Genomic DNA, 57,671 nt, shown 5'->3' on the forward strand with positions numbered 1-57,671 from the left:
TAACGCCCAGATACCGGGGGAACCCGTATCAGCGGCGATAGCAGATAGATAACCAGAATGGCATAGAAAAACCACAGGTGATAAAAAACCGGCTTTTGCCAGAACAACCGCAGCGCGTTGCCGGCATGAATCGGTGTCAGCAGCGCCATATACGCCAAGGCCACCGCGCTGTAAAACAGCAGACAGAAGCCAATACGCAGCAGGTGCTTTTTTTCTGCCCGGCGTTCGCCAAAAAACAGATAGCCGGAAATCATAAAGAACAGCGGAACACCCACCCGGCACGCGGAGTTTAGCAAGTTTGCCACATCCCAATGGTGCTCGCCCGGCATGCCTGCCGCCGTAATGTAATAGGTGGTGCTGTGGATCAACACCACCATCAGGCAGGCGACGGCGCGTAGGTTATCCACCCAGCCTAACTTGTCCGACATGAGGCTCCCCTTTTGTTTTGAACAACCTAAGGGTAGCCCCCATCCGGGTATGCCTCAATGGCAGGGTTTCTGGAAATGCGGTTATGCCAGATGCCGCACTCACATCACAACGCTAATGAGTAGACGCGCGATGATTCACCCCACGGGTGATAGCCCTCTCCGGCATAGACGAATCCCGCTTGCTCATAGAATCCCTCCAGATCGGTAGACAGATGCAGGTGGGCGAAACCGTGTCTTTTCGCTTCATCGGCGACATGACGAATCAATTGGCGAGCGAGACCACGAGAACGACAGTCAGGTTCTACATAAAGCGCACACAGCCACGGGTAAAGCTCCATCCGGCTGATAAAATCATTGGTAACCAACCCGGCACAGCCAATGATCCGTTCCTCTTCAACCAGCAGATACCATTGCGGCAGCGGATTCTGCGCCGTCAGCGAGCGTTCAATCGCATCCTGATACAACATCATCGTCTCTTCGGATGCCCACTGTTTCTGAAAATAGGCCGTAACGTCTGCCGCCCAGCGCGGTGTTTCACGCACAGAAATTATCTTCACACAACGTTCCTTCGTAATAGAACAAAATACAACGCCCGTCGTAGACGGGCGTTTATCCGAGGTAATAGCGGCGATCCGCTTACACGCAACCGCCAGGTTGATAACAACAGACTATCAGAACAACCCAAGCGGTTTGTCGGAGTAACTCACCAACAAGCACTTGGTTTGCTGGTAGTGCTCCAGCATCATCTTATGATTTTCACGGCCAATACCTGACTGTTTATAACCGCCAAAGGCCGCATGTGCCGGATAAGCATGGTAGCAGTTAGTCCATACGCGTCCCGCCTGAATACCGCGGCCCATACGATAGGCGATGTTGCTGTTACGGCTCCACACGCCTGCCCCCAATCCATAGTTTGTATCGTTGGCGATCTCCAGCGCATCATCCATGGTTTTGAAGGTGGTGACAGCGAGCACCGGACCAAAAATTTCCTCCTGGAACACGCGCATGCTGTTCTTACCAAACAACACGGTCGGCTCCAGATAGTAGCCCTGCGTCAATGCGTCCGGCAACGCTTTGCGCCGCCCACCGGTCAGGATCCGTGCGCCTTCCTGCTTACCCACCTCAATGTAATCAAGGATGGTTTTCAACTGGCCTTCCGATACCTGCGCACCCATCATGGTCTGGCTGTCCAATGGGTTACCAATGCGGATGGCTTCAACCCGTTTTATTGCCCGCTCCATAAAACGGTCGTAGATGGATTCCTGAATCAGTGCCCGGCTTGGGCAGGTACAGACTTCCCCCTGGTTAAAGGCAAACAGCGTGAAGCCTTCCAACACTTTGTCGAAATAGCTGTCTTCTTTTTCCATCACATCAGCAAAAAAGATATTGGGGGATTTCCCACCCAATTCCAGCGTCACGGGCACCACATTGCGCGCCGCATAGCTCATGATTTGCTGCCCGACTTCGGTGGAGCCAGTAAACGCCACTTTCGCGATGCGCGGCGATGTCGCCAGATATTCACCAATCTCACTGCCAGAGCCGTTCACCACGTTAACCACGCCCGGCGGCAATAAATCCTGAATCAGTTCCATCAGCATCAGCACCGAGAGCGGCGTCAGTTTAGCCGGTTTAAGCACGATGCAGTTACCTGCCGCCAGCGCCGGGGCCATTTTCCAGCAGGCCATCAGCAGGGGGAAATTCCATGGAATAATCTGCCCCACCACACCCAGCGGTTCGTGAAAGTGGTAAGCGACCGTATCCTTGTCGATTTCACTGATCGCCCCTTCCTGCGCACGGGCACAGGCGGCAAAGTAGCGGAAATGGTCGATCGCCAACGGCACGTCAGCGCCTAGGGTTTCACGAATCGGTTTCCCATTATCCCAGGTTTCCGCATACGCCAGCAGTTCCAGGTTCTCCTCCATGCGATCCGCAATGCGGTTGAGCAGCAAGGCGCGATCCTGCACCGACATCGCGCCCCACTCTGCCTTGGCGTTGTGGGCGGCATCCAGCGCATGATCGACATCACGCATGCCGGAACTGGCGACTTCACACAGGGGTTGTCCAGTGACAGGCGTCAGGTTAACGAAATAGTCGCCACTGACCGGAGGCACCCAGGTGCCGCCAATAAAGTTGTCATAGCGTTTTTTCAGATTGAGGGGGTGAGCATAGGTGCCGGGCGCGACCCGGTCTTCAGCGGTGTGATGTGCCATTGCGGTCTCCTGTTCTTAGCCGTAGGGTTACGCGGCCAGGCCGCGATGAAAACAGAGCCAATATGCAAAAAATTGCTAACATCCAGGACGGTCTACCAAGCGTATACACAAATCGGCTTTCCTGCTGCGCTGTTTAGCGACTCTTCGAGGAAACGCACACTTTGCGGTGCCTCCCCCCCCTTTTTGTGTCCTGCACCACAGGCAAAACAGCGCGTGCCACGATAAAACTCGCATCACACCCGGCGCGGTGAAATAATGGCTTTCTACTCCAGAATGAATACCTTATGGGGATAACACGTGGAACAAGCGATCCCGGCGCTCAAAGGCGCATGCCAGCGAACGGTACGCCATCAAGGCAGCCTGTCTCAGGCCAAAACTGACTGGCTGGCGGAAGAAGTGCCCGTCGCGTTGGTGTACAACGGCATTTCCCATGTGGTGATGATGGCCACGCCCAACGATCTGGAAGCCTTTGCGTTAGGTTTTTCCCTGTCGGAAGGCATTATCACGTCGCCGCAAGAGATTTACGGCATGGACGTGCAGTCGGTCTGCAACGGTATTGAAGTCCAGATAGAACTCTCCAGCCGCCGTTTTGCCGGGCTAAAAGAGCGCCGCCGCGCCATGAACGGCCGCACCGGCTGCGGCGTGTGCGGTGTCGAACAGTTGGAAGAGATCGGCAAACCGGTCACACCGCTGCCCTTCACGCAAACCTTCTCGCTCAATCACCTGGGTGATGCTCTAAAACAACTGACAGAGGTGCAGCACATCGGCCAGTTGACCGGCTCTACCCATGCGGCAGCCTGGCTTTCCAGCGAAGGGACTATTTTGGGTGGTTGCGAAGATGTTGGCCGCCACGTGGCGCTCGATAAACTGTTAGGCGTGCGCGCGACAAGCCCCTGGCAATCGGGTGCGGTGTTGGTTTCCAGCCGTGCCAGCTATGAGATGGTGCAAAAAGCCGCGATGTGCGGCGTCGAGATTCTGTTTGCCGTCTCGGCGGCCACGTCGCTCGCCATTGATGTCGCTGAGCGTTGCAACCTGACGCTGGCGGGATTTTGCCGCCCAGGTCGGGCAACCATTTATACCCATCCGCAGCGCCTGCACGACAGCACATGAGGCCTGTACGGATAGATTAATCTGTTTTTAGCTTAGGCAACAATGATATAACCGTTTGTTTTCCGGGGGTAAACGTGCGAACTCCGTGTGATGGCGACGCGAATAATCGTTTTCAAGATCATTTAATTAACTATAATGAACCTCATGATTACGCGACGCTAACAAACGGTTGTTTGTTAACCACTACCGCTTGAGGCGTGCCGTACCTGACTATCACGCGCGCGCCACAACCCAGACCAAGCACGCTCGCGATTATTTAGTAGTACAACTATGGAGATGATAAATATGAGTTATTCACTGCCATCCCTGCCTTACGCTTATGACGCGCTGGAACCGCATTTCGACAAACAAACGATGGAAATCCATCACTCCAAACACCACCAGGCTTACGTCAATAACGCTAACGCAGCGCTGGAAAGTCTGCCGGAATTCGCTAGCCTCTCCGCAGAAGAGCTGATCGCCAAACTGGATAAAGTACCCGCCGAGAAAAAAGCGGTACTGCGCAACAACGCCGGCGGCCACGCTAACCACAGCCTGTTCTGGAAAGGCCTGAAACTCGGCACCACGCTGGGTGGCTCCCTGAAAGCGGCTATCGAACGCGATTTCGGCAGCGTTGATACTTTCAAAGAAAAATTTGAGCAAGCGGCTGCAACCCGTTTCGGTTCAGGCTGGGCCTGGCTGGTATTGAAAGAAGACGGCAAACTGGCCGTGGTTTCTACCGCTAACCAGGATAGCCCGCTGATGGGTGAAGCCATTTCCGGCGCTTCCGGTCACCCGATCGTCGCGCTTGACGTGTGGGAACACGCTTACTACCTGAAATATCAAAACCGTCGCCCGGATTACATCAAAGCGTTCTGGAACGTGGTGAACTGGGATGAAGCGGCTGCGCGTTTTGCTGCGGCTAAATAATTTGTCCTGACGACATAAAAAGTGCATAAAACCGAAATAAGATTTTGTTATTTCGGTTTTTTTTGCTTTTTACCCGCTGACTCGATTCATCTTTCTTACATTTAAACAATTAAAAAATTTTTTAAAGGCGCGTTTTTCATTTATGCTGCCGGGGTTAACTCGTCGAAATCATGCTGTATTTTGTGCTGCCTCCTTTGCTGCACACGCTGCCTTGTACCCCGATGATGGCGATTAACACCGCATCAGACGGCAGTCCCTGCTGTCTGAAGTAGGCAGTCTATCCCATCCGGAATTTTACCATGGGAAGGTGAAACGGTTTGTACGGTGCAATACGGTACATAGCCACACGCTGACACGGAGCTTGTCTTTCTTTCCTGACGTGCCTTCAGCCTGACACCCCGGTGTCTGACACCCCACCGCACGGCGCGAGCCAGTGCGCTCCCCGGATAGACGCCATTGTTTGGCTTCACACACAGTGGAAAAATAGAATGGCTATCAAGTTTGAAAACATCACCGTCGGTAAGAAATTAGGGCTGGGGTTCTTTTTGGTGTTGCTGCTAACCGCGCTGATTGCCGGTGCAGGCATTAACTACATTGAGTCGTTACAAGAGAGTATTCAGAAAGTTAATTTGAGCAATCAGATTAATACCGAGGTTAATCAGGCCAAATATTATCGTGCCCGCTTTGGCGCCAACTACGACCTGAACGACATCAAACAAAACAGTATTCATATCGACAACATTAATACGCTGGTCGCCCAGGCCAAGACGCTAAGCTGGTCCACTCAGGACATCAAAACGCTCGATAACATCACGACCACGATAAACAGCTACAAGCAGCAGCGCCAAAACTATCTGGATGCCGTTACCACCAAAGATAAGGTCAGAAAAAGCTGGAGCCTGGACGGCACCGATCAGGCGATGAGCAAGCTTGACGATCAACTGCGCGCGACGGGCGATAGCCAATCACAGCAACTGCTGCTGGCCGATTTTAAAACCAAGCTAATGACAGTGCGTTTCCATCTGAACAATTTACTGCTGGAACGCACCAAGGCAGCAGAAGAAACGCTGACCGACGCCATCAATGACGCACAAACGGCATTGACCTTCCTGAGTCAGAGCCTTTCCGTCGAGCAACGGGAAACACTGGATCCGGTTCTGAGCACCATGAACCATTATGAGGAGCAGGTGCTCTCTTACATGCCGGCTTACCAGAAGGAGATGGAGAGCGTCACGCAGATGAACGACATCGCCGTAGCGCTAAGCGATCGCATCACCGAACTGCTTAACGCACAGTTGCAGCAAACCGACCACAATGTACGTGCCTCAGAAATCCAGTTGACCGTCACGGCCTTGATCACCCTGCTGGCTGGCCTGCTGATCGCCTGGTTTATTTCGCGACAAATCACCGCGCCGCTCACCCATACGCTCACCATCGCCGAACGCATTGCCACGGGGGATCTGACCATGAACATGTCGACCTCGCGCCGTGACGAACTGGGCCAGTTGTTGAACGCCATGGCAAAAATGAACGGCAATCTGCACCAAATGATTGACGATATCCGCGTTGGTGTCGGTCAAATCTCAACAGCCGCCAGCGAGATCGTCGCCGGTAACACCGATCTCTCTTCTCGCACCGAACAGCAGGCGGCAGCCGTGGAACAAACGGCGGCCAGCATGGAGCAACTGACCGCCACCGTGAAGCAAAATGCGGATAATGCCAGCCATGCCAACAAGTTGGTGGTAAATGCCTCGCAAACGGCCAAACAGGGCGGAGAACAGGTAGGCCACGTGGTGCAAACCATGGTGGATATCGAACAAAGCTCCAAGCGCATTGCCGAAATTACCTCGGTTATCAACAGCATTGCCTTCCAGACCAACATTCTGGCGCTGAACGCAGCCGTCGAAGCGGCGCGCGCCGGGGAGCAAGGGCGTGGTTTTGCCGTGGTCGCTGGCGAAGTGCGCAATCTGGCACAGCGCAGCTCGCAAGCCGCTAAAGAGATAGAAGGGCTGATCAGTGAGTCCGTCACGCAAATCAGTCAGGGGGCCAATCTGGTCACCAACGCGGGCAAAACCATGGATAACATCGTGAAATCAGTAACGCAGGTGCACGATATCATGGGCGAAATCGCCACCGCCTCGGAAGAGCAGAGCCGTGGTATTGCGCAGGTCAGCCAGGCGATTGCGGAAATGGATGGCACCACGCAGCAGAACGCCGCGCTGGTAGAGCAATCCGCCGCCGCCGCTAACTCACTGGAAGAACAAACGCAGGTGTTGACGGAAGCAGTATCGGTATTTCGCCTTACGCAAGCCGCAGACAGTGCCACTCCCGCCCTCGGCTATGGCGAACGCCCGGCACAGCTCGATTATCAACGGTAAATACCAACGGTAAGCATCAACCTGATTTCAGGTCGGTTGATGCTTACCGCGTCGTAAAAACAAAACGGGCGGTGCGCTATCACTAACGCACCGCCCGTTGACATTCTGAACCGCAACCCTAAAAGGCTTTCTTAAGACTAACCTGCGAAATTAACGCCGTCAGAGAAAGCACCAGCGTGGAACGCACCACCTGCTGATAACGTTGCTGCTGCATCGGAATCAGCAAAGGATCGGCAGGCTCACCGCCCGTTGGCCGTTCAGGAGGTTGCGGCAACGCGGTAACACAGTGCAACTCGGTGATCGGCCCGAGAATCTCATCATCGGTAAAGCGATAGTCGTTTTCGTCGTGGAATAACTCTTCCCCTAACGCCATCACCAACTCTGCATCTTCATACTCTTTACGGCTGATCATGCCCAGACCGTAAATCAGTTTCAAACGCACCGAGAGATCCCCTAACGGACCGCTGCCGGTCATCAGCGGTTCTACCGCGTATTTCACCGCATAATCGTCTTTACGGAAGATCTGCTGCATGAGAATACTCACGGCTTCCGCCAACAGCTCAACTGCTTTCAGCATAAAGCTGCGCACCGTCTTCGCCGCATTGAGGGATTCCAGCACGCGATTCTCAAAGGCTTGAGTTTCTTCCATCATAACGTCCCTGCCGAACGGCGCGAATTATTGCATGGCGTTATACACACTCACTGCTTGCTCCACAACCTTACTCTGCGCATCCAGACCAGAAATTTGCGCCAACGCAGCCTGAGGCCCCACCTTCTCCAGCAACGTCGCCAGTTCCTGCGCCTGCGGGTCCTGCGCGCTACGGTAATGCATGGCCGCCGCGATACCGATAATCAGGTTGTCATTGGGCAGTTGGTATTCCAGCGTGCCCAGCAGCGGTTTGATCAGGCGATCGCCTGCGCTGAGTTTACGCAGCGGCTGACGCCCAACGCGCTCCACATCGTCATGCAAATAGGGGTTTTCGAAGCGGCTTAAAATCTTGTTGATGTACGCGGCATGCTTCTCGGCATCAAAACCGTAACGTTTGATCAGCACGGCCCCGCTCTCTTCCATCGCCCCGCGCACCACAGCGCGCACCTCGGTATCCAGAATGGCATCGCGGATCGTCTGATGACGGGCCTGCTGCCCCAGATACGCAGTAATCGCATGACCGGTATTGAGTGTAAACAGCTTACGTTCAACGAATGCCATCAGATTGTCAGTTAATTCCATGCCCGCGATCTGCGGTAAAGGCCCGACGAATTGGGTTTGATCGACAATCCATTCACTGAAGGTTTCTACCGTCACGGCCAAAGGATCGTCCTGGCTCGCTTCCACCGGCGGGACAATGCGGTCTACCGCCGAATCAACAAAACCGACATGCTCGTTGACCCACGCCTGCTCGTTCTCCGGCAGATGCTTCCACACGTGTTGCTTTAACTGCGTGGTGCCGCGCACCATATTTTCGCAAGCGATGATATTCAGTGGACACGTATTGCCCTGCGCATGGCGCTTCACCAAACCTTGAGCAATGGCACCCGCGATTTTTTCCAGAATTTGCGGCCCGACGGCCGTCGTCACCACATCGGCCTCGGCAATCAGCGCCACGGCCTCCGGGCTTGCGCTGTGCACCGCGCTGACGTTGCTGACCGTTTCCAACTGCGTCTGCTCACCGACCACTTTCACCTGATACTGCTTACGGCTGTTGATGGCATCCAGCAGCGGCTGGTTCACATCGGCAAAGGTGAGTTCAATGTTGGCGTCTGCCAGCAGTTTTCCGATAAACCCGCGTCCGATATTTCCGGCACCAAAATGTAAAGCTTTCATCATGCGTTAACCTTTAAAAACAATGACAAAAAAAGAGGCCGCCCGAAGGCGGCGCTGCCGATGCATCAGGCACTCTTTTTCTCGGAGAGCAGGTCTAGCACGTCCTGCACATCCTGGGTCTGCGCCAAACGGGCAATCACCGTGTCGTCGTCCAGCGCATTGGTCAGGCGGGTGATCACCGCGATATGTTCGTTATTACGCGCCGCGATACCGATCACCAGTTTTGCGACGTCATCCTCATCGTCACCGAAGCGCACCCCCTGCGGATATTGGCAGAAGACGATGCCGGTTTTCAGCACGCGATCTTTGGCTTCAATGGTGCCATGCGGCACGGCGATGGATTCGCCCAGATAGGTTGAGGTCAGCTTTTCACGCGCCAGCATCGCATCCACATATTCCGGCTCGACATAGCCACCTTTCACCAGTTGTTCACCGGCAAAACGAATCGCCTGCTCTTTATCGCTCGCTTGCAGGTTCAGGAACACGTTGGTAGCGCCCAGTTGGAATAAGCTTGCGGCTTGCGGCTTTGCCACCGGTGCAGCGGCAACGCTGCCACCCGCAGGCTGAGCGGCTGCCAGACGCGCCACCAGATCGCTGTACAAGTGGCTGTCGAGGAAGTTGGTCAGCGAGATATGCTGCGCTTGCGGCGCATGGCGCAGAGCGCGCTCGGTCAAATCCCGGTGCGTAATCACCAGATCGACATCCTCAGGCAAGCTGTTGATGGCGCTATTGGTAACGGATATTTGCGTCAGCCCGGCGTCCTGCACTTTCTTGCGCAATACCCCTGCGCCCATGGCGCTGGAGCCCATGCCTGCATCACAGGCCACAATGATTTTGCGCACGGTGCTCAGATCGCCACTGATGCCGGTGGGCACTGAACCGCCTTTGGAGGCCGCTTTCATCTCTTGCACACGGCGTGTGGCTTCGTCCAGATCGTCTCCCTCTTTTACCTTGGTGCTTTTCAGCAGGATCGCTGACAGCACAAAGGAGACGGCAAACGCGGCAGCAATCGCCACGATATTGGCAAAATAGGCCCCTTTCGGCGTCATTGCCAACACGGCCAGAATAGAGCCCGGAGAAGCCGGAGCAGCCAGACCACCGCCCAGCACGGTCAGTGTGAACACCCCGGTCATGCCGCCCAGAATCACCGCAATCAGCAGGCGCGGGTTCATCAGCACGTACGGGAAATAGATTTCGTGGATACCACCCAGGAAGTGGATGATGGCCGCGCCCGGTGCGGACACTTTGGCATTACCGCGACCAAAGAACATGTACGCCATCAGCACACCCATCCCCGGACCGGGATTGGCTTCAATCAGGAAGAAAATCGATTTGCCTGCTTCCGTCGCCTGTTGGATACCCAGCGGCGAGAAGATACCGTGGTTGATGGCGTTGTTCAGGAACAGGATTTTTGCGGGTTCAACGAAGATAGAGGTGAGCGGCAGCAGGTTATTCTGCACCATCAAATCTACGCCCGCAGCCAGACCTTTGGATAAAAACTCCACCAACGGACCAATCGCCAAAAACGCCAGAATAGCCAACAACATACCAATGATACCGGCAGAGAAGTTGTTCACCAGCATTTCAAAACCGCTTTTGATCTTGCCATCAACGATGCGGTCAAAGCGTTTAATGGTCCATCCGCCCAACGGGCCAACAATCATCGCGCCGAGGAACATCGGCATATCAACACCAACGATCACCCCCATCGTGGTGATGGCACCGACCACACCGCCGCGATCGCCCGCAACCAAACGGCCACCGGTATAACCGATAAGCAGCGGCAGCAGATAGGTGATCATCGGCCCCACCAGCTTGGCAAGCGTCGCATTCGGCAACCAACCGGTTGGGATGAACAACATGGTAATCAGGCCCCAAGCGATAAACGCCCCGATATTGGGCATTACCATGTTGCTCAGGAAGCGGCCAAAATTCTGAACTTTGACCTTGGTATCTGCTGTGAGCATAAAAACACACCCCTATTCAAACGCGCGATCGCAAGCGCGTGTGGTCATTATCGTGAGACGGTGTGACTGCCTTCCGTCGGTAGAGATCGTGCGGACTCTAGCACGTCGGTTTGATACCGCAACCTCACGGCCATATGTGACAGCTGTCACACATAATCCCCACATCATTGCTACATTTTAGTGACTGAGTTCACATAAAATCACCGAATGCGGTCAATTCGGCGCATCATCATCCGCATTAACGGCAGCACAATGTGATCTTAATCACATTACAATGCCGTGATTTTGTTTTAATTGTGTGACTCAAATCACTAAATATCATCACCGCCGTGCGTTATTGCCTTATAGCGATGGTTTCAACAACGGCAATAGCGGTTGTAATCCGTTCATTAAATCGCGCTGCTGCGTCGCCAGAGGCGTAATCAATGCGTTGTAACGCGCCGCCTGCTGTGCCGTTTCAAACTGCACCTGATTTCCCACAAAAGTGACCTGCTTGCCCTGGGCCTGAAGGAAGTCGCCCACCTGCGCCAACTGCTGGGCCAGCGTGGCAGCGGTCGGCACCACGTTTGCCAATGCCGACGCCGGTTGGCTTACCACCTGCGAGTAAACGCGCTCATACAGCACTTGAATCTCTTGCGGCTGGCTCAGGTTACGCCCGGCTGAATCTGCCTGGGTTTTTGCCGCCTGTACCTGTTGCCCCAGCAGGTTTATCGCGCCGACAGCACTGCGTACGCCGTCACGTTGCGTCAAATAATCCTGCGGCACACGAATCTGAGAAACGTGCTCCAGTAACGGCTTCAAACTCACCGCCATGCTTTGCCGCAACTGCTGGGAAAAAGTGGTTAAAATGGCGTAATCGTTGGCAAAAGGGCCCAACCGTTTTTTCTGATCGTCACTGAGTGCTGGCGGCACGCTGCCCGGTTGCGATGGCACACTTTGCAATACCGTCATAAACGCCTTGCGCTGATCCGCTTCGCTATCACCGCAGGCCGCCAGTTGCAACACCACCCCCAACGCCAGCACCGGCAATAGCCAGCGCGAGCGCCACCCCATTGTTATCGTCATGCCATACTCCTTATCGCACGTCTTATCCGGTATAGCGGCGGGCGCCATTGCTCCGCCTTATCCCTAAGCATAGTCGAATCAGCGCGATACCCTCGTTTTTCTGCCAAGCTACCGGGATACTCAGGATACGATAGCCAGATAACAGCGCACTGCTGCAACATTGAGCATCTCCCCCATAACGGTGCAACGCCACAGCGCAAAACGCGACTATGGTAGGAATCACTCTATTTCCCTCTGTTTTACGACGATATGCAGCAAAAACATCACTCACAGCTCGAAAATACAGAGATAAAATCTGCCGTTTTTTGCTATTGCACTGGCGTGATTCTTGCTCAGTGGGTATATCCCATCACGACGCAGGAAAGACAGACGATGACACCCGCATTCCATCTTCGCGATCAAAACCATCTTGGCGATCAAAACGGTTTTCGTTGCGCCTCGCGCATTCAGGAGCTGGCGCAACACAGTCAACTGCTGACCGATTGGGCATTGCGCTATGACCAAATCTCTCACGGGCGGTTTGAAGGCAGTCTGAAAGAGGCCTGGCTGGACGGCGTACAGTTCTATCAGGAACAGCTGTCACAGTCGGTGTTTCAACGTGGACAGGGCCGAACGGGCACGCTCTGCCTCGGGGTGTTTAATGCGCTATCGGGAGAAGCGCGCTGGATGGGAAACAGCCTGACGCAGCAGGATATTACCTGGTCCTATGACGGCGGCGAGTTGATGCTGCAAACGCCGGAAACCTCTTCGCTATTGGTACTGAGCATTCCTTTGGCGCTGTTATCGGACATCACCGATGAACTGCCGCACCGGGTCTACGCCATCCATCACGATCTCCTTGCCAACCGACTGCGCGAGCATATTCTGGCCATGCTGCACAGCGTGATGGAACACCCGCTGCAATTTGCGCAACGACAGGCGCGGCTGCAATTTCTCAGCGATATCCGCGAACTGGCCTTTGCCTTTTTCACCGCCGTCGGCACGCAGACCATCAGCGTGCGCCCTTCCCTGCAAAAGGCGCAGCGCGTGGTCAGCAAAGCACAAGACGCCCTGATCGCCCATCGCGATCGGCCTCTGACCATGGATGAGCTGTGCCAACTGACCCACACCTCACGGCGCACCCTGCAAAATTGTTTCGAAACCGTCACCGGCCAAAGCCCGGCAGTATTCCTGAAAAACATGCGGCTCAACGGGGTGAAACGCATGCTGGTGATGGAGGGAGAGTACGCACAGATCAGCGAAATCGCTTCCAAGTGGGGCTTCTGGCACCTGTCGCAGTTTACCGCCGACTACAAACGCCTGTTTGGTGAACTGCCCTCGTACACGCGGCGAGCGGTCCATCATTTGATCTGAATGTGATGACTATTCGTCACATTCAGGTTTGCCAGATTTCGATAACGCACACGCCAGAGCCCTTCATAGACTGACCATGAACCATCACGCAGGGGAACGGAACATGGCACAGCACTCTTCATCAGCGCACGCGCTACCCCAGACGGCATTGCCGCAGGGGAACCAGCTCCAGAAAGGCAGCCTTGGCCTTTGGTCGATCATCTTTTTTGTTATTGCCGCCGCATCGCCCTTAACTGGCGTCGTCGGAGGCTTGCCCGTCGCCTTTATGGCAGGCAACGGCGCGGGCGTACCCGGTGTTTATGTCCTGGCGGGCGCACTGCTGCTTATTTTCAGCTTTGGCTTTATCGCCATGAGCCGTTATGTGGTGAACGCTGGCGCTTTCTACGCCTATATTGCACAAGGCCTGGGCACCCACAGCGGCATTGCCGGGCTCGGCATCGCACTGTTGGCCTACATCGCCATTCAGCTTGCCGTTACCGCTATGTTTGGCTTCTTCTTTGCGCAGTTCGTGCAGATGCACACTGGGATCGCAGCGCCCTGGTGGCTGTTCTCGCTGCTGATGCAAGCGGCCGTAGTCGCGCTCGGTATTGCCAAAGTGGAGCTCGGCGGCAAAGTGCTCGGGGTCTTGATGCTGCTGGAAGTGGGCATTGTGCTGCTGGTTGATGTTGCCATTATTAGCCAACCCATTGCCTTTGATATCAGCGTCTTTACCCCGTCTACCGTGTTTCATGGCGATGTGGGCATTGCGATGATCTTCGCCATTTGCTCTTTCGTCGGCTTTGAGGCGACCGCAATCTACTCGGAAGAGTGTCGGCAACCGGCCAAGATAATCCCACGCGCCACGCTGCTCGCCGTGGTGCTGATCACCAGCTTTTTCGCCCTCTCCGGCTGGGCATTTGTGCAATATGCAGGTGCCGCTCACGTTGCCGAACTCGCTGCCAAGGATCCCGGGATGTTTGTGTTTACCGTCACCGAACAGGTGCTTGGCCCGTGGGCCATTCAGGTGATGTCGGTTTTACTGATCACCAGCCTGTTTGCCGCAACACAGGCGTTCCATAACACGCTGTCGCGCTATCTGTTCGCCATTAGCCGCGACGGTTTGCTGTGGTCGAAAATGGCAAAAACCCACCGCACGCACCAGACACCCTATATCGCCAGTCTGGTGCAAGGCGCGTTTATGCTGTGCGCCACCACGCTGTTCGCCCTGGCGCAGTTAGACCCGATGGCGAACGTTTTCTCCTGGGCTTCTGCCTTGGGCAGCATGTCGATTCTGGTGCTGCAATTCAGCGTCTCACTCGCCGTTCTTGCCTACTTCCAGCGCAATCCTTTGCTGCCGGTATCACGCTGGAGCCGCCTTATCGCGCCAGCCCTCTCCGCACTCGGCATGTTGGCGACGCTGGCGCTGGTGGTCAATAACCTCGACGTACTGAGCGGTTCCTCCTCGCCGGTGGTGTCATCGCTGCCCTATCTGGTGCTGATGGTGGCGTTTGCCGGGTTTATGAGTGCGCACTTCCTGCGTCGATTAAGCCCCGAGCGCTATTCACGCATCGGCCAGATGGTTGAAACCCTATAACGCCACGCGGATTCGTCCGTTGCGGCTGCGGCGGCAACGGCTCACTGTCATCTGATTTCATGGAGTTCACAATGACAACACCCTATAACCACACCGATTACCGTTTTTGGCACCCGATGGCACACCCGAATGAGTGGGCTGAACGCGAACCGCTGCGCATTGTAAAAGGCGACGGCCTTTACATCTGGGATGATAAAGGGCGCAAAATGCTCGATGGCTTCGCCGGGCTGTGGTGCGTAAACGTCGGTCACAATCGCCCGGAAGTAAAAGTCGCCATCGCCAAACAGATGGATGAACTGGCTTACTACCAACTGTTTGACGGCGTCAGCCACCCGATGGCAGAAGCGCTGTCTAATCGCCTCATTCAGATGACACAGCAAGAAGATATGCGGCGGGTGCTGTACGGCATGGGCGGCTCGGATGGTGTGGAAACCGCCCTCAAGGTGGCGCGCCAGTACTGGATTTTGCAAGGCAAGCCGCAACGCACGCGCTTTATCTCGCTAAAGAATGCCTATCACGGCGTACACATGGGCGGCACCTCGGTGTCAGGCCTGCCGATTTATCGCCTCAACTACGGCCCAATGCTGGAAGGCTGTACGCAGATCGAATCGCCCTGGCTGTATCGCAACCCGTGGAACTGCGACGATCCCGACACGTTAGGCAAATTGGTGGCCGAGCAGTTAGAGCGTGAAATTCTTTATTACGGACCGGACACCGTCGCCGCGTTTATTGCAGAACCGGTGCAGGGCGCAGGCGGTGTGATTGTGCCACCCGCTAACTTCTGGCCGATGGTGCGCGAGATCTGTGATAAATACGGCGTGCTGCTGATCGCCGATGAAGTGGTCACCGGATTTGGCCGCAGCGGGGCGATGTTTGGCTCACGCGGTTGGGGCGTAAAACCCGACATCATGGTGTTTGCCAAGGCGCTCACCGCCGGATACGTGCCGCTGTCTGCGACCGTGCTGAATCAGCGTATCGAAGCCGCCTATCTGGACAACCGCGATGCGCGTGGGTTGCTGATGACCGGCTTTACCTACGGCGGCCATCCGTTAGCCTGCGCCGCCGGGCTGGCAGTGCTGGATATTGTGGAGCAGGAGAATTTGCCAGCCAATGCCGCACATCAGGGGGAATATTTGCTGGGTCAGTTGCTGCCGTTTGAGTCACGCTTCCGCTCCGTTGGCAACGTGCGCGGTAAAGGGTTGATGCTGGCGCTGGATCTGGTGGAGGACAAAGCGAGCAAGCGCTCATTAGCGCCGGATAACGGCCTGGCATTCCGCATTGCCGAAGCAGCACGCGATGCCGGCGCGGTGGTACGTCCGGTCGGACCGAAACTGGTGTTGGCTCCACCGTTAACCATCGATAAAGCGGGCTGCGATACGCTGGTGATGGCACTGCAAACGGCGTTTGAGAAGGAAGACAGGTAGCGCGTTACGTCGAATAGATAGCGCCTGATGATGTCAGGCGCTTTGCTTAGGCACTGGCAAGCACTGAGAACTGAAAACCCGTTGCATGAACCACACGGCGAAGTGTCTTCAAGGTTGGATTGCCTGTTGCAGAGAGAGTGCGGTATAACGATTCACGTGAAACACCGGCTTTCTGAGCAACCATAGCCATTCCTCCTCTGGCTTCAACCACATGGCGCAGCGCAAGTAAGAAGGCTTCCTGACCGCCATCTTCGTCCATATCAAGAAATGCCTGATGCAAATAGGCCTGAGCAAAGGCCGGATCGTCTCGGAGAGCATCCACCATGACATCGTCATATAAACGTTCTTTAGCCATAAATCACCTCGTTAAATAATCTTTGAGGCAGTAAATAGCCTCATCGATATCTGCGTCCTGTGTGCGTTTGTCACCACCCATAAGTAACAGGACGACTTCCCCACCAACCACACTGTAATACACCCGATATCCAGGCCCTTGGTCTATTCTGAGTTCCCACACACCTTCTCTACAGGGTTTGTGGTCGCCGAAGTTGTCAGAAGCCATCCGGTTAATTCGAGAAGCGATCTTTGCTTTGGCGATCGGATCACGCAACTTTTTAAAAAACTCAAAGTACAAGTCCCGCCCATCAGCAGTTATGTAAGTCTTTATCGTTTTCATAGCCACAATAGTAGCTTAAAAGCTACATTACTACAACCCAGGCTTACTCGTTACTCAATACGCCTGTTCCACCGCCCTTAATCAAAATGTTTCACTGTCGATGTCTTTCCTGTCACACAACTTTGTTTTGAGCCGGAGATGGAATCACTCTGCGATTACTGCATGACGCTGGCACAGCTAGTGATGGAGGCAGAACGGAGAATGGAATGGAGAGTATCGAGATAAATAGCAGAGAGTGTGTGTTGCCGATACAGTCTCTGTTCCCCTCCGCGAAGGCGGAGGGGAACAAAAACCACTGACCTAAAAGCGCTTACTGCAATACGGAAATATCCGCCACTTTCAGGAACAGGTTACGCAGTTGGTTAAGCAGCGTCAGACGGTTCAGGCGCACGCTTTCATCTTCCGCGTTAACCATCACCTTATCGAAGAAGTTATCAACCGGTTCACGCAGTTCGGCCAGTTCCGCCAACGCTTCCTGATAGCGCCCTTCAGCGAACCAGGGTGCCAGCTTGCTTTCCAACGCGGTAACGTAGGTAGCCAGTTGAATTTCCTCTTTCTCTTTGAGCAGAGCAGCATCAATGTTGGCGTTCAGCGTATCGGTAGATTTCGCCAGAATGTTAGACACACGCTTGTTGGCCGCAGCCAGCGCGGTGGCGGCATCCAGCGAACGGAAGTGACTCACCGCTTTCACTCGGGCGTCGAAATCGGCCGGACGCGTCGGGCGACGGGCCAATACCGCCTGAATGGTGTCTACGCTATGACCTTCTTCCTGATACCAGGCGCGGAAACGGCCCAGCATGAATTCGATCACGTCATCGACCACGTTAGCGTTGGTCAGCTTGTCGCCATACAGACGCACCGCTTCTTCCGTCAGGGTTTGCAGATCGAGCGGCAGCTGTTTCTCAACGATAATACGCAGCACACCCAGCGCAGCACGGCGCAGCGCGAACGGGTCTTTATCCCCTTTCGGGTGTTGACCGATGCCGAAAATACCCGCCAGCGTGTCCATCTTATCGGCAATCGCCAATGCGCAGGCAACGCCAGATGCAGGCAGTGCATCCCCGGCAAAACGCGGCTGATATTGTTCGTTCAGGGCAACGGCAACGTCTTCGGCTTCACCGTCATGACGTGCGTAGTGCATCCCCATGACGCCCTGGGTGTCGGTAAATTCGAACACCATGTTGGTCATCAGGTCGCACTTGGAGAGCAAACCGGCACGTTTCGCGTGCGCAACATCGGCACCGATCTTCTCTGCCACCCAGCCCGCCAATGCCTGAATGCGATCGGTCTTGTCGCGCAGCGTACCCAACTGCTGTTGGAACAGCACGGTTTGCAGACGCGGCAGATGATCTTCCAGACGTTTTTTACGGTCGGTGTTGAAGAAGAATTCGGCATCCGCCAGACGCGGGCGCACCACTTTCTCGTTACCCGAGATAATTTGCTGCGGATCTTTGGATTCAATGTTGGCAACAAAGATGAAATTCGGCAGCAGCTTTCCGGCGTTGTCATACACCGGGAAATACTTCTGGTCGCCCTTCATGGTGTAAACCAGCGCTTCGGCGGGCACGGCCAGGAATTTTTCTTCAAAGCGCGCGGTCAGCACCACCGGCCATTCCACCAGTGAGGTCACTTCTTCCAGCAGACTTTCGCTCAGATCGGCATTACCCCCAATCTGACGTGCAGCCGCTTGCGCATCGGCTTTGATCAACGCCTTACGCGCTTCATAATCGGCGATAACTTTGCCGCGCTCCAGCAGAATGCTTGGGTATTGGTCAGCGTTATCGATGGTGAATTTGGGTTCGCCCATAAAGCGATGGCCGCGCACGGTGCGAGCGGATTCAATGCCCAACACCTGACCGGGGATCAGTTCATCACCCAGCAGCATCGTTACCGTATGCACCGGACGCACAAATTGGGTCTCTTTATCGCCCCAGTGCATCAGTTTCGGGATTGGCAGTTTCGCCAGCGCGTTAGCGACCATATCCTCCAACAGACCCTGTGCGCTGCCGCCCTTTACCAGCGCGCGATACAGCAACCACTCGCCTTTATCCGTCGTCAAACGTTCCGCCTGATCGACCGTGATACCGCAGCCGCGCGCCCAGCCTTCGGCCGCTTTGGTCGGTTTGCCCTCAGCGTCATACGCCTGAGCAATCGCCGGACCACGTTTTTCGACTTCACGATCCGGTTGTGCGGCGCTCAACTGCGCCACTTTCAGCGCCAAGCGACGCGGCGCGGCAAACCAGCTCACGTCGCCGTGTGTCAGCCCGGCATTATCCAGTTCAGTGGTGAAGTTGGCGGCAAAGGACTCCGCCAGAGAACGCAGCGCCTTCGGCGGCAGCTCTTCCGTGCCGATTTCCACCAGAAAAGTCTTGTCAGTCATCGCTGTTAGCTCTCTTTCTTGTTACACATCGGGAAGCCCAGCGCTTCACGGGAAGCGTAGTAGGCTTCGGCCACCGCTTTGGTCAGCGTGCGAATGCGCAGAATGTAGCGCTGACGTTCGGTAACGGAAATCGCTTTGCGCGCGTCCAGCAGGTTAAAGCTGTGCGCGGCTTTCAGAATGCGCTCGTAAGCAGGCAGAGGCAGCGGTTTTTCCAGCGCCAGCAGCTGTTGCGCTTCTTTCTCGTACTGCTCGAAGCAGGTAAACAGGAAATCGACGTCGGCGTATTCGAAGTTATAAGTGGACTGTTCCACTTCGTTCTGGTGGAACACGTCACCGTAGGTGGTTTTCCCCAACGGGCCATCGCTCCACACCAGGTCATAGACGCTGTCCACGCCCTGAATGTACATCGCCAGACGTTCCAGACCGTAGGTGATCTCGCCAGTGACCGGCTTGCACTCAAGGCCGCCCACCTGCTGGAAGTAGGTAAACTGCGTGACTTCCATACCGTTCAACCACACTTCCCAGCCCAACCCCCAGGCACCCAGCGTCGGGTTCTCCCAGTTATCTTCCACGAAACGGATATCGTGAATGGTCGGGTCCAGCCCCAGCTCTTTCAGCGAACCGAGATACAGTTCCTGAATGTTGTCCGGTGACGGCTTGATGATGACCTGAAACTGATAATAGTGTTGCAGGCGGTTCGGGTTTTCCCCGTAACGACCGTCGGTAGGACGACGCGACGGCTGCACATAGGCCGCGGCAATCGGCTCTGGCCCCAGCGCGCGCAGACAGGTCATCGGATGAGAAGTGCCAGCGCCGACTTCCATATCCAAAGGTTGGATAATGGTGCAGCCTTGGCGAGCCCAGTAATCCTGCAACGTCAGGATCAGGCCCTGAAAGGTCTTGGTATCAAACTTTTGCATGTCAGATTCACGCGATACATGTGGATTTATATGGAATGCGCCAGTATACCCTCTGAGTGCAAGATATACAGCCAGAATGCTGCAACAACTTCACTTCAGCGGCACTTTATTGCTGTTGAGGTCAGTTTCACACGGCGCAGCCCCGCACTGGCCGCGCTCAGCGGATCACGCGGTGAACACCGTTTGCAGCATTTTCAGGCTCAGCACCAGCAACAGGGCGGCAAAGATTTTCTTCAGGGTAGCCACCGGCAAACGATGCGCCAAACGCGCACCATAAGGCGCGGTAAAGAAGCTCACCGCCGAGATCAGCAGCACCGCAGGCACCGAGACATAGCCCAACGTGTAAGCAGGCATCCCCGCCGTGGACCAACCGTTAATCATATAGCCCAGCGCCCCCGCCAGCGCGATAGGCAGCCCCACCGCCGCCGACGTGCCGATCGCCTGCTGGATGCGCACATTACACCAGGTCAGAAACGGTACGGTGAGCGACCCCCCGCCAATCGCCACCAGTGCGGAAATGCCGCCGATGATCAACCCCGCCAGCGATACCCCAGCCACGCCCGGCAGTTGGCGCTGCGCCTTGGGTTTGATATTGAGCACCATCTGCAATGAAACATAGGCCATAAAGCAGGAGAAGAAGATGGCCAGCGCCCGAGTAGGCAGCAGTGTAGCCAACCAGGTGGCGGCGAAGGTGCCGATAAGGATAGCGGGTGTAATGCGCAGTACCACGGGCCATAGCACCGCTTGATGCTGGTGATGGGTGCGCAAGCTGGAGATCGCGGTAATAACAATCGCCGCCATCGAGGTGCCCAGCGCCAAATGCACCAGATGCTCGCCTTGCACGCCTTGAGCAGCAAACAGTGCCGTCAAAATCGGCACCATGATGCCGCCGCCGCCAATCCCCAACAGCCCCGCCACGAACCCGACAACGCCGCCCAACGCCAGATAGGCAACGATCCACTCAATAGCCATGTGCTTCCCCTTCCCCGCTTGCAATGTGTAATAGTGTATAACCTGCGCCGTACCTCTCACGCGCCGATCTTATTGATTTCTTGTGAGCACGCACACAAACAGCTGGTTGCATATACAGCTAAATTTTGCCATGATCGTGATTGAATCATGCTTATACCCTAAATAATTCGCGTTGCAGTAAGGCGGCAAGTGAGGGAGTTCCGATGAGCTTACTCAGGTAAGTGATTCGGGTGAGCGAGCGTAGCCAACGCATCTGCAACTTGAATTATGACGGGTATATCTTTAGCAACATCATGATGAAATGACAACTTGATGAAACTGCAATAGCCTCCGCTTATTACAGAAGCGCCACACGCCACAGGAACGCGACCATGAACCGATGCGCATGGGTCACCCAAGACCCGCTTTACCTCGATTATCACGATACGGAATGGGGCAAACCGTGCAAAGAGAGCGTCAAACTGTTCGAACTGCTGTGTCTTGAAGGACAGCAGGCCGGTTTGTCATGGATAACGGTATTGAAGAAGCGGGAAAACTACCGGGCGAGCTTTCACCAGTTTGACCCGAAACGGGTGGCAAGCATGACGCAGGAAGACGTCGAACGCTTGTTACAAGACAGTGGCATTATCCGTCATCGCGGCAAGATTGAAGCCATCATCACCAACGCGCGCATCTGGTGTGACATGGAAGCGCAGGGCGAATCGTTTTCCGATTTTATCTGGTCTTTTGTTAATCACACGCCGTTGGTCAACAGCCCCACCGCGCTGTCCGATGTGCCCGCTAAAACCGCCGTTTCCGATGCCATGTCTAAAGCGCTGAAGAAGCGCGGCTTCAAGTTTATCGGTTCCACCATCTGCTACGCCTTTATGCAAGCCGCCGGCTTGGTCAACGACCACACTACCGACTGCTTCTGCTATCAAGAGGCCAAGCGTGATTAGGGACTACCGGCCAGAAGATCTTGCTCTGTTACTCCGCTTGTGGCTGGAAAGCACTACCCGCGCGCACCCGTTCATCAACCCAACCTATTGGCAGGAAAGCGAACCGCTGGTGCGCGAACAATATATCCCGAACGCGGAGACCTGGGTTTACGAGGTTGAAGGCGTAATCGTCGGTTTCATCAGCGTGATGGAACAACGTTTTGTCGGTGCACTGTTTGTCCATCATCGCTGGCATGGCAAAGGCGTTGGCGTCGCACTAATGACCCATGTGCAGCAGCGCTTCCCTATTCTGAGCCTGGAAGTGTATGAACAAAACCTGCGCGCCTGTGCCTTTTACCAGAAGCAGGGTTTCTCCCCGGTAAAACGCACGTTCCCCGCAGAAACCAATGCTCCTGCGCAGATTATGCAATGGGAAAAAATGGCCTGACGCTGTCAGGCTAGCCTGTGTCCCCCTCCCCCTCAATAACCTGCCCTACCCGCCAATAGGTTGTCGTGCCCACGCTCTGTTCAACGCGTAATTAGTGATAACGATCGCGTTTCATCAACCCTGTAGTTGAATCACTCACCCTTTGAGTGGTTTATTATATGGAACTCTTGTTCAATATAGTGAATAAAATGAAAGCAAATCGGATTAAGGGCGTTATCCCCCCCCTTCCCACGTTGACAGATGCCGAGGGGAACCTCGACAAGCAAGCAATGGGCAGGTTGCTCGATCGGGTGATTAACGCTGGCGTACACGGCGTGCTGGCGCTGGGCACCTGCGGCGAATTTTATGCCCTGCGCCGGGAAACTCGTCAGGAAACCGCCGAATTTGTGGTCGACTATGTTAATGGTCGCGTGCCAGTGATTCTCGGTATCGGCGGCACCTGCATCGATGATGTTCTGTATTTCGGGCAACATGCCGCGCGCTGCGGCGCAGATGCCGTATTGGTCATCAATCCTTATTACGCACCGCTCAGCGCAGAGAGCCTTTTTCGCTTTTACCAAACCGTGGCGGAAAATCTCGCGCTGCCGATCATGATTTATAACTTTCCGCAGCTGACAGGGCATACGATTTCTGCCGATATGGTGCGTCGTTTAGCACAGCAATTCCCGTCGATCATCGGCATTAAAGACACCATTAATAATATCAGCCACATTCGGGAATTGATGAATCAGGTTAAACCTCACCGCCCGGACTTCCTTATTTTCGCCGGTTACGACGAATACCTGTTAGACACGCTGATATTAGGAGGGGATGGCGGCTTTCCGGCGAGTGCTAATTTCGCCCCTGACGTTACCGTTAAACTCTACGAGCATTTTTGCGCAGAAAACTATTCAGCCGTATTTCAACAGCGACGTGAATTATCGCGGCTGGCGCAACTTTTTTCCATTAACGCTCCCTTGCCTGACTTACTCAAACATCTGTTAGCCATGACGGGAATGTATACGCCTGACGGCAACACCAATAAAACAAATAGGCTTTCACCGGAACATATTGCGGAATTAAAAGACCTTCTGCCATTACGTGAAGAAAAGGAATAAACCATGGGAAGTGAAAAGATCCAGGCCGCCATTATTGGTTCAGGAAATATTGGCACTGACTTGATGTTCAAAATAATGAAAAACAGCCAATACCTGAGTATGGGCGCGATGATCGGTATCGATCCTGCCTCAGACGGTTTAGCCCGCGCTGCACGGCTGGGCGTGCCGGTTTCTGCCGAGGGTATCGACGGACTGCTGGCATTGCCTAATTTCCAAGACATTAAAATCGTTTTCGACGCCACTTCAGCCAAATCACATCTGGTACACAACGAGAAGCTGCAACCGTTCGGCATTAAGGTCATCGACCTGACCCCGGCAGCCATCGGCCCGTATGTGGTCCCGTCCATTAATCTGGAACAAGAAAGTGATGCGGCCAACATCAACATGGTCACCTGCGGCGGGCAGGCAACCATTCCTATCGTCAATGCGGTGGCACAGGTCACTGACGTTTACTATGCCGAAATTGTTGCCAGTATCGCCAGCAAATCCGCAGGACCCGGCACCCGCGCTAATATTGACGAGTTTACCGAAACCACGTCTGCCGCCATCGTTAACGTGGGCAAAGCGCGCGCCGGGAAAGCCATTATTATTCTCAACCCGGCGTCACCGCCTATCATGATGCGCGACACCGTCTTTACCTATTCCGCCACGGTCGAGCCCGAAAAAATTGAAGCCAGCATTCACAGCATGGTGCAAAAAGTCAGCCGCTATGTGCCGGGCTATCGCCTAAAACAGGCCGTGCAATTCGATATTATCAATGAAGAGAATCCGCTGTTTATCGACGGGGAAAAATACACGACAGGGTTAAAAACTTCGGTATTTATCGAAGTAGAAGGGGCCGCCCACTATTTACCCGCCTATGCCGGCAACCTGGATATTATGACCTCCGCCGCGTTAGCCTGCGGCGATCATTTTGCCAAGAACCTGAAAAATTAATCCTCAGCGATAAAAGAGAATGATGATGAATAATAAAAAAATCTACATCTCGGACGTAACATTACGCGACGGCTCCCATGCCGTTAAACACCAGTACACGCAACAACAGGTTCAACAGATCGCCAGCGTGCTGGACAAGGCGCATGTGGACTCCATTGAGATCGCCCACGGTGACGGGCTGGCAGGATCGAGTTTTAACTATGGTTTCAGCCGCTGTGCTGACACCGAAATGATCGCTGCCGCCGCTGAGGTTGTCACCCACAGTAAAATTGCCACCCTGCTGATCCCCGGCGTCGGCACCATTCATGACTTACACGCCGCCTATGATGCTGGCGCACGCGTAGTGCGTGTCGCCACCCACTGCACCGAGGCGGATATATCACGGCAGCATATTGAATTCGCGCGCAACCTCGGCATGGACACCGTCGGTTTTCTGATGATGAGCCACATGATTACTCCGCAGGAACTGGCTGAGCAGGCGAAAAAAATGGAGAGCTATGGTGCAAATTGCATCTACGTGGTGGATTCCAGCGGTGCCATGCTGATGCAGGACATTCGCGATCGCTTCCGTGCACTGAAAGCCATCCTGAACAGCGATACCCAAACGGGCATGCACGCACACAACAACCTTTCCGTCAGTATCGCCAACTCACTGACCGCCATCGAAGAGGGCTGCGATCGGGTAGATACCAGCCTGGCGGGCATGGGGGCTGGCGCGGGAAATACCCCCACCGAAGTGTTTATCGGCTGTCTGGAAAAGCAAGGCTGGCAACACGGTTGTCAATTGGACACGTTGATCAACGGTGCTGACGATGTGGTGCGCCCGTTGCAACACCGTCCGGTACGCGTCGATCGCGAAACCCTATCGCTCGGACTCGCCGGGGTGTATTCCAGCTTTTTGCTGCACGCCGAACGTGCATCGCAAAAATACGGCATCAGCACCATGGATATATTAATGGAGCTCGGGAAAAGAAAAATGGTCGGCGGTCAGGAAGACATGATTGTCGATGTTGCATTGGATTTAAAAAACGCCAACACCAGGCAAGCACAATAATACTAATGATTATATGAGGTTTTAATAATGCGAAGCCAAAAAATATTAGGAAGCCTTGAGTGGGGTTTTAACCGTAGCGTATTTAAAAGCATCGGTTATTCTGATGAAGATCTGAAAAGACCTGTCATTGGTATCGCCAACTCCTGGAATGAACTGGTACCCGGCCATTTCAATTTGCGTCAGGTCGGTGAATCGGTGAAAAAAGGTATCCACATGGCGGGCGGCACCGCCGTGGAATTTGGCCTGATTGCCGCCTGTGACGGCACGGCACAGGGCCATAAAGGCATGCACTATATCCTGCCTTCACGGGATATGATCGCCAACGATATCGAGATCATGGTAGAAGCCCATCAGTTGGATGCCATCGTGATGCTCGGCTCTTGCGACAAGATTGTTCCCGCAATGCTGATGGCCGCAGCACGTCTGGACATCCCCGCCATCATTCTGCCCGGCGGCCCAATGCTGGGCGGCGAAGTGTTCGACGGACGCAAATCGGACCTGACCACCATGTCCGAATCGTTGGGCATGCTAAAAGCAGGCAAAATCACCGAAGACGTTTGCCATCGGTTGGAAAACACGTGCGGCCCGACCTGCGGTTCCTGCTCATTCCTCGGCACCGCCAACACCATGTGCAGCCTGTCGGAAGCCATCGGCATGACATTACCCAATGGCGCACTGACGCCCGCAGTGTATTCCGAGCGCCTGCGGCTGGGTGAAAGCACCGGTTTTGCCATCATGAACATGGTGAAAAACAACGTTACCGCCCGCGACATTATTACCATCGATGCGATTAAAAACGCCATCAGGGTGTTGATGGCAATCGGTGGCTCCACCAATGCGGTTCTGCACCTCTCCGCATTGGCACATGAGCTTGATATCTCAGCTGAAACCATGATGGCTCTGTATGAAGAACTGAGCGACAGCACGCCACAAATCGTCAAGGTGAACCCGGCGGCGAAGTTCGATATGGAGGATTTCCACCGTGCGGGCGGCATTCCACAAGTGATGCATGAAATCAGCGGATTGCTGGAGAAAGGCGCGCTCACCGTCACCGGGCAAACCGTCGGAGAAAACCTGGCGGCAATGAACCTGTTGTATCAGCCTAACCGTGACATCATCAAACCCATAGAAACACCCTTTGCCCCTCAGGGTGGGATTGCCATTCTCAAAGGCAATATCGCACCAAAAAGCGGGGTGACCAAACCGGCCGCCATTTTGCCAGAAATGCGCCATTTCACCGGGAAAGCCGTCTGTTTTGACAGTGAAGATGCCGCCGAGGAAGCCATTCTGGCCGGACATATCAAACCCGGAGACGTGCTGGTCATTCGCTATGAAGGCCCCAAAGGCGGCCCCGGCATGCGCGAAATGTTCAAGGCGATGAAATACCTGTATGGCATGGGGCTGGCCAGTAACACCGCCATCATTACCGATGGCCGTTTCTCCGGCACCAATAATGGCTGCTTTGTTGGTCATATTTCGCCAGAGGCGGCGGAAGGCGGCCCGATTGCCGCACTGCGCGATGGCGACATGATCACTATTGATATTCCTAACAAAACGATTCACGCCCATTTAACCGATGAAGAAATCGCTCAGCGGTTACAACAATGGCAGGCACCCAAACGTAAATTCACCAAGGGTATTTTGGGCATCTACTCACAATTAGCCAGCTCGGCACATGAGGGTGCCGTTTTGAAATAACCAGATTGTCATTATTGATGACATTGCACCCGTAATAATTCGCGTGACAGGACGATGGCCTCACTTACCATGAGGCCAAGGAATGGAATGAATAACCTACGCCGTTTTAATTATGCCGGGAATATACGCTGTACCTACCAATTAATAATAATAGCAGGGCTATAGTATGGAAAATACTAATCCAGCAGTAACTTACAATCAGGTTGATGCAACAATACCCAACGCCAGATGGTGGCATATTATTCCCGCCACCATATTAGTTTATATCGTCGCATTTATGGATCGCACCAATATCGGGATCGCCATTGCCGGCGGTATGGATAAGGATCTCGGTATTACCTCCTCGGTCGCCGGAGCCGCTGCGGGTATCTTCTTTTTCGGCTATCTCTTTTTGCAAATTCCTGGCGGCCATTTTGCAGAAAAGGCCAGCGCCAAGAAATTTATCGCCTGGACCATCGTGTTTTGGGGCGGTCTGGCCATGGTATCGGGCTTTGTACAAAATACCTGGCAACTGATGACGGTGCGCTTCTTCCTCGGCGTAGCGGAAGGTGGGGTTTATCCTGCCATTCTTGCGTTGATCGGCCACTGGTTCCCCAATAAAGAGCGAGCCCGCGCCATTGCATTTTTCCAGATGAACATGGCAATTGCGGTGATCATTACCAGCCCGATTTCCGGCTGGCTGATTCAAAACTATGACTGGCGCGTGATGTTTATCGTTGAGGGGCTGGTTTCCCTGGCGCTGCTGTTTATCTGGCTGCCGCTGGTCGCCGATCATCCCAAAGATGCCAAATGGCTTTCTGCGCAAGAGCGGGAATGGATCGAAACCGAATTGCGCAACGATGTGGAAGAAAATAAACGCAATCAGGGCGCACTCTCTCAAGGGGGTTACAAAGCCCTTTACCGTAGCCTGAACCTGTGGCGCATGGTGGCAATTTACTTCTTTATGTCCGCTGGCTTTTACGGTTTCTCACTGTGGATGCCCACGCTTATCAGTGAGCTCACCAAATCCACCATGACGGTCGTCGGTTTACTGACCGCCGTGCCCTTTATCTTTACCATTATCGGCCAGTATATTTTCGCCAGACTGTGCGACGCCACCATGAACCGTCGGCTCTTTACCGCACTGTCATTCTTTGGCATTGCCATCTCACTGGCCCTTTCTGTGGTACTGAAAGAAAACGTCTGGCTTTCCTACGGCATGCTGGTGTGCGGCGGGTTTTTCCTGAACGCCTGGGCAGGTCCGTACTGGTCAATGCCTACCCTGCTGTTCCCGGCGGAAGCGTTGGGTGGCGCGCGCGGCACCATCAATGCCATCGGCAGCCTGGGTGGATTCTGTGGACCCTATTTAGTCGGTCTGATTTCACTGTATTTAGGCAGCAAGATGGGCGTATTAATGCTGGTCGTCTCGCTGATTATTGCCGCATTGCTGACGTTATCGCTGCCAAAAGTGACAGCCAATAAATAATCAGTCTGAATAGGAAAAAGAGCGTTGCTGGCAGCGCTCTTTTTTATTTTTTACTCATAGAGCTTGCGGCTGATTTTTTGGCAGGCTTCACGTAATTGATGAATGATTTCCTCATGCCGTGTTTCGGGTATTTGAAAAGTGACGCCCGTGACGCTCACACCGGCAATAATATCGTGATGCCCATCGAATATTGGCATGGCAATACAAAATATGCCCAAATCCCCTTCTTCGCGATCGAAGGCATAGCCTGTTTTTCTGATCTCTTGCAGCTCTTTTTTCAGGGCGGTTTTTGTTGGAATGGTCATCGGGGTGAAAATTTCCAGATTCTCTTCCGGCAACAAGCGATCCAACTCTTCATCACTTAACTGAGAAATCAGCGCTTTACCCAACCCAGAACTGTGCAGCGATAACTTTTTACCCACCACGCTCTTAATGCTAATCAGTTGATTACTTTCTATTTTATCCAGGTAAATCGGGCTGTCGCCATCGAGTACGCCCAAATGACACGTCAAATTAAGTTGGTTCACCAGTTCGGACAATAGGGTATGAGCCACAGATTTAACATTAAAATTCTGAATGGCCGCACTGCCATATTCATACATTTTCAGGCCCAGGTGATATTTGTTTTTTTCAAATTTCACCAGACGGTGCGTAACCAGTGACGACAACATCAGGGAGAGGCTGCTTTTCGGCAAGGATAATGCATTGTGTATTTCGGTAAAGGTTGCCACATTCCGTGTTGAAAGATAATCAAGCAGCAAAATCATTTTATCGATAGCCGGCACTTTTGTTTTTGCATTATTCATGTTTGCTCCTGGTTTACACCCTGTTTAACCCCGACACCAATATTATAACTGATTGATATTTAATATGACATTATCTGTTCGTCAGATTTCATGCTGCAACAATTCTGCACCTATCCTAGCGTATTGTGTTAACAACACCACGCGACTCGACCGCACGAATGGTATCCTGTTACGCAGGATTTTTGTTCAAACAAAAAGCTAATGGTATTATATTGGTATTAGATTAGTGTCGCTTAAGCACCACCCGCGTTACCTATAACAACAATCAGAGTACAGCTTATGCCATCAAAATTAGAGAGTCATATCGCCGGGGCGTTATATGGGCAAATGCTAGGGGATGCGATGGGAATGCCATCGGAGCTGTGGCCGCGAGCACGCATCAAAGCGCATTTTGGATGGATAGACCGCTTTCTGCCGGGTCCTGCGGATAACATCGCCGCCTGCTATTTCACTGCTGCTCAATATACCGATGACACCTCCATGGCGCTGGCACTTGCCGATGCGCTGATCGAATGTGAGGGCGACGTCGTGCCTGACGTTATTGGTAACCACATCCTCAACTGGGCGCTACAGTTTGGTGCCTTTGAGAAGAATATTCTGGGCCCCAGTTCCAAAACGGCGCTTTTTGCCCTGAAACAGGGTGCGGATATCGATTCACTGGAAAACAACGGTATCACCAATGGCTCGGCGATGCGCATTTCTCCGCTGGGCTGTCTGCTTCCGCCCATGCCATTATCCGATTTCATTGATGCAGTGGCGCTCGCGTCTAGTCCAACGCACAAATCAGACATCGCCGTAGCTGGCGCGACCGTTATTGCCTGGGCGGTATCTCAGGGAATTGCGGAAAAAAGCTGGTCGGAGATTCGGACTGCATTACCCGCCGTGGCACAAGCCGCGCAGGAAAAACGCGTAACAACCTACAGCCCGGCCTTGTCCGCCCGTCTGCAATTGGCATTGGATACCGTGCAGAATGCGCCCGATGACGACACCGCGCTGGAGCAGATTTATCAACTGATTGGCACCGGGACGGAGATCATACAGTCCGTGCCCGCCGCCATTGCAATGGTAGAGTTGGCGCACACCGAGCCGAACCGCTGTGCCATTCTGTGCGCCAATCTGGGTGGCGATACCGACACCATCGGCGCCATGGCAACCGCTATCTGTGGTGCAATCCACGGTGTTGAAAGCATTGATTCGGATTTTAAACGGCAGTTGGATGAGGTTAACGCGCTGGATATCGATGCATACAGTTCTGCGTTAGCGCGGTTACGTCAGCGCCGCATGGCCGTTTGAACAAAAGCGAATGTGATCATGGCGTCTGTCCCCTTAAGGCAGGCGCTAGTCCTCTGAATAGAAGACATACATATCGGCACGGCAATAGTTGATGCTGTAATCGAGCGGACGCTGATTGATATCAAACGCCAGCGATTTCACCACCAACACGGGGAGCGTTGCTGGCGTATTCACACACTGGATAAACTCGTGCGACGCCGATTGCGCCGATACCCAGTTGCGCGTTCGAACCGGCGCAATGCCCTGGCTGCGGAAATACGCATAGAGTGAAATATCGATCTGTTCAACGTCGGTAATCAAGTGCTGTGGCACATAGTTCTCTTCAATGGAGACAGGCTCGCCGTCAATATCACGCACGCGTTTAAGAAGATAGACGTCGCAGCCCGCTGAGAGCTGCAAATGCTCCGCAATTTCCGCCCGGCAAGGGACTCGCGTTTTACTGATCCACAGCGTGCCCGGCGTTTTTCCTGTTGCCACCACCTGCTGGGAAAAACCCATTGCCGGTTTGAGGTGATATTCAAGTTGGTGGTTAACGTAAGTGCCGTAACCGCGACCGCGCACCACAATCTCCTGCTCGGCCAGCAGTTCCAGCGCCTTTCGCACCGTGATGCGGGAAATCCCCAGCGCCAGAACAAAATCACGCTCACTGGGGAGAAAATCTCCGCGCTGAATCTCCCCGCTCCGCACCGCCAGTTGCACCACATCCGCGAACTTTACGTACAGCGGAAGCTTATCCGGCTCCGCCATGCGTGTGCGCAACCGCTCGACCAGCCAGGTATTTACGCCCATTACGCTCCGTCCATGTCGTATCGAGGGAGCGGAAATCATAACTTTTTTCAGCTCAGGCATCTTTTTTTTCTCAATTTCATTTAACTTTCGATGAGCACTTGCAGTCTACAGCCGCCTACGCGATGATGCGGTGAGACCTTTTTTTCCTTTAACTTCCGGAGGTTGTGATGAAACCGAGTGTGATTTTGTACAAAAGTATCCCCGCCGATTTGTGCAAACGCCTGGAACAACATTTTACCGTCACCGAATTTGATGGGCTGCCCCCAGCGGGACACCCTGCACTGGCGCAGGCTGAAGGTATCATCGGTTCCGGCGGTAAAGTCGATCGCGCCTTTCTGGCACAGACGCCGCGTTTGCGTGCGGTATCAACCATTTCCGTCGGCTACGACACCTTTGACGTTGAAGCATTAACAGAAAAGGCCATTCCGCTCATGCACACGCCAACGGTACTGACCGAAACCGTGGCGGATACCGTTTTCGCATTGATCCTATCAAGCGCCCGCCGCGTGGTAGAAGTGGCTGAACGCGTCAAAGCCGGCGAGTGGAAAAGCGGTATCGGCAGCGACTGGTTCGGTATTGACGTACACCATAAAAAGATCGGGATTCTCGGTATGGGCCGTATTGGTCTGGCCGTAGCGCAACGTGCACATTTCGGTTTCAGCATGGAAGTGTTGTACAACGCGCGACGCCATCATGCCGAAGCCGAAACGCGCTTTAACGCACGCTACTGCGATTTGGATACCTTACTGGCCGAGTCCGACTTTCTCTGCGTTACCCTGCCGTTGACCGAAGAAACACGACATCTGATCAGCCATGAACAACTGGCGAAAATGAAATCCAGCGCCATTTTGATCAACATCGGTCGCGGCGCGGTGGTGGATGAAACCGCATTAGTCGAAGCCCTCAGCAACGGCACTATTCATGCTGCCGGTCTGGATGTGTTCGTTCAGGAACCGTTGCCGGTTGACTCCCCGTTGCTGAAGCTGCCCAATGTCGTTGCGCTGCCGCATATCGGTTCTGCCACTCACGAAACGCGTTACGGCATGGCCGCCTGTGCCGTTGACAATCTGATCGCCGCATTAACGGGCGACGTTAAAGAAAACTGCGTCAACCCACAGGTGCTTAAATAGCTTATTGCGCGCCAACGCTCTCTCGCTGGCGCGCTCATTACGCGTTAAGGTGCTGTTCCCCCTAGTCCGCGACCCGGCAATGTCTGGCAAAATTTACCGTTGACCGGCGGCGCTGCCGTCGGGAAAACATCATCTGGGGTCACGTAAACCCGACTGGTCGCAACAAACCCGTCCTTGAACGTGGCTTCCACGAATGTCGCTTGCCAGCCTGCGTGCTGTGAATTCAGCGCAAGGTTTACCGGCCCATGGTTGGGAAGTGCCACCTTGGTTCCCTGATAGTGAATATCACAGGCATAGCGGAAATCGCGTGCTTCAGGGTTGTTTGCCGTCCAGCGTTTTACCGTAACGGGTTTTTCAGAGAATGTGACACTAAGCGCATCGTCCTTGAGTGTGACACTGAGTTGCGGCAGTGGCTTATTTTTCAGAAAACGATTTACAAAAGTAATCAACGTGCGTTCAACGTGTTTTAAAATACCGTTATGGCTGGTGTTGGGGACCACGCGCAGAGATTTCGCTCCCGGCAGCGCGTCATAATAAAAACGTGCGTTATCGGGTGCATAGAAATCATCACCGCTGGCATTGACGATGTATTTTGCTTTATTGAGCTGTGCAGACTGGCCCGCGGCTAAATATTGCATGGGGTCTTCGATTTTCATCAACGCCTGGAATTCCGGGGTATTGATGGTTTTGTCTACACCCTGTTGATAGTAAGGGTAAAAGGCGATGGGCCAGTTTCCACCATAAGAGCGATACATATGCGTCAGCGCAACGCGTGTATCCAGCAAATCGATAACAAAGGGCACTACAGCATCGACATCGGGATCAGAAATAAAGGTCAGCCAGGACGTCCAGCCACGTTTGGATGCCCCCGTCACAATAAACCGAGTGATGCCCTGTGCTTTTAATTCCTGCTTTGCCACCCGGATCGCCTGAGATACGGCTGTCGCCATAGGAATATGTACGGAAGCTCGCGTTCTTAGCAACGGATTATCCATGAATAATGACCAACTGCGTGCGACATTGTCATCCTCTTTCAACGGTTTATTATCCGCATCGTAAGTAAGATATTGGTTCGGTATATTGCTTACCGAGATAACAACCGTTTTAGTCGCACGCGCAATGGAAGCCAACATGTCCGAGCTGAATTCGTTTTGCACGTTGGTTTTGATAATACCATTAGGGTAGTTGGTGCCGTTGTTGACAACCATCAGCGCATGCTGTGATTTAACAGGGTGGGCAGGGAGATAGATATCAACATTGTGTTGCCACTGCGCGGGTTGCACCAATCCGCCGGGTGACCAGGATTGGGAGATCATGCGGTATTTCTTCACGCTGACACCAGACTGAATGTCATCGCCATCGTAGTGATAATTCATCGGCATAGCCGCCAAATCTTCACGATAACACGATATTACCTGCGTTAAATCAGTGTCCTTATCATCATGGCATCCCATTTCCAATGCATTGGCTTGAGATAAAAAACCCATAAATAATAAGAAAAAAATAAAAGTGAGGTTATCAATCTTCATTTATTGTCCTGATTAATGAACTGAGGCTTGATAGTGTATCCGTACGAAATTAAATGAACGTGTAAGTAGAATGCGTATTTTCAATTTCCAGCAGTCTACTTCACCTTTGTATATAGATCTAACACCTGTTATTTTTTGTCTCGCTATTTGAAACTTTTCGGCAACGCGGTAGCATCACCCGTTATCTTTTCCCGTTAGCCGCCAGAAAACGGGTTACCATTGCAGCCACCGGCGGCAAGCGCTATGTTCTTTGTTAACGTTGGCATTACTTTTAAGCGATACATGATGAACTTTTCTCTTTTCGGCAACAAATTCACCCGCCACGCTGGCATCACCCAATTGATGGATGACCTGAACGATGGGCTACGCACGCCAGGTGCCATCATGCTGGGCGGCGGTAACCCCGCACATATCCCGGCAATGGATGCCTACTTTCAGCAACTTTGTCAGGAGATGTTGAGTGCCGGTACATTGACCGAAGCTCTGTGCAATTACGATGGCCCGCAAGGAAAAGACACGCTTCTCACCAACCTGTCTGCCTTACTCAAGCAGACGTTTGGTTGGGATATTGGGCCGCAAAACATTGCCCTGACCAACGGCAGCCAAAGCGCCTTCTTTTACTTGTTTAACCTGTTTGCAGGCCGTTATGAGGGGGGATCATCGCGCAAAGTGCTGTTTCCTCTCGCGCCAGAATATATCGGTTATGCCGATTCCGGGTTGGATGAGGACATGTTTGTCTCCGTGCGCCCACAGATAGAATTACTGCCCGAAGGCCAATTCAAATACCATGTCGATTTCGATAATTTAACCCTCGGTGACGACATCGGGATGATTTGTGTATCGCGCCCGACCAACCCTACTGGCAATGTGTTAACCGACGAAGAGCTGGTACGTCTCGACAAGCTGGCTCAACAGCACGGCATTCCATTGGTGATCGATAACGCCTACGGCGTACCTTTCCCCGGTATCATCTTCAGCGACGCCACGCCGCTGTGGAACGCCAACACCATTCTCTGCATGAGCCTGTCCAAACTCGGCCTGCCGGGATCGCGCTGCGGCATCATCGTTGGCAATGAACAGGTGATCTCCGCCATCAGCAATATGAACGGCATTGTCAGCCTGTCACCCGGCTCCATCGGCCCCGCAATGGCGAACGAAATGATTGTGCGCGGCGATTTGCTACGATTATCCAACGACGTTGTGCGTCCGTTTTATCAACAGCGCGTTACGGAAACCATCGCCACGATCCGCCGTTACCTGTCACCAGAGCGTTGCCTGATTCATAAGCCTGAAGGGGCAATTTTCCTGTGGCTGTGGTTCAAGGATCTGCCCATCTCAACGGAAACGCTCTATCAACGGCTGAAAAAACGCGGCGTATTGATGGTGCCCGGCCACTATTTCTTCCCCGGATTGGCAGAAGACTGGCCCCATGCCCACCAGTGTTTGCGCATGAACTACGTGCCTGAACCCGAAAAAATCGAACAGGGTATTGCGATTCTGGCTCAGGAAGTGGAACTGGCGTTGAGCGAAAGCCACGCAGGTTAAAGAAAGACACAATAGCCAACAACCCCTCTGGCTATTGTGCTTAACGTAATCCAATCTTCTGTTTTGGTTAGCGCCCCTGTTAAGGCGCGCTAACTCTGCGAAGCAGTACGTTATTTTTTTTAGCAACATCGCTGATTATCTGACTCACGGTATCGGGGTTATTGATCAACAAGATGCCTTTAAAGTAATCATCAATCTGAAATAGACGTTGCAGATTGCCTGGCTTCATTAAGCTTTCCAGTGAGAAATCCTTATAAACCGGGTTGCTCATAAAATATAGATTACAAAGATAACTAAATTTTTCATTGTCCATGATATCATTCGCAATGGCATATTTTATTTGAGCAAGAGATCGTTCAATACTAACAAACTCTCCCGTTTCTTTAACACTAAGATAGATATAGTCTTCTGGAAGACCGATAGCATGCACAGCCTCATGTAACATCGTACTTGTCGCCAGATTGATATATTTTTCTTTCTCCTGAAACCCCTGAAATTCATTCACCGATGGGTTAAACCCCTCCGGCAATATGGCGGTATTGATAAATATCCTGTCTAATGGGTCGCCGGTGTCTGACAGGCCGAGAACGGTACCCTTTTTTATGGTTTCAGGCTGTATAACACTCGCTTCCTTTGATTTGTTTTTTATTAAAAGAATAATATTTTCATTATTTTTTTCATCCAATATAAATGTCATTCGTTTTAGTTTTTTCAGCAGGGAATCAATAAAGAATTTTGAGGCTTTTTTATCTTTTATCTGTATTCTATCATAAACATAAGACTCAAAAAAATGTCGTTCGTTTTTTATCACGAAAACAGCTTCATTGAGGTGTTTTACCGCATTATTGAACGATTCACTGTATATATCATAAATTATCGAAGATGACCTTTCCGCTGCAAGCTGAGGTAAGCTTTTAAAATCGAATTCACCCTCCTCACCAAAATAGCGATCTTTCATTTTTGGCAATACAGCATCCATTTCTTTTATTGACGTCAAGATTTTCTTACTACTGCGTGCAAAAATTTCATAGACATCATCCATATTATTATCCTGGCTGAGACGCTTCGGAATCTCCGCCAGTTTGTCAACATCGACATCATACTTCTCCCCGCCTATTTCCAGCCATTCCAACAGTTTTATCGATGATTTTTTATCAATTCCCAGGATGGTTTCCTGCGCTTCAACGGGAGTACTAACAATAATTTTCTTAGTATCAAAGTCCTTGATAATACTTACTGCGGTTATTTTCATTTTATCATCTATGCTACCATCCATATTTTTCCCATGCAGAGTAAAATACTCTGGAACGATAGCTCTGTTATTGTTCTTCTTTTCCTTCGCATGAAAAAAAAGGCCCTCTTTAGAGCGATAAAAAATTTCACCCCCACTGTTTTTATAAAAACCATTGACACCGACATAAGGCGTCATTGATTTATCGGGATGGTCAATGATTATGCCATGATCTTGGTTTCTTCTTAGTAGGGTACTGATATCCTTCGTTTCATAGAAATCCATATTGCATAAAGAAAGAATTTGTCTTTTAGCAATACAATGATATGCACGCAGCCTGTAATTTTTATTGTTCCCGCTATTCCCCCTCCGTTCAGGGAATAAAAAATACGTATTGCTTTTTTCGTTTTTATAAATAATCACATTACCAGCGTTACTGTTCGTCTCACCTAATATGTAGGTATCATCTCCACGAGACGTGATTTTAAGCAGGCGATTTTTGTAGGGTAAAAAATTTTCATTATTAATATGTAATGCACCATCAACATCTCTCACACCAAGATGTTCATAAAGAAAATCAGCATCACTTAGAGAAATCGAATTTTTATACCACTGCGGGTTATTTTTAATAACATCAACGATGGTTTTATCAAGATAGTAAGCAGGTTCCGTTTCTCTGGTGGGCAATTCATCTAATTGTTCTTTGTAATTCGTATAAATACCGTCAGCATACTGAGATTGCAGATCGTATTCATCACCAGATTGTTTCACGGGGAGAACATCATATTCCCCTGATAGGTATTGATAGTTACTTAAATCTGATTTCAATAGATAATATTTATTATTAATCTTTATATATTGATTAAGATGCTTATCATATTGTGTTCCTCTAGACAACGTCATGGGTCCCACATCCTGATGATTGATGTCATCACTGACAAGTTTTTCTGTTAAGAAAGGTCGACCCGTCAACAAAGTGAGAATATTTTTACTGATACCCGGCGAGTTTTCATTTTCAAATACCCACTCACCTCCTCGAGTGACGATAGGGGTGAGATGGTTATCATGTTGTACCACATACCTATACACTTTTTTGGTCACCTCAGATTCGAGTACAGGAAATATTTCATTTCCAATCATCGCATAGATATTTGATTTATTTTTTATAAAAACACTATCACCATATATTTCTGGAGAATTATTTTGTAAGAAATAGGTGTTCTCTTTATCATTTAAAATTTTAGTCGATTTTTTCATGGTTGATTTAATCACATGATTAAGATTTATATCACCTTTCAAAACCCATTGTTTTTTAGCATTATAAAAAATATAACCTTTAGTTTCTACATCAGAGAAATGATTAAACGATTCTATAACTTCAACTTTCTTATCTTGATCTTTTATATTGATATAAAGTTTGTTTTTTTTAATCTCTATATCATTCATCATAGTGCTAATAGCGCCATTGCTAGTGTTATCAGCTAATTGCCTGGTTAACACCGAGGAGATGAGGTCTTTGGCCAAATTTCTGATGTATGACTCCAACTCTCCAGCATTGTCTAATGAAAGATCTTTCTTCTCCATAGCATCAGAGATCATGTCCAGAAACGATGACAGAATCAAAGAAACAAGACGCCCCCGGCCATACACCGGAATCCATGAAAGTATACTGTCTATTACCGATTCGATTTTTTTGGCAAGATCGTCAAATTGATGATTACCCACGCAGCCTATGCCGTAAACATTATAATCAAGCACGATCTTTCCTTCATCAATCAAGGTAGAGACTGGGCTTCTCAATGTACGGCTTATCACTCTCATTATCTTAGCAGGTGTAAGAACGTCCCGTTCATCACGACAGTCTACAAGGCTTGTTACTTTTACATCCTCAATATTTGAAAGCTCTGTATCGTTACGCTTAGGTAAAAAGACCCTTTTTCTGACATTGAGCAAAGTCGGGATCTGAAAGGTATCATTTTGTTCCGCTAAATCATTTCGTTGATGATAAAAAAGATTAACCGTACGTTTGTCATTACGAGAGAGACGGTCGACTATCTTAAACAGATTTTCCAGGTATATCTTTCCAAAATGATACGATTTATTATCAATAGCTTGTCTCTCATTCTCTTTAACAAAGGCGGCAGTCAATTGAAGACATTTGATAAGCAGTTTGACATTTCTTTCTCGTTTTTTTGGCGTGTTTTTTACATCAGGCGAATTTTCAGCCCGCCTAAAGATCAGATCAAACTCATTTCTTACGCGCCAATTTATTGATCTATCCTGCAATATCCTTAATATCTCATTAGGGATCTGTCTGTTCTTAATGGTGACGGCCCGATAACTCAAGGGCCTTGTATTTTTATTACTGAAATAAGAACCCTCAATATCTGGAACCACGAGTTGATTAATAATATCCCGCTCGTGATTATATTCATCCAAAGAAATATCGCTTTCATTCGCAATAATGCGTGCTTCTGATTGCTGCATTCCCACGTTTTCTGAAGCATTAAATCTTTCGGCTGCCCACAGTCGGTAAAACGCCCCACCGGCTGCCCCCGCGAGTAATACTCCCCCGAGCCAAGCGGCTTGTTTTGGCGTCAAAGGTATCGAACTTTTTCCTTTTCCGGACCGAACCTGTTGCAAGCATTGGCTCTTGTCATTCAGCATTCTCCCCTTTTCCAGTTGGCGGAGCATTCGGGGATGACTCTCTTTGGGCTCCACCAAACGCGCGAAAAAAACCTGCTTGATATAGGCTAACACACCGCTTTCACGCTGTATTTCTTGGTTGTTTACCACACCGTCGGGGGTACTTTCTTGCGTACAAGAAATGACTTTGATACGCCGTGGGAAAGTATCATCGCCGAGACGATCCGTTAGCGGCGTCTCATCGGTGAATACAGGTTGATATATCTTCGGCGTGGAATTCTGGCATTTCATCAGCAAGGCAACTTCCCTTTATTAAAGAATCAGGCAAGTCGATATGGTGAACAAGAAGAGAGGGCGGTGCTTTCAGGAAAACGCGCGTATTATCGACAAATATTGTTTTATACATCTATTCATAAAAAAGCGCTGACAACCTGGGAAGGGAATTGTCAGCGCAACGGGTAAGACATCAACATTATTATTAATGTACGGACGAGATACTCACTCTCTTCGGTTTCGGCGCAAACCAAATCACCAGTGCAGCAACAGCAAAAATAGCGGCAATCACCATAAAGATATGGTTAGTGGCAACCATCACGCTCTGCCCTTGTAACATCCACTCTATCGAGCCGCGAACGGCGTCCATATTCATGCCATCATTCAGCATGTTATGGGTGGCTACCGCTTCCCTGTCCGTCAAACCGGCCAGCTCCGCATGCACATAGCGGGTTTGGTTCTCCCATGACGTGTTAACCATGGAGGTAGCGAACGCTCCTGACAAGGTACGAATAAAGTTCATCAACCCTGCGGCAGAATCCATCTCTCGCTCAAGCACGCACCCGAGCGCAATGCCAGTCAGTGGAACAAAAAACAGCGGCATACCAATGCCTTGGAATAACATGGGCAGACTTATCTGGGAAAATGTCATGCTCATGTCCGCCTGGCTGCGAAACAGCGTCCACAGGCCGAGCCACAGCACCCCCGTGAACACCAGCGGACGCGGATCGATTTTCGTCGCCAGCGTAGCAATCACCGGAGCCAGAAATACCGCCAATACGCCCATCGTTGCCGTTGAGTAACCGGCAATCGTCGCGGTATAGCCCATGTAGATTTGCAGCCACAAGGGCGTCAGCACCGTAATGCCAAAGAATGCGCCAAACGCCAGGGAAAGCGTCACCATGCTGGTGGTAAAACCGCGATGGCGGAAGACTTTAAGGTCCACCACGGGATTGCGCTCGGTCAGTTCCCAAATCAGGAAGGAGATAAAGCCAATCAGTGCAATAATCGCCAGAATGACAATGCGCGTTGAAGCAAACCAGTCATGATCCTTGCCTTCATCGAGCATAATCTGCAAGGCAGACACCCAGACCACCAGCAACACCAGTCCCACGATGTCAATGCGCGATTTTGCCGTCTGCGTTTCATAACGTTGCAGCATCTTCCAGCACATGAAACCCGCCGCAATGGCGAAGGGAGTCTTACAGATAAAGATGTAGTGCCAGCTAAACTGATCGCAGATAACGCCACCGAGAATCGGCCCCATAATCGGGGCAACCAGGGTGGTCATACTCCAGATGCCGATGGCAACGTGGCCCTTGTCTTTCGGGAAAATACGCATCATCAACGTCTGAGACAGCGGCATCAGCGGCCCACCAGAAAACCCCAGAAAGACGCGAAACAGCACCAACATGTTCATGCTGGTCGCCATCCCGCACAGCGTTGAAAAGACGCCGAACATCAGCAGACAAATCACGAAAACCCGCAGGGCACCAAAACGTGAAGCCAGCCAACCGGTCAGGGGAACCGAAATAGCCTCCGCTACCGCGTAGGATGTGATGACGTAGGTGCCCTGGCTGGTTGACGTCCCCAGACTCCCGGCAATATTCGACACAGAGACGTTGGCGATGGTGGTATCAAGAATGGCCAAAAAATTGGCCATCGCCAGACACAGGGTTCCGATGACAAGCGCCGCGCCGGTCAACGGCTGCGGAAAGGTATTCTGCGTAGTGTTGTGGCTCATGCTTTTGCGCCTTAATCCTGACGAGCCGTTGTCAGACCTTCATGACCCGATGCCGCCAGATCCAAGGTTTTATGGGTATCGATGGTAGCAATCATCGACAAGCCAACCTGAAGCGGATGTTTCGCCAGTTCCTGCTTGTCCAGCGTAATACGCAGCGGCAGACGTTGAACCACCTTAATCCAGTTGCCCGTTGCATTTTGCGCGGGGATCATGGAGAACGCCGAGCCCGTGCCGCCAGAGACACCGCTCACCACACCGTGATACACCACCTTGTCGCCATAGATATCAGCCGTAACTTCAACCGGTTGGCCGATTTTCACGTGGCGCAGTTCAACCTCTTTGAAGTTGGCGTCGATATGCACGTCGTGCAGCGGCACCACCGTCATCAAACGCTCGCCGTTCTGTACCCGTTTACCAATCTGCACCTGTCGTCTGGCGATGACGCCATCGACCGGCGCTTTGATAATGGTACGGGCCAAATCCACTTGCGCCTGTTCCACCTTGGCTTTCGCCAGCATCACCTCTGGGTTGGTTTCCACCGTGGCATCAATGGTCAACGCCGCATTGGCTTTTTTCGCACCGATGGTCGATAAACGATTAGCCACCGACTGCACCGCCGCCGCTTTGGCGACATTGAGGTTAGATTCAGCCTGCGCCATCGCATTACGCGCGTTAGTCAATTCCTCACCGGATACCGCGCCGGACTTTGCCAGCGCCTCGCGGCGCGTTAAATCCACCTGCGCTTTAGTGAAGTCAGCCTGTGACGCGACCAGCCGCGCTTGCGCCTGCGTTTCATCCGCTTCCCGCGCCTTGACTTGCGCCGCTAATCCCTCATCGGTTGCCATATAGCTGCTCACGCGCCGTCGCGACTGCCCCAGCATCGCCTCGGCTTGCGCCAATGCCAGGCGGGCATCGGTGTCATCCAGCTGTACCAGCACCTCCCCCTGCTTCACCCACTGCGTATCCACCACATTCACCGCCTGCACAATGCCGGTTACCGAAGGCGTCACTTCCGCCACTTCCGCCGCACTGTAGGCATTATCAGTGGTGACATAGCGCGAGCCCACCACCGCATACCACACGCCGTAACCGCCCGCGGCGATAACCACCGCGGCAGCCAATCCTATAAACCCTTTTTTACGCGATGACGCCGCGCGCGATGCATGAAAATGTGTGTCCGCCGCAGGCGTGGCAGAGTCATTATTTCGCTGTGACATAGAAAAACTTCCTGCAAGTCGAGAGAGGATTAAGAAGCATCAAATCCGCCGCCTAACGCGTGGATTAATGAAACGTCGAGTGAGAACGCCTGTGATTGCAAATTCACTAATGCACGCTGGGTATCCAGCATGGCGTCCTCTGTTGTCAGGACATCGAGATAGGTTGCCAGCCCACCGCGATAGCGTTTATCCGCAATGAGATACGCCGCTTTGGCGTTTTCAAAGGCGTTTTCGCTTTTCGACAGGCGGGCTTTCAGGGCATTGGCGCGGGTAACCACGTTGGCGATATCGTGCAACGCCAGCGTCAGCGTGTTGTTGTAGGTCGCTACGGACTCTTGGTAATTGGCCTCAGCAGAGGTTAATTGCCCGGATAAGCGCCCACCGGTGAAAATAGGCAGATACAGCGCAGGCCCAATGCTTCCGGCATCGTTGCCCGAGCGCGTCAGATTATTCAGGCCGAACGACTGATAGCCAATAAAGCCGGTAATGCTGACATCGGGGTAGTACGCGGTTTTGGCGACATGAATGCGTTTTGCCGCAGCTTCAACCCGCCAACGCGCGGCGCTAATGTCTGGACGATGGCCCAGAATGTTGATGCCGGTTTTAGCTGGCAAGTTGAATGACTCATCCAAATGAATCGCCGGGCGCTGAAGGGATAGCCCACGGTCTGGCCCTTCTCCCAACAGGGCGGCAATGGCATTTTTCTGTAGCTGGATGGCCTCATCGGAAGCAATCAATTCAGCCTCAGCGCTCGCTTTCAGCGCCTGCACCTGTTTGACTACGCCGTCGGTTTCTAGCCCGTTGAGATTGCGCTCTGTCATCAATTCAACGGTTTTGCCACGGATTTCCAGCGCATTCTGCGTCGTATCATGGTTGAGATACAAACGCGCCAGTTCCGCATAGGCCTGAACCAAAGAGGCTTGCAGCAGTAATTTTGCCGACTGCATTTCCGCACCGGCCGCCGCATAATCTGACGTTGCGGCAGCGACTTCAGCGCGATTTTTGCCCCAAAAATCCAGATTAAAACTCAGATTGGTGGTCACCGAACCGTAGTCATTCCAGCCGTGTGGCGGCATATAGGCCTGATAGGCATAGCTCACTTTGCTCTTGGAAGCCGATGCCGATGCACCGACTTGCACAGAACGAATCGAGCCAATCTGTTCGGCAATCCCGGCCGCATTCTTTAAGCGAGACTCGGCTATTTTCAAGGTTGGCGCAGAAGCCAGCGCCGTTTCCATCAGGCGATCCAACTGCCTGTCGTGGTAACGCAGCCACCACTGCGAGTCTGGCCAGCGGCCCTCTTTTTCCGTGGTCAGCGACTGTGAAGAGGCAAACTCATCGGCGCGTTTTATTTGGCTCAGTGTGTTGTCTGGCGCGGTTGAACAGCCTGCCAAAATGAGCACTGCGGCAAGCATTGGAAACCGCAAATCAGGAGGTAACAGGCTGCTATTTATTAACTTATTGATTTTCAAGATACACCCTTTTTAATACCGTACTGTACGGTTTTGTTATAACTTGACATAAACCGATAGTCAAGAGAAGCTTGCCCATTGGACTGAAAGAGAAGAGAAGCGTATGCGAGTTAAAAGTGAAACCAAGCGTCAAACCATTCTGGACATCGCGACGCGCGCGTTTATAGAGCAGGGATTCAACAACACGTCGATGTCGGAGATCGCCAGCCGCGTAGGGGGCTCCAAGTCAACGCTCTATAACTATTTCAGTTCTAAAGAAGAGATCTTCTCAGCCGTCATGGCATCGTCAGCCAAAACAGACATCGCGGAAGCGTTCGAATCAGTAGACCCAAAGAAAGATATCGAAACGACGCTCAACCAATTTGGCCGCAATTACCTCTCCTCCGTGCTGAGCAGCGGCCTGATGGCGATTTGGCGCATGGCGATCAGTGAATCAGAACGTAGTGACATTGGCCGCTTGTTTTATGCCGAAGGACCACAGAAAGGCTGGAAAAGGCTAAGCCATTACCTCAGTAAAAAAAGCGACGAAGGCATTCTGCGCCACGCAGACAGTTGGGTATGCGCGATGCATTTGAAAGGGCTGATTGAAGCGGAGCTGTTTCTTGTCGCAGCACTGGGCGTCGACACCACACCAGACGCGCAGCGCATCGAAGAAGCGGTCTCGCGCGCCATCACAGTATTTCTGCTCGCTTATCGGGCTGAGGCGTCGAGGCCGTAAAGCGTAAGGTGCCACAAAAAAAGAAGCTCGCGATTGAGCTTCTTTCGAGGCACTGAACAGATCGTAGTTAGCACCCTTAGCGCATCGTCACAAACTCTTCCGATGCAGTTGGGTGAATCGCCACGGTATTGTCGAAGTCGCGTTTGGTCGCGCCCATTTTCACCGCTACGGCAAAGCCTTGCAGCATTTCATCCATGCCAAAGCCGATGCCATGGATGCCAACGATCTTCTCTTCCGGCCCGACACACACCAGCTTCATGCGGCACGGCTGGCGATGCTGGGTTACCGCGGTATACATCGCGGTGAAGGAAGAGGTGTAGACTTTAACCTGATCATCACCGAATTTTTCCCGCGCTTGCGGTTCGGTCAGCCCGACGGTGCCAATCGGCGGATGGCTAAACACCACGGTGGGAATATTGGTGTAATCCAGATGCTCTTCCGGCTTGTTGTTAAACAGCCGTTCTGAGAGACGACGCCCCGCCGCAACAGCCACTGGCGTCAGTTCAACGGCACCCGTGTTGTCGCCCACCGCATAAACACCGGGCACGTTGGTGTTCTGGTATTTATCCACCTTGATAAAACCGCGCTCATCTTTGATGACGCCCGCCGCTTCAATATTCAGGTTATCGGTTGCCGGTTCGCGACCAATTGCCCAAATCAGGCAATCCACGGTATAGGATTCACCGTTGGTCAGATGCAGGGTCAGGCTGCCATCCGCGTTCTTTTCCACCGCCTGTGGCGTGGATTCGGTATGTAGCAACGGACCTTCTGCCTTCATCACTTCCACCAGCGTACTGAAGATCATCGGATCGAAGCTGCGCAACGGCGTGTGCTTACGCACAAACAGATGGGTTTCGGAACCGAGCGCGTTCACGACGCCGGCGATCTCAACCGCGATATAACCTGCACCGACAATTGCCGTGCGCTTTGGCAATCCGTTAAGCGCAAAAAAACCGTCGGAATCGATGCCGTACTCTGCACCGGGAATCGAAGGACGTGTCGGTCGCCCGCCCGTTGCAATCACGATATGGTCGGCAGTGATGGTTTCGCCATTCACTTCAACGGTGTGCGCATCGACAAAACGCGCAAAGCCGTGGATGACGTCCACCTGGTTTTTGCCCAGCACAGTGTTGTAGGACTGATGAATGCGATCGATATAGGCACTGCGGTTCTTCACCAGAACATCCCAGTTAAAAGCGTTAACCGTGGTATCAAAACCATAGTCCGGCCCATACTGGTGGATCGCTTCGGCAATCTGCGCCGCGTGCCACATGACCTTTTTCGGTACGCAGCCGACATTCACGCAGGTGCCGCCCAGGTACTTTGCTTCAATCAACGCACATTTTTGCCCATACATTGCCGCACGGTTAATGGACGCGATACCGCCACTGCCGCCACCGATGGCGAGATAGTCATAATGCTTTGTCATGAGAAGATCCATGGTTAAGTGAAGAGAATAAAACGCAGTGTAACCCCTGAACTCGGTCTGCGGCAAAACCGTTAACGTCGGTTTTGCCGATGGGTGCAACAGGCAAAACCTGTCAGCTTATTCCGGCACCACTTGTTCAATCAGCGTATGCCCAGTGCCGTTAGGCGCAAGCACACCGTGCAACCACGGCAGTAGCGCTTGCATTTGCGCGTGCAGTTTCCACGGCGGATTGATAACAATCATGCCCGAAGCCGTCATGCCATAGCGATCGCTGTCCGGCAGCATCGCCAGTTCAATTTGCAGAATATTACGGATACCGGTGGCTTCCAGGTCTTTGAGCATGCGTTTGATTTGCTGGCGTAATACCACCGGATACCACAGCGCGTACACGCCGGTGGCAAAACGTTTGTAACCTTCCTGAATCCCTTGCACCACTGCCTGATAGTCGGTTTTCAATTCGTAGGGGGGGTCTATCAGGATAAATCCCCGGCGAGAGGCGGGCGGCAACTGGGATTTCAACTGCCGATAGCCATCTTCACGCACCACTTTCGCTCGTGCGTCACGTTGAAACTCGCCGCGCAGCAACGGGAAGTCGCTAGGATGCAATTCCGTCAGGTGGATATTGTCCTGCTCGCGCAGCAGTTGGCGAGCAATCAGCGGCGAACCGGGGTAGAAACGTAGCGTACCGTTGCTGTTATAAGCTTTAACCGCATTCAGGTAAGGGGTCAGCGCTTCGGGAATATCATCCCGCTGCCACAGTTTGGCAATACCTTCCAGATACTCCCCGGTGCGCTCCGCATGTTCACCACTGAGCTGATAACGCCCGGCCCCTGCATGGGTATCCAGATACAGAAACGGTTTCTCTTTCTCTTTGAGCGCAGTAATGATCAGGCTCTGAACGGTGTGCTTCAGTACGTCGGCATGGTTGCCGGCATGGAAACTGTGGCGATAACTCAACATAACGGTTTTTGTTCCGGTGAAATAAGCTGGGGTGCCCGAAGGCAAGATCATGTCTCGCACAGTATAAACGTTCTGCCGCAGAAAATATCACCGGAAAACCATAACGCAATCCTCTCGCAATCCCCCTTGCCGAAAGGGTCGATCGACCGTTATATTATTAAGTATATAACGGTAATGAGTGGAGAACATCGTGGCAAACCCCTTTGGCGATGGCGTTATGGACGGGCTTAAAGCCCAAACGCCCCAGCCATTATGCGAAATTCAGCATCATGGTATCGAATATCGACGCGGTTATATCTGTGGATACGCGTATAACCTGGCGGAAGCGGTGGGCGATCGGCAAAAAGCCGCGTTTGAGGCGGGCCTGCTGTCGCGGCGCTATGGGCTGGAGCGTGACCGTATCGCTGAGTTTTTTAGTGAATACGGCAACCCACAAACCGTGGTCTACTTTTATGCCGGTTATGATACGCCGGGAGGGAATGAGGCAGTACGTATGGCACGTTAAACACAATACCGCTCTCTTCACGCTGCCCGCTACATCGCAGTGAAACATCTGCGCAGTACCCCATGCTGACGTGTGCAATACGCGCGGTTTTCACATGCTCAGGGAATTTTCCCCGGTTCATTGATTTTTGCCCTTTCTGGCCTCATGTTAATTAATAATTCGCCCTTTTTTGCCAGCGCCGCCGTTCGCGCGATGGCCCTTGCCGCTGGCTGACACATAACGATAGGACCGTGATATGACGAATCCATTATTGACCCCGTTCGTGCTGCCCCCGTTTTCCGCCATCAACGTCGATGACATCGTCCCCGCCATTCAGTCCGTTCTGGCGGACTGTCGCAATGAGATTGAGCGTGTGGTCGCGCAGGGCACGCCGTTCACCTGGGAAAATCTGTGTCAACCGTTGGCAGAAAGCGACAATCGTTTGGGCCGTGTGTTTTCCCCTATTAGCCATCTCAATGCTGTAAAAAATAGCCCTGAGCTGCGTGCTGCCTACGAGCAGTGCTTACCGCTGCTCTCGGATTACAGCACGTGGGTCGGGCAACACACCGGGTTGTATCAGGCCTATCGCGACCTGAAAGAAGGCCCCCACTACGCCACATTGAACGTGGCGCAGAAAAAAGAGGTGGATAACGCGCTGCGCGACTTCGAACTTTCCGGCATCGGTTTGCCGCCGGAAAAACAGAAACGCTATGGCGAAATTGCCGCGCGTCTGTCTGAACTGGGGGCGCAGTACAGCAATAACGTGCTCGACGCCACCATGGGTTGGAATAAACACATCACTGACGTTGCGCAGCTTGAAGGGATGCCGGAAAGCGCACTGGCCGCCGCCGCCGCACAAGCCGAGGCCAAAGGGCTGGAAGGTTGGCTGCTGACGCTGGATATCCCCAGTTATCTGCCGGTTATGACCTACTGTGCCAATCAGGCGCTGCGTGAAGAGATGTATCGCGCCTATGCGACCCGCGCCTCCGATCAGGGGCCGAATGCGGGCAAGTGGGATAACAGCGAAGTGATGGCCGAGGCGCTGGCGCTGCGCCATGAACTGGCACAACTGTTGGGCTTTGACAGCTTTGCCGATAAATCCCTTGCCACCAAAATGGCAGAAAATCCGCAGCAGGTGCTGGATTTCCTGAACGATCTGGCGACGCGTGCCCGCCCACAAGGGGAAGCAGAGCTGGAGCAACTGCGCGCCTTCGCCAAAGCGCATCATAACGCTGGCGAACTGCAACCGTGGGACATCACTTACTACAGCGAATTGCAAAAGCAACACCTCTACACCATCAGTGACGAGCAACTGCGCCCTTATTTCCCTGAGCAACGCGCGGTTGAAGGGCTGTTTGAAGTGGTGAAACGCATATACGGCATCACAGCCAAAGAGCGTCACGACGTGGATGTGTGGCACCCGGAAGTGCGTTTCTTTGACCTGTTTGATGAAAGCGGCGAGCAGCGCGGCAGCTTCTATCTCGATCTGTATGCACGCGAGCACAAGCGCGGTGGTGCCTGGATGGGCGACTGTGTCGGGCGTCTGCGCAACAGCAACGGTGAACTGCAAAAACCGGTCGCCTATCTGGTGTGTAACTTCAACCGTCCGGTCAATGGCAAACCCGCACTGTTCACCCATGATGAAGTGATAACGCTGTTCCACGAATTTGGCCACGGTTTGCACCATATGCTGACGCAGATCGATACCGCCGGCGTCGCGGGTACTAACGGTGTACCGTGGGATGCCGTCGAACTGCCGAGCCAGTTTATGGAAAACTGGTGCTGGGAACCGGAAGCGCTGGCGTTCATCTCCGGTCACTACGAAACCGGCGAACCGCTGCCGCAAGCCATGCTGGACAAGATGCTGGCGGCCAAAAATTATCAGGCCGCGCTGTTTATCCTGCGTCAGCTCGAGTTTGGATTGTTCGATTTCCGCCTGCACGCGGAATACGATCCGGCAAAAGGGGCACAAATTCTGCCAACGCTGGTCGATGTCAAAGCCAAGGTTGCGGTGGTGCCAAGCCCAAGCTGGAATCGTTTCCCGCACGCCTTCAGCCACATCTTCGCAGGCGGTTACGCCGCAGGTTACTACAGCTACCTGTGGGCCGATGTTCTGGCGGCAGACGCCTACTCGCGCTTTGAAGAGGAAGGCATTTTCAACCGCACCACCGGCCAGTCTTTCATGGATAACATCCTGTCGCGTGGCGGTTCCGAAGCGCCGATGGATCTGTTCAAGCGCTTCCGTGGCCGTGAGCCACAGCTTGATGCCATGCTGCAACACTATGGTATTAAAGGGTGAACATCAGCCTGCTGACAGAAGGGGGCGCCGATAGAGGCGCCCTTGATGCATTAGCGGCACGCTGGGGATTACAGGACGATCCCGCCGCGACGCTGGCGCTGGTGCTAACGCCAGAACGCCTGGAGTTGCGCAAACAGGATGAAGAAAAGCTTGGCGCTATCTATGTCGATTTCGTCTCCGGCGCAATGGCTCACCGCCGTCGCTTTGGCGGCGGGCGCGGCGAAGCGGTTGCCAAAGCGGTCGGTATCAAAAAGGATTATCTGCCGGACGTTGTGGATGCCACCGCCGGGCTGGGGCGTGACGCCTTTGTGCTGGCCTCGTTAGGCTGTCATGTCCGCATGCTGGAACGTAACCCGGTGGTTGCCGCGCTGCTCGACGATGGTTTACGCCGTGGCTATGAAGATGCCGAGATAGGCGCGTGGCTGCGCGAAAGATTGACGCTGATTCACGCTTCCAGCCACACGGCCCTGAGCGATATCACACCGCCACCGGATGTGGTCTACCTCGACCCCATGTTTCCCCATCGGCAAAAAAGTGCGCTGGTAAAGAAAGAGATGCGGGTGTTTCAATCGCTGGTGGGGGCGGACGACGATGCCGATGCTCTGCTGGCTCCCGCGCGGGCGTTAGCGAAAAAGCGCGTGGTAGTAAAACGCCCTGATTACGCCCCGCCGCTGGCGGGCATTGCCGCCCAATCGATGCTGACCACCAAAAGTCACCGCTTTGATTTTTATCTGCCGCTGTAGTGCGTACATAGGCAACTTACGGTAGTAGCAGCGCCACGAGCCAGACTATCCATAAAACACCAATGAGCCATAGGGTGCGTCGACATTGTGTCAACGCCCCCTGCTGACGCTCCACCAACGAAAGCGCCTGTAGCCTTTCACGTCGCCAGATGAAGCAAAGTATCGCACCAACCTGCGCGTTATTCTCTTGGTTGATTAACGTAAAATACTGCACGTCTAGCCAGAGTCGCCAACACCCCAACCACACCATCCCCGTCAGTAGTACGATGACGAAACAGACTGCACCGGGTGGTGTGGTAAAAATGGCCCACACCAGCGGCGGAACGGACAAAAGCAAGAAGAAACGCCAGCTGTTCAGCGTTTTTTCTACGAAGCGTGATTGCAGATCGCTCCTGTTTGTTATGCTGTTACTTGTTTCTTCCATCTCTCCAGCATCTCCATATGTTCGGGGGTAAACACCACCTGCGGACGCGCCTCACGTACCCGCATCACCGCGCCAGTGACAGACAACTCCGGATAACGCTGTAATAGCCACGCCGTAACCACCAGCGCGCTCCGAGAGAGCCCCAACGCACAGTGGACCAACACGCTGCCTTGCGTTAAGCGCAATTGCTCTAGTGCGTCCACGGCCACGCGCAGTGATGCCTCATCGGGATTGACCAAATCCAACATCGGCACACACTGATAAACCCCGCCCTGAAGTGCACGGGAACCGGGGAACTCACTGGTCAGATCCAGTACGGCGCGCTGTGCGGGCGGGCGACGCGGATATGTCCCCAAAAATATGCCATCGATAACTGCATTCATCGCTGGCAAACGTCGAGTATAAAGGCGCATAGAGAACAGCATTCCCGTCCGCCAGGGCAACAGCAACCACCAGGCCGCAGGAGATAGCCGCCCTTGGTGGTCTTTTTGCAATGCATCAACGCCAAGAAAGCCATAGGCCAGCGCCACAATCAGCAGCGCCAGCGTTGGCCACCATAGCCAGAGCGTCAGAAACGTTCCCGCCAGGCAAACTAACGCACCGTAAAAATAGCGCCCGGCAAGTTGCTGACGCTTACCGCTGGCACGTTGCCAGCGCCATCCGCCTTCATCAGGAATAAGCCAGTCGATCACCATGCCAAGCGCCAGACCTGTCAGCACATCAATAAAATGATGCTGCCAGGTGGTGAGCACTGAAATGGCAATCAGCAAAAACCACAAGGTATTCAATTTCTGCCAGATGCCTGTCAGGTGACGATGGAAATGCCGCCACAGCAGCCAGCACAGAATAATGTGTAACGATGGCGATTGGTTGTACGGTAAGTCGAACTGCTCAAGCTGGCCGAACAGCCACCCTGCCAGACCGGTGATCTCCGGCCGGGTAAAGGTAAACTGTAAGGGGAACAACAAAAAACCAATGCAGGCCGTGAGCGATGCCAACACGAGTCGACAGACCAGCCGTCGCTGCATTTTTAGCGATGTGCAGGCAAACAGTGACAGACCATAGAGCAGATCCAGGCTCCAGTACGGAACAATGGTCAGCGGTATAAAAGGAATGTGCCGCTCCCAGTCAAACACCAGACTACCGATATTTTCTCGTCCGGCCGTAAACTGATTGACCTGCCCATAGGTTAAGAAGAAGAATGGCGCGAGCAGAGTCAGCCACCCTAACCCCTGCCAGTAGAGTGAACGCTGACTCGTCATGATGCGCGGCGCACCGCCATGGAAACAGTGAAAATACCCCATTCATCAATCAACTGGGCGCATTTATCGAAACCCGCTTCCCGCACCAGCGCGTCCATTTCCCCCTGGGTACGGACACGCATCACCCACGCTTTACCATCCTTATGACTGGTCAGTGACCACGCGATAGTCTTAAGCTGTGGATGCCAAGGCTGCCCGGTATAGATCAGAATACCTCCAGGCTCAATCGCCTCTGCCAGTCCGGCGAGGGAGTTGCGTACCAGCGCATTTTCAGGGAACAGCTCGTACAAACCAGAGACAATACCCAGCGTAGGGCGAGGTTCCAACGATGCCAGTTCTTCGCGGTTAAAGGCGTCGCCACGTTCAAATCTCGCATGCCCCCCCATACCACGAGAGGCGATCATCTCTTGTCCCTGCTTTACGTTCAGTTCGCTGTAGTCACGCAGCAAAATCTCGCTCACCGCAGCATCACCTTCCAGCGCATCAAGAACATAGCGCCCGTGCCCAGCGGCAACATCGACCACTCGGACCGTTTTTCCCTCTTCAACCAGTGCCGTAACCGCCTGCTGAATCAGCATCTGGAGGTGGATTTTGCGCTGACGGATCCCTCGCCACCCCACGCTGTTGAGATATTGCTTGTCGATCAGACGCCCCAACGCGCTGCTTCCCTGAGGCTGGTTTCGATAGACATAATCCAGCGTACTTCCGGAATCAAACCCGGTTTCAAACCCCAAACGGACGCCCGTGGACTGCGTGCCCAGCATCTTCATGCCATAACGCAAACCACGATACGCGATATCGTCCAGCGAGTAAGGCTCCGGCCCGCCGCGTAGCATCTGCCAGCTATCAGCACCATGGCTCCAGCGATCTTCATTACTGTAGTCAAAACGCTGTGGCGGCATGGCGTACAGCGTATCGATAAAGCCGCGCATCTTGTCGAAAGCCAGGTGCCGCTCTTTTTCGCCCAGCGTGTCGTGATAAAAATCCGGCAATACATGCAGTTCTTTAATGGGATTACGCAGACGCTGATAAAAATCAATCTGCGGCTGTCGATGCACCACGTAATCGGTGCCGGAAACCAGCAGTTGCACAGGCAAGGTAATGGCACTGGCATCGCTGACGATGCGTTCCGCCGCGTTGTAGAGATCCAGCAGAATATTCACCGCAATGGGGCGGGTAATCAGTGGGTCTTGGTTAAAACTCTCCACACGTTGCGCATCGTGTGTCAGATATTTGCCTTTCACATAGGAGTTAACGAAAAACAGGCCCCGCAGGCGATGCATCAACGCCAGACCCGGGCGCGCAAACGGTACATACAATTTAACCTTGAATGCAGGCGATGCGAGCACCAGGCCGCGAATGGGCGGTGCGTAATCATGCGCCCAGGTGGCAACCAGCACCGCACCGACACTTTGCGCCACCACCACCACATCCTCCATTGAAACCCGGCTATCATCAGCGGCAAAACGGACGAACTCGTCAACATCCTGCACTGAACGAGACAATGAGGGACTATAGCCACGCTGACCGGGAGAACGTCCATGACCACGGGCATCCCAGGCATAAAATGCGGTATCCGGCATCGCCAGTTCATCAACAATGTGTTGCAGTCGCCCGGAATGCTCATGCCCTCGATGAAACAAGACCATCACCTTGGGCGTTGCGCCCACTGACATTGCAGGCCAGTGGCGATAAAACAGTTCGGTGTTATCACTGGTCAAAAAAAACCGCTCGTCCGCCGTCCGTAAATTGCTCATGAGAATAATGTCCTTATATTTGCCGGTGGGTTGTCCAACAGTATCAATTTACCCGCTCTTCGCCTAACACACTCCGACAGCGATTCACCACGGTCCACAGCAGCAGTAGGGTTGCAATGCCCCACACGGCATTATTCCACACGGTAAGCTGCGGCCAGATAGCCAGCCCCAGCCCCCAGGCACCAAAGACCAGCGCCCTGTCGCTCTTGCCCAACGGGCCAGCATAGCTGCGTACCCCATTGATGGTTTGCGCTAGCACGCCACAAAACTCCGTCATCAGCGCACAAAGCAGCATCACCACAACCAGCAGCGCATGGCTGTTGGGAAGCAGCATAAACGGCAAATACAGCGCGATATCAGAGATAACATCACCGGTTTCATTAAGGATGGCGCCAAGCTTCGATTGTTGATGACACTCGCGTGCCAACATGCCATCCAGTGCGTTGAGTGCCATCCGCACAAATAACACCACGGGCAGAAGGGCGAACAGGGCAGGATCAGGAAATATAAAGAGCGCTGCACCGGTGATAATAGACAGTGCAACGGCTGAGATCGTGACGTGGTTGGCAGTAACGTGGTGTTTGTGCAACCAAAACATTAATGGGCGTAAACATGCCTGAAAGGCGGGTTTTACCTGATAAAGCGTCATTATGGTTCTCTGATAATGCGAACATTTTCATCATTGTGTATCAATCAACCAGATGAAGAGTAGTGATTTCCATTGTTTATCCGCAAAATCAGAATTTACGACGCCAAGCGTTGCTACACCGACAACGCCTCAACCCGCTCAATGGCATCACGCAGGTTTTCAGCGCTCAGTGGCACAGGCAGCGCATGGATCGATTCGAACGGAGCCAGCGTGCGCGCAATGACTTTATCCACATCAGCGTGATTCTGGATATCCACATCCAGCGCTTTAAGGCTGGTGGGCAAGTTGAAACGCGCAAACGCCGCAATCAACTGCTCGGTCACGTCGCGCTGCCCGAGCAGTTCGCTTTGCACCAGAATGCCATAAGCCACTTTGGTGCCGTGCAGGAAACGCTCGGTTTGCGGTAAGGTGGTCAACCCGTTATGCACCGCATGTGCCGCAGCCACGCGGGTGTAGCGTTCGCCCAATCCGCCGACCATACCACCGCCAGCGATAATCGCATCGACCACATCAAGGAAAGCCTGCGTCAGTTCGCCACGCCGTTGATCGGCCAACGCCTGTTCGCTGCTGTTAAGCAGCACATTACGAATAGAGAGCGCCGCTTCGATGCCCAAACGCACCGTCAGCGGCAGATTTTCCGGCTGCGGGCTCAACACCACCGCCTCATACCATTTCGCCAAGGTATCGCCGATCCCAGCCAGCAGGTATTCCTGCGGCGCGCGCAAAATGATAGTGGGCTCCACCAGCACCAGATGGTTGGCATCGTTGAAAATTTCAAAACGCAGCGCCTGACCTTCATCGTTATACCAGACGGAAAGCGGCGTCCAGGCGGCACAGGTGGCGGCGATGGTGGGAATAGCCACCAGCGGTACGCCAAGACGGCGCGCCACCACTTTAGCCGTGTCCAACAGCGCGCCGCCGCCGACACCGATCACCACCTGACGATCGTCACCCGCTTGTGCACAAAGCTGCCCCACCGCACTTTCGCTGCAATGGCCGCCAAAAGCAATGTGCTTCGCACCGGCTAGGGTGAACGCTGCGGGCAAAAATGAGGTAGCCGCCGCAATCGCCCGTTCACCATAAATCCAGACCGCGTTTTCCAGCTGTGCCGGGGTATAAAGGTTCTCCAGCTCCTGCAACGCGCCGGGGTAGGAATAGTAGTTGGCGGGGCCGGTTACCACGCGAATTGCCGTGCTGGTCATGGTGCTAAATCCTATTGTGTGTTGACTGTCATCGGGTGAATAATCACTACCATATCACAAACAGACTTCTGGATGGCTATAAACATCGAGCGCATCATAATGCATTTTTTTCATGTTGCGCTGTAACCGCCTGTTTTATGAATTATCCTCATGTTACGTCTGGACATCTGGACGGCTAATAACATTTTGCTTTATCTTATGCGTTTTCGTTCATTGCCAGGCGTTATCACCCCGTGAAAGATCTGGCCGATCAGATGATTTTTTTCCTGGGATGACCGTCATGACGCACACACATCGGCCAACGCCACACAAACTGGAAATGCAGGGGATTTCCATCGCCTTTTCCGGCTTCGCTGCGCTGACGCAGGTCGATTTCACGCTGGAAGGCGGTTCTATCCACGCGCTGACCGGTGCCAATGGCGCAGGCAAATCAACGCTGATGGCGGTTCTGTCCGGTGCGCATGAGCACTATCAGGGCACCGTTGTTATTGACGGAGAACCGGTTGAGATTCGCACACCGCGTCAGGCCAAGCAGCTCGGCATCCATTTGGTACAGCAGGAAGTCGACGTCGCGTTAGTGCCAGGCCTGAGCGTGGCGGAAAACATTATGCTCGATCAGTTGGCAGAGCCGGGGCACAGCTATCGCTGGCGACACATCCGCCACAGTGCGCGCAACGCGCTGGCGCTGTTGGGTGTCGATCTGGACGTGCGTCGCCGTATCGAGCAATGCTCACTGGCCGAAAAGCAGCAGATTCTCTTGGCGCGCGCCCTCTCCCACCATTGCCGCTTCCTGATCCTTGATGAACCCACGGCACCGCTCGATCAGCATGAAAGTGAGCGTCTGTTCAGCGTGGTGCGCCGCTTACAGCACAGCGGTATCGGCGTGGTGTTTATCTCGCACCGTATTCATGAACTAAAAGCGATTTGCGATCGCATGACGGTATTGCGCGATGGCCGCCTGATTGAAAGCAGCCCAATGGCCGGGCTCAGCGGCGAAGCGATCGTCGAAAAGATGCTCGGCCATGCGTTGAACGATATCTATCCGCCACGCCGCCCGGCGGTAACCGGCAAGGCACTGTTGGCGATTGAGGGCCTGCATGACAATACCTTACTGCACGATATCTCGTTGCAGCTGCGCGGAGGCGAAATTCTTGGCATTGCCGGGCTGGCAGGCGCAGGAAAAACTGAATTGTGCAAAGCGCTGTTTGGTGCCAGCACCAGCCGCGTGCGAGCCGGTGAACTGCGCGGCAAGCCCTGGCAGCCG

At 52.9% G+C, this 57,671-nt stretch carries 47 protein-coding genes (2 of these 47 cut by a window edge); 21 read left to right on the forward strand and 26 right to left on the reverse strand.

The window, feature by feature from the left end; all coding sequences use genetic code 11:
- From J5067_RS18940 to J5067_RS18950, 3 genes are all read right to left on the reverse strand, one after another.
- Positions 1–428 carry the beginning of an acyltransferase gene (locus tag J5067_RS18940; protein ID WP_264651766.1) on the reverse strand. 565 nt of this gene lie to the left of the window's left edge, so only the first 428 of its 993 coding nucleotides appear in the window; the start codon lies at positions 426–428; its stop codon lies beyond the left edge, outside the window.
- Between the two features lie 104 nt (positions 429–532).
- The gene (locus J5067_RS18945; RefSeq protein WP_264651767.1) at positions 533–985 is read right to left on the reverse strand and encodes a GNAT family N-acetyltransferase; all 453 of its coding nucleotides are present in this window, start codon (positions 983–985) and stop codon (positions 533–535) included.
- Between the two features lie 114 nt (positions 986–1,099).
- On the reverse strand, positions 1,100–2,638 hold the full coding sequence (locus tag J5067_RS18950; protein ID WP_264645424.1) for an aldehyde dehydrogenase family protein: 1,539 nt from the start codon (positions 2,636–2,638) through the stop codon (positions 1,100–1,102).
- A 309-nt stretch (positions 2,639–2,947) separates the two neighbouring features.
- Between J5067_RS18950 and fdhD the strand changes: the two genes are divergently transcribed.
- The 3 genes from fdhD to J5067_RS18965 all read left to right on the forward strand — a co-directional run bounded on the left by fdhD (position 2,948) and on the right by J5067_RS18965 (position 7,035).
- Complete coding sequence (fdhD, locus tag J5067_RS18955) at positions 2,948–3,748, forward strand: formate dehydrogenase accessory sulfurtransferase FdhD (RefSeq protein WP_264651824.1); 801 nt, start codon at positions 2,948–2,950, stop codon at positions 3,746–3,748.
- A 285-nt stretch (positions 3,749–4,033) separates the two neighbouring features.
- Positions 4,034–4,657, forward strand: a complete 624-nt coding sequence (gene sodA / locus J5067_RS18960; protein WP_264645423.1) for a superoxide dismutase [Mn] — start codon at positions 4,034–4,036, stop codon at positions 4,655–4,657.
- A gap of 488 nt (positions 4,658–5,145) precedes the next feature.
- A complete protein-coding gene (locus J5067_RS18965; protein ID WP_264651768.1) occupies positions 5,146–7,035 on the forward strand; it encodes a methyl-accepting chemotaxis protein in 1,890 nt (629 codons plus the stop codon).
- 118 nt (positions 7,036–7,153) lie between these two features.
- On the opposite strand, the gene J5067_RS18970 is transcribed toward J5067_RS18965, so the two are convergent.
- The 4 genes from J5067_RS18970 to J5067_RS18985 all read right to left on the reverse strand — a co-directional run bounded on the left by J5067_RS18970 (position 7,154) and on the right by J5067_RS18985 (position 11,892).
- Complete coding sequence (locus J5067_RS18970; protein WP_264645421.1) at positions 7,154–7,687, reverse strand: MltR family transcriptional regulator; 534 nt, start codon at positions 7,685–7,687, stop codon at positions 7,154–7,156.
- 24 nt (positions 7,688–7,711) lie between these two features.
- Positions 7,712–8,860 (reverse strand): mannitol-1-phosphate 5-dehydrogenase, encoded by a 1,149-nt coding sequence (locus J5067_RS18975; protein WP_264651825.1) that lies wholly within the window; start codon positions 8,858–8,860, stop codon positions 7,712–7,714.
- Positions 8,861–8,925: 65 nt separating this feature from the next.
- Positions 8,926–10,827 (reverse strand): PTS mannitol transporter subunit IICBA, encoded by a 1,902-nt coding sequence (locus J5067_RS18980; protein ID WP_264651769.1) that lies wholly within the window; start codon positions 10,825–10,827, stop codon positions 8,926–8,928.
- Positions 10,828–11,169: 342 nt separating this feature from the next.
- On the reverse strand, positions 11,170–11,892 hold the full coding sequence (locus J5067_RS18985; RefSeq protein WP_264651770.1) for a DUF3053 domain-containing protein: 723 nt from the start codon (positions 11,890–11,892) through the stop codon (positions 11,170–11,172).
- A 372-nt stretch (positions 11,893–12,264) separates the two neighbouring features.
- Here J5067_RS18985 and J5067_RS18990 point away from each other — a divergent pair, with 372 nt between their 5' ends.
- The 3 genes from J5067_RS18990 to J5067_RS19000 all read left to right on the forward strand — a co-directional run bounded on the left by J5067_RS18990 (position 12,265) and on the right by J5067_RS19000 (position 16,242).
- A complete protein-coding gene (locus J5067_RS18990; protein WP_264645418.1) occupies positions 12,265–13,245 on the forward strand; it encodes a helix-turn-helix domain-containing protein in 981 nt (326 codons plus the stop codon).
- A 103-nt stretch (positions 13,246–13,348) separates the two neighbouring features.
- Positions 13,349–14,818: an APC family permease gene (locus J5067_RS18995; protein WP_264651771.1), complete on the forward strand. Its 1,470-nt coding sequence runs from the start codon at positions 13,349–13,351 to the stop codon at positions 14,816–14,818.
- Between the two features lie 71 nt (positions 14,819–14,889).
- The gene (locus J5067_RS19000) at positions 14,890–16,242 is read left to right on the forward strand and encodes an aminotransferase class III-fold pyridoxal phosphate-dependent enzyme (RefSeq protein WP_264651772.1); all 1,353 of its coding nucleotides are present in this window, start codon (positions 14,890–14,892) and stop codon (positions 16,240–16,242) included.
- A gap of 46 nt (positions 16,243–16,288) precedes the next feature.
- Here J5067_RS19000 and J5067_RS19005 read toward each other — a convergent pair whose 3' ends face one another.
- The 5 genes from J5067_RS19005 to J5067_RS19025 all read right to left on the reverse strand — a co-directional run bounded on the left by J5067_RS19005 (position 16,289) and on the right by J5067_RS19025 (position 21,190).
- Complete coding sequence (locus tag J5067_RS19005) at positions 16,289–16,597, reverse strand: addiction module antidote protein (protein WP_264626989.1); 309 nt, start codon at positions 16,595–16,597, stop codon at positions 16,289–16,291.
- Positions 16,598–16,600: 3 nt separating this feature from the next.
- Entirely contained in the window at positions 16,601–16,918 is a 318-nt protein-coding gene (locus J5067_RS19010; RefSeq protein WP_264651773.1) for a type II toxin-antitoxin system RelE/ParE family toxin, read from the reverse strand.
- Between the two features lie 310 nt (positions 16,919–17,228).
- Positions 17,229–19,298: a glycine--tRNA ligase subunit beta gene (gene glyS / locus J5067_RS19015; RefSeq protein ID WP_264651774.1), complete on the reverse strand. Its 2,070-nt coding sequence runs from the start codon at positions 19,296–19,298 to the stop codon at positions 17,229–17,231.
- A 5-nt stretch (positions 19,299–19,303) separates the two neighbouring features.
- A complete protein-coding gene (gene glyQ, locus J5067_RS19020) occupies positions 19,304–20,218 on the reverse strand; it encodes a glycine--tRNA ligase subunit alpha (RefSeq protein WP_264645414.1) in 915 nt (304 codons plus the stop codon).
- Positions 20,219–20,383: 165 nt separating this feature from the next.
- Positions 20,384–21,190 carry a sulfite exporter TauE/SafE family protein gene (locus tag J5067_RS19025; RefSeq protein WP_264645413.1) on the reverse strand — a complete coding sequence of 269 codons (807 nt, stop codon included), beginning with the start codon at positions 21,188–21,190 and terminating at the stop codon, positions 20,384–20,386.
- 371 nt (positions 21,191–21,561) lie between these two features.
- Between J5067_RS19025 and J5067_RS19030 the strand changes: the two genes are divergently transcribed.
- From J5067_RS19030 to J5067_RS19060, 7 genes are all read left to right on the forward strand, one after another.
- Positions 21,562–22,128, forward strand: coding sequence for a DNA-3-methyladenine glycosylase I (locus tag J5067_RS19030; RefSeq protein WP_264651775.1), 567 nt, complete (start codon positions 21,562–21,564; stop codon positions 22,126–22,128).
- The gene (locus J5067_RS19035) at positions 22,121–22,555 is read left to right on the forward strand and encodes an N-acetyltransferase (protein WP_264651776.1); all 435 of its coding nucleotides are present in this window, start codon (positions 22,121–22,123) and stop codon (positions 22,553–22,555) included. The genes J5067_RS19030 and J5067_RS19035 overlap by 8 nt, the downstream gene beginning before the upstream one ends.
- A 188-nt stretch (positions 22,556–22,743) precedes the next feature.
- The gene (locus J5067_RS19040; protein ID WP_264627702.1) at positions 22,744–23,652 is read left to right on the forward strand and encodes a dihydrodipicolinate synthase family protein; all 909 of its coding nucleotides are present in this window, start codon (positions 22,744–22,746) and stop codon (positions 23,650–23,652) included.
- 3 nt (positions 23,653–23,655) lie between these two features.
- Positions 23,656–24,588, forward strand: a complete 933-nt coding sequence (locus tag J5067_RS19045; protein ID WP_264627703.1) for an acetaldehyde dehydrogenase (acetylating) — start codon at positions 23,656–23,658, stop codon at positions 24,586–24,588.
- Positions 24,589–24,613: 25 nt separating this feature from the next.
- Positions 24,614–25,642: a 4-hydroxy-2-oxovalerate aldolase gene (gene dmpG / locus J5067_RS19050; RefSeq protein WP_264627704.1), complete on the forward strand. Its 1,029-nt coding sequence runs from the start codon at positions 24,614–24,616 to the stop codon at positions 25,640–25,642.
- 27 nt (positions 25,643–25,669) lie between these two features.
- Positions 25,670–27,340, forward strand: coding sequence for a dihydroxy-acid dehydratase (ilvD, locus tag J5067_RS19055; RefSeq protein ID WP_264645408.1), 1,671 nt, complete (start codon positions 25,670–25,672; stop codon positions 27,338–27,340).
- A gap of 166 nt (positions 27,341–27,506) precedes the next feature.
- Positions 27,507–28,805: an MFS transporter gene (locus tag J5067_RS19060; protein ID WP_264627768.1), complete on the forward strand. Its 1,299-nt coding sequence runs from the start codon at positions 27,507–27,509 to the stop codon at positions 28,803–28,805.
- 50 nt (positions 28,806–28,855) lie between these two features.
- On the opposite strand, the gene J5067_RS19065 is transcribed toward J5067_RS19060, so the two are convergent.
- The gene (locus J5067_RS19065) at positions 28,856–29,611 is read right to left on the reverse strand and encodes an IclR family transcriptional regulator (protein WP_264627767.1); all 756 of its coding nucleotides are present in this window, start codon (positions 29,609–29,611) and stop codon (positions 28,856–28,858) included.
- A 279-nt stretch (positions 29,612–29,890) separates the two neighbouring features.
- On the opposite strand from J5067_RS19065, the gene J5067_RS19070 reads away from it, so the two are divergent.
- Complete coding sequence (locus tag J5067_RS19070; protein WP_264645406.1) at positions 29,891–30,904, forward strand: ADP-ribosylglycohydrolase family protein; 1,014 nt, start codon at positions 29,891–29,893, stop codon at positions 30,902–30,904.
- A 45-nt stretch (positions 30,905–30,949) separates the two neighbouring features.
- Here J5067_RS19070 and J5067_RS19075 read toward each other — a convergent pair whose 3' ends face one another.
- Entirely contained in the window at positions 30,950–31,732 is a 783-nt protein-coding gene (locus tag J5067_RS19075; protein WP_264651777.1) for a GntR family transcriptional regulator, read from the reverse strand.
- A 128-nt stretch (positions 31,733–31,860) separates the two neighbouring features.
- Between J5067_RS19075 and ghrB the strand changes: the two genes are divergently transcribed.
- The gene (ghrB, locus tag J5067_RS19080) at positions 31,861–32,823 is read left to right on the forward strand and encodes a glyoxylate/hydroxypyruvate reductase GhrB (protein WP_264651778.1); all 963 of its coding nucleotides are present in this window, start codon (positions 31,861–31,863) and stop codon (positions 32,821–32,823) included.
- 44 nt (positions 32,824–32,867) lie between these two features.
- Here the strand turns inward: ghrB and J5067_RS19085 are convergent, their stop codons facing one another.
- A complete protein-coding gene (locus J5067_RS19085) occupies positions 32,868–34,352 on the reverse strand; it encodes a PhoPQ-activated pathogenicity-related family protein (RefSeq protein WP_264651779.1) in 1,485 nt (494 codons plus the stop codon).
- Positions 34,353–34,637: 285 nt separating this feature from the next.
- On the opposite strand from J5067_RS19085, the gene J5067_RS19090 reads away from it, so the two are divergent.
- Positions 34,638–35,897 (forward strand): valine--pyruvate transaminase, encoded by a 1,260-nt coding sequence (locus J5067_RS19090; protein WP_264645515.1) that lies wholly within the window; start codon positions 34,638–34,640, stop codon positions 35,895–35,897.
- Positions 35,898–35,976: 79 nt separating this feature from the next.
- Here the strand turns inward: J5067_RS19090 and J5067_RS19095 are convergent, their stop codons facing one another.
- The 4 genes from J5067_RS19095 to J5067_RS19110 all read right to left on the reverse strand — a co-directional run bounded on the left by J5067_RS19095 (position 35,977) and on the right by J5067_RS19110 (position 44,423).
- A complete protein-coding gene (locus J5067_RS19095; RefSeq protein ID WP_264651780.1) occupies positions 35,977–40,071 on the reverse strand; it encodes a hypothetical protein in 4,095 nt (1,364 codons plus the stop codon).
- A gap of 181 nt (positions 40,072–40,252) precedes the next feature.
- Entirely contained in the window at positions 40,253–41,791 is a 1,539-nt protein-coding gene (locus tag J5067_RS19100) for a DHA2 family efflux MFS transporter permease subunit (RefSeq protein WP_264627571.1), read from the reverse strand.
- 11 nt (positions 41,792–41,802) lie between these two features.
- The gene (locus J5067_RS19105) at positions 41,803–43,008 is read right to left on the reverse strand and encodes an HlyD family efflux transporter periplasmic adaptor subunit (protein WP_319801688.1); all 1,206 of its coding nucleotides are present in this window, start codon (positions 43,006–43,008) and stop codon (positions 41,803–41,805) included.
- 29 nt (positions 43,009–43,037) lie between these two features.
- A complete protein-coding gene (locus J5067_RS19110) occupies positions 43,038–44,423 on the reverse strand; it encodes an efflux transporter outer membrane subunit (protein WP_264645401.1) in 1,386 nt (461 codons plus the stop codon).
- 160 nt (positions 44,424–44,583) lie between these two features.
- Here J5067_RS19110 and J5067_RS19115 point away from each other — a divergent pair, with 160 nt between their 5' ends.
- On the forward strand, positions 44,584–45,198 hold the full coding sequence (locus J5067_RS19115) for a TetR/AcrR family transcriptional regulator (RefSeq protein WP_264628465.1): 615 nt from the start codon (positions 44,584–44,586) through the stop codon (positions 45,196–45,198).
- A 76-nt stretch (positions 45,199–45,274) separates the two neighbouring features.
- Here the strand turns inward: J5067_RS19115 and gorA are convergent, their stop codons facing one another.
- Entirely contained in the window at positions 45,275–46,627 is a 1,353-nt protein-coding gene (gene gorA / locus J5067_RS19120) for a glutathione-disulfide reductase (protein ID WP_264645397.1), read from the reverse strand.
- Positions 46,628–46,744: 117 nt separating this feature from the next.
- Entirely contained in the window at positions 46,745–47,587 is an 843-nt protein-coding gene (locus tag J5067_RS19125; protein ID WP_264651781.1) for a 23S rRNA (adenine(2030)-N(6))-methyltransferase RlmJ, read from the reverse strand.
- A gap of 190 nt (positions 47,588–47,777) precedes the next feature.
- Between J5067_RS19125 and J5067_RS19130 the strand changes: the two genes are divergently transcribed.
- The 3 genes from J5067_RS19130 (at position 47,778) to rsmJ (ending at position 51,113) form a co-directional block, all read left to right on the forward strand.
- Positions 47,778–48,092: a DUF2623 domain-containing protein gene (locus tag J5067_RS19130; RefSeq protein WP_264628823.1), complete on the forward strand. Its 315-nt coding sequence runs from the start codon at positions 47,778–47,780 to the stop codon at positions 48,090–48,092.
- 235 nt (positions 48,093–48,327) lie between these two features.
- A complete protein-coding gene (prlC, locus tag J5067_RS19135; protein ID WP_264651782.1) occupies positions 48,328–50,370 on the forward strand; it encodes an oligopeptidase A in 2,043 nt (680 codons plus the stop codon).
- The gene (gene rsmJ / locus J5067_RS19140) at positions 50,367–51,113 is read left to right on the forward strand and encodes a 16S rRNA (guanine(1516)-N(2))-methyltransferase RsmJ (protein WP_264645392.1); all 747 of its coding nucleotides are present in this window, start codon (positions 50,367–50,369) and stop codon (positions 51,111–51,113) included. The genes prlC and rsmJ overlap by 4 nt, the downstream gene beginning before the upstream one ends.
- Positions 51,114–51,129: 16 nt before the next feature.
- Here rsmJ and J5067_RS19145 read toward each other — a convergent pair whose 3' ends face one another.
- The 5 genes from J5067_RS19145 to J5067_RS19165 all read right to left on the reverse strand — a co-directional run bounded on the left by J5067_RS19145 (position 51,130) and on the right by J5067_RS19165 (position 56,407).
- Positions 51,130–51,537, reverse strand: coding sequence for a hypothetical protein (locus J5067_RS19145; RefSeq protein ID WP_264628041.1), 408 nt, complete (start codon positions 51,535–51,537; stop codon positions 51,130–51,132).
- Positions 51,513–52,799, reverse strand: a complete 1,287-nt coding sequence (locus tag J5067_RS19150; protein ID WP_264628042.1) for a phosphatase PAP2/dual specificity phosphatase family protein — start codon at positions 52,797–52,799, stop codon at positions 51,513–51,515. The genes J5067_RS19145 and J5067_RS19150 overlap by 25 nt, the downstream gene beginning before the upstream one ends.
- Entirely contained in the window at positions 52,796–54,556 is a 1,761-nt protein-coding gene (locus tag J5067_RS19155) for a bifunctional alpha/beta hydrolase/class I SAM-dependent methyltransferase (protein ID WP_264651783.1), read from the reverse strand. Before J5067_RS19155 ends, J5067_RS19150 begins: the two co-directional genes overlap by 4 nt.
- Positions 54,557–54,599: 43 nt before the next feature.
- The gene (locus tag J5067_RS19160; protein ID WP_264651784.1) at positions 54,600–55,205 is read right to left on the reverse strand and encodes a CDP-alcohol phosphatidyltransferase family protein; all 606 of its coding nucleotides are present in this window, start codon (positions 55,203–55,205) and stop codon (positions 54,600–54,602) included.
- 113 nt (positions 55,206–55,318) lie between these two features.
- Positions 55,319–56,407, reverse strand: coding sequence for an oxidoreductase (locus J5067_RS19165; protein ID WP_264651785.1), 1,089 nt, complete (start codon positions 56,405–56,407; stop codon positions 55,319–55,321).
- Positions 56,408–56,687: 280 nt separating this feature from the next.
- Here J5067_RS19165 and J5067_RS19170 point away from each other — a divergent pair, with 280 nt between their 5' ends.
- On the forward strand, positions 56,688–57,671 hold the 5' portion of the coding sequence (locus tag J5067_RS19170) for a sugar ABC transporter ATP-binding protein (RefSeq protein WP_264651786.1). 537 nt of this gene lie beyond the right edge of the window; 984 of the gene's 1,521 nt are visible here — the first part of the coding sequence; its start codon is at positions 56,688–56,690; the stop codon falls past the right edge of the window.

The sequence above is a fragment of the Candidatus Symbiopectobacterium sp. NZEC151 genome, from assembly GCF_025962655.1.
In the GTDB taxonomy this organism is placed as follows: domain Bacteria; phylum Pseudomonadota; class Gammaproteobacteria; order Enterobacterales; family Enterobacteriaceae; genus Symbiopectobacterium.

Excerpts from the sequence above, each read along its gene's own strand:
- J5067_RS18950 (WP_264645424.1), bottom strand. The coding sequence starts at position 2,638 with ATGGCACATCACACCGCTGAAGACCGGGTCGCGCCCGGCACCTATGCT.
- sodA (WP_264645423.1), top strand. The coding sequence starts at position 4,034 with ATGAGTTATTCACTGCCATCCCTGCCTTACGCTTATGACGCGCTGGAA.
- J5067_RS18965 (WP_264651768.1), top strand. The coding sequence starts at position 5,146 with ATGGCTATCAAGTTTGAAAACATCACCGTCGGTAAGAAATTAGGGCTG.
- J5067_RS18970 (WP_264645421.1), bottom strand. The coding sequence starts at position 7,687 with ATGATGGAAGAAACTCAAGCCTTTGAGAATCGCGTGCTGGAATCCCTC.
- J5067_RS18975 (WP_264651825.1), bottom strand. The coding sequence starts at position 8,860 with ATGAAAGCTTTACATTTTGGTGCCGGAAATATCGGACGCGGGTTTATC.
- J5067_RS18980 (WP_264651769.1), bottom strand. The coding sequence starts at position 10,827 with ATGCTCACAGCAGATACCAAGGTCAAAGTTCAGAATTTTGGCCGCTTC.
- J5067_RS18985 (WP_264651770.1), bottom strand. The coding sequence starts at position 11,892 with ATGACGATAACAATGGGGTGGCGCTCGCGCTGGCTATTGCCGGTGCTG.
- J5067_RS18990 (WP_264645418.1), top strand. The coding sequence starts at position 12,265 with ATGACACCCGCATTCCATCTTCGCGATCAAAACCATCTTGGCGATCAA.
- J5067_RS18995 (WP_264651771.1), top strand. The coding sequence starts at position 13,349 with ATGGCACAGCACTCTTCATCAGCGCACGCGCTACCCCAGACGGCATTG.
- J5067_RS19000 (WP_264651772.1), top strand. The coding sequence starts at position 14,890 with ATGACAACACCCTATAACCACACCGATTACCGTTTTTGGCACCCGATG.
- J5067_RS19005 (WP_264626989.1), bottom strand. The coding sequence starts at position 16,597 with ATGGCTAAAGAACGTTTATATGACGATGTCATGGTGGATGCTCTCCGA.
- J5067_RS19010 (WP_264651773.1), bottom strand. The coding sequence starts at position 16,918 with ATGAAAACGATAAAGACTTACATAACTGCTGATGGGCGGGACTTGTAC.
- glyS (WP_264651774.1), bottom strand. The coding sequence starts at position 19,298 with ATGACTGACAAGACTTTTCTGGTGGAAATCGGCACGGAAGAGCTGCCG.
- glyQ (WP_264645414.1), bottom strand. The coding sequence starts at position 20,218 with ATGCAAAAGTTTGATACCAAGACCTTTCAGGGCCTGATCCTGACGTTG.
- J5067_RS19025 (WP_264645413.1), bottom strand. The coding sequence starts at position 21,190 with ATGGCTATTGAGTGGATCGTTGCCTATCTGGCGTTGGGCGGCGTTGTC.
- J5067_RS19030 (WP_264651775.1), top strand. The coding sequence starts at position 21,562 with ATGAACCGATGCGCATGGGTCACCCAAGACCCGCTTTACCTCGATTAT.
- J5067_RS19040 (WP_264627702.1), top strand. The coding sequence starts at position 22,744 with ATGAAAGCAAATCGGATTAAGGGCGTTATCCCCCCCCTTCCCACGTTG.
- J5067_RS19045 (WP_264627703.1), top strand. The coding sequence starts at position 23,656 with ATGGGAAGTGAAAAGATCCAGGCCGCCATTATTGGTTCAGGAAATATT.
- dmpG (WP_264627704.1), top strand. The coding sequence starts at position 24,614 with ATGAATAATAAAAAAATCTACATCTCGGACGTAACATTACGCGACGGC.
- ilvD (WP_264645408.1), top strand. The coding sequence starts at position 25,670 with ATGCGAAGCCAAAAAATATTAGGAAGCCTTGAGTGGGGTTTTAACCGT.
- J5067_RS19060 (WP_264627768.1), top strand. The coding sequence starts at position 27,507 with ATGGAAAATACTAATCCAGCAGTAACTTACAATCAGGTTGATGCAACA.
- J5067_RS19065 (WP_264627767.1), bottom strand. The coding sequence starts at position 29,611 with ATGAATAATGCAAAAACAAAAGTGCCGGCTATCGATAAAATGATTTTG.
- J5067_RS19070 (WP_264645406.1), top strand. The coding sequence starts at position 29,891 with ATGCCATCAAAATTAGAGAGTCATATCGCCGGGGCGTTATATGGGCAA.
- J5067_RS19075 (WP_264651777.1), bottom strand. The coding sequence starts at position 31,732 with ATGATTTCCGCTCCCTCGATACGACATGGACGGAGCGTAATGGGCGTA.
- ghrB (WP_264651778.1), top strand. The coding sequence starts at position 31,861 with ATGAAACCGAGTGTGATTTTGTACAAAAGTATCCCCGCCGATTTGTGC.
- J5067_RS19085 (WP_264651779.1), bottom strand. The coding sequence starts at position 34,352 with ATGAAGATTGATAACCTCACTTTTATTTTTTTCTTATTATTTATGGGT.
- J5067_RS19090 (WP_264645515.1), top strand. The coding sequence starts at position 34,638 with ATGAACTTTTCTCTTTTCGGCAACAAATTCACCCGCCACGCTGGCATC.
- J5067_RS19100 (WP_264627571.1), bottom strand. The coding sequence starts at position 41,791 with ATGAGCCACAACACTACGCAGAATACCTTTCCGCAGCCGTTGACCGGC.
- J5067_RS19105 (WP_319801688.1), bottom strand. The coding sequence starts at position 43,008 with ATGTCACAGCGAAATAATGACTCTGCCACGCCTGCGGCGGACACACAT.
- J5067_RS19110 (WP_264645401.1), bottom strand. The coding sequence starts at position 44,423 with ATGCTTGCCGCAGTGCTCATTTTGGCAGGCTGTTCAACCGCGCCAGAC.
- J5067_RS19115 (WP_264628465.1), top strand. The coding sequence starts at position 44,584 with ATGCGAGTTAAAAGTGAAACCAAGCGTCAAACCATTCTGGACATCGCG.
- gorA (WP_264645397.1), bottom strand. The coding sequence starts at position 46,627 with ATGACAAAGCATTATGACTATCTCGCCATCGGTGGCGGCAGTGGCGGT.
- J5067_RS19125 (WP_264651781.1), bottom strand. The coding sequence starts at position 47,587 with ATGTTGAGTTATCGCCACAGTTTCCATGCCGGCAACCATGCCGACGTA.
- prlC (WP_264651782.1), top strand. The coding sequence starts at position 48,328 with ATGACGAATCCATTATTGACCCCGTTCGTGCTGCCCCCGTTTTCCGCC.
- J5067_RS19145 (WP_264628041.1), bottom strand. The coding sequence starts at position 51,537 with ATGGAAGAAACAAGTAACAGCATAACAAACAGGAGCGATCTGCAATCA.
- J5067_RS19150 (WP_264628042.1), bottom strand. The coding sequence starts at position 52,799 with ATGACGAGTCAGCGTTCACTCTACTGGCAGGGGTTAGGGTGGCTGACT.
- J5067_RS19155 (WP_264651783.1), bottom strand. The coding sequence starts at position 54,556 with ATGAGCAATTTACGGACGGCGGACGAGCGGTTTTTTTTGACCAGTGAT.
- J5067_RS19160 (WP_264651784.1), bottom strand. The coding sequence starts at position 55,205 with ATGACGCTTTATCAGGTAAAACCCGCCTTTCAGGCATGTTTACGCCCA.
- J5067_RS19165 (WP_264651785.1), bottom strand. The coding sequence starts at position 56,407 with ATGACCAGCACGGCAATTCGCGTGGTAACCGGCCCCGCCAACTACTAT.